Origin of the sequence: Nonomuraea sp. NPDC049141, from assembly GCF_040648415.1 — a bacterium.
Taxonomy (GTDB): Bacteria; Actinomycetota; Actinomycetes; order Streptosporangiales; family Streptosporangiaceae; genus Nonomuraea.
In genome coordinates this window covers 1-57671 of sequence record NZ_JBEZDR010000006.1, presented here as the reverse complement: position 1 = coordinate 57671, position 57671 = coordinate 1, and the positions used below count along the sequence as shown (strand labels likewise).

Annotated in this window: 48 protein-coding genes (1 of these 48 running past the window's edge); 31 read left to right on the top strand and 17 right to left on the bottom strand. The window is 70.2% G+C overall.

Translation table 11 applies throughout. From position 1 onward, the window contains the following. The 7 genes in view from AB0B91_RS19260 to AB0B91_RS19230 are tightly spaced (at most 1 nt apart) and all read left to right on the top strand, a layout consistent with a single transcriptional unit that may run on beyond the window. Positions 1-1990, top strand: partial view of a glycoside hydrolase family 38 C-terminal domain-containing protein gene (locus AB0B91_RS19260; protein WP_358320957.1) — the 3' portion only. The gene continues 1073 nt to the left of window position 1, outside the view; 1990 of the gene's 3063 nt are visible here — the last part of the coding sequence; its start codon lies off the left edge, out of view; the stop codon is at positions 1988-1990. After that, the gene (locus AB0B91_RS19255) at positions 1987-3267 is read left to right on the top strand and encodes an extracellular solute-binding protein (protein ID WP_358320954.1); all 1281 of its coding nucleotides are present in this window, start codon (positions 1987-1989) and stop codon (positions 3265-3267) included. Before AB0B91_RS19260 ends, AB0B91_RS19255 begins: the two co-directional genes overlap by 4 nt. Next, positions 3264-4160: a sugar ABC transporter permease gene (locus tag AB0B91_RS19250; protein WP_219537291.1), complete on the top strand. Its 897-nt coding sequence runs from the start codon at positions 3264-3266 to the stop codon at positions 4158-4160. Before AB0B91_RS19255 ends, AB0B91_RS19250 begins: the two co-directional genes overlap by 4 nt. Then, positions 4160-4996, top strand: coding sequence for a carbohydrate ABC transporter permease (locus AB0B91_RS19245; RefSeq protein WP_358320948.1), 837 nt, complete (start codon positions 4160-4162; stop codon positions 4994-4996). Before AB0B91_RS19250 ends, AB0B91_RS19245 begins: the two co-directional genes overlap by 1 nt. 1 nt (position 4997) lies before the next feature. Next, positions 4998-6299: a glycosyl hydrolase gene (locus tag AB0B91_RS19240; protein WP_358320945.1), complete on the top strand. Its 1302-nt coding sequence runs from the start codon at positions 4998-5000 to the stop codon at positions 6297-6299. After that, complete coding sequence (locus AB0B91_RS19235) at positions 6286-8742, top strand: glycoside hydrolase family 3 N-terminal domain-containing protein (RefSeq protein WP_358320942.1); 2457 nt, start codon at positions 6286-6288, stop codon at positions 8740-8742. The genes AB0B91_RS19240 and AB0B91_RS19235 overlap by 14 nt, the downstream gene beginning before the upstream one ends. Then, complete coding sequence (locus AB0B91_RS19230) at positions 8742-11414, top strand: hypothetical protein (RefSeq protein WP_358320939.1); 2673 nt, start codon at positions 8742-8744, stop codon at positions 11412-11414. Before AB0B91_RS19235 ends, AB0B91_RS19230 begins: the two co-directional genes overlap by 1 nt. A 36-nt stretch (positions 11415-11450) precedes the next feature. Here the strand turns inward: AB0B91_RS19230 and AB0B91_RS19225 are convergent, their stop codons facing one another. Then, positions 11451-13058: a CocE/NonD family hydrolase gene (locus AB0B91_RS19225; RefSeq protein ID WP_358320936.1), complete on the bottom strand. Its 1608-nt coding sequence runs from the start codon at positions 13056-13058 to the stop codon at positions 11451-11453. A gap of 212 nt (positions 13059-13270) precedes the next feature. Between AB0B91_RS19225 and AB0B91_RS19220 the strand changes: the two genes are divergently transcribed. Next, positions 13271-14878 carry a phospholipase A2 gene (locus AB0B91_RS19220; protein WP_358320933.1) on the top strand — a complete coding sequence of 536 codons (1608 nt, stop codon included), beginning with the start codon at positions 13271-13273 and terminating at the stop codon, positions 14876-14878. 101 nt (positions 14879-14979) lie between these two features. Then, complete coding sequence (locus tag AB0B91_RS19215; RefSeq protein ID WP_358320930.1) at positions 14980-17388, top strand: S8 family serine peptidase; 2409 nt, start codon at positions 14980-14982, stop codon at positions 17386-17388. Here AB0B91_RS19215 and AB0B91_RS19210 read toward each other — a convergent pair. Continuing rightward, entirely contained in the window at positions 17370-18593 is a 1224-nt protein-coding gene (locus tag AB0B91_RS19210; RefSeq protein ID WP_358320927.1) for an MFS transporter, read from the bottom strand. The genes AB0B91_RS19215 and AB0B91_RS19210 overlap by 19 nt on opposite strands. A gap of 226 nt (positions 18594-18819) precedes the next feature. Between AB0B91_RS19210 and AB0B91_RS19205 the strand changes: the two genes are divergently transcribed. Then, positions 18820-19884 carry a LysR substrate-binding domain-containing protein gene (locus tag AB0B91_RS19205; protein WP_358320925.1) on the top strand — a complete coding sequence of 355 codons (1065 nt, stop codon included), beginning with the start codon at positions 18820-18822 and terminating at the stop codon, positions 19882-19884. On the opposite strand, the gene AB0B91_RS19200 is transcribed toward AB0B91_RS19205, so the two are convergent. Next, positions 19885-20457 (bottom strand): TetR family transcriptional regulator, encoded by a 573-nt coding sequence (locus AB0B91_RS19200; RefSeq protein ID WP_358320922.1) that lies wholly within the window; start codon positions 20455-20457, stop codon positions 19885-19887. 80 nt (positions 20458-20537) lie between these two features. Between AB0B91_RS19200 and AB0B91_RS19195 the strand changes: the two genes are divergently transcribed. After that, positions 20538-22061 carry a carboxylesterase family protein gene (locus tag AB0B91_RS19195; protein WP_358320919.1) on the top strand — a complete coding sequence of 508 codons (1524 nt, stop codon included), beginning with the start codon at positions 20538-20540 and terminating at the stop codon, positions 22059-22061. Here AB0B91_RS19195 and AB0B91_RS19190 read toward each other — a convergent pair. After that, entirely contained in the window at positions 22047-22949 is a 903-nt protein-coding gene (locus AB0B91_RS19190) for a LysR family transcriptional regulator (protein ID WP_358320916.1), read from the bottom strand. The two genes, AB0B91_RS19195 and AB0B91_RS19190, sit on opposite strands and share 15 nt — an antisense overlap. 80 nt (positions 22950-23029) lie before the next feature. Here AB0B91_RS19190 and AB0B91_RS19185 point away from each other — a divergent pair, with 80 nt between their 5' ends. Next, positions 23030-24256: an MFS transporter gene (locus AB0B91_RS19185; RefSeq protein WP_358320914.1), complete on the top strand. Its 1227-nt coding sequence runs from the start codon at positions 23030-23032 to the stop codon at positions 24254-24256. A gap of 2 nt (positions 24257-24258) precedes the next feature. Continuing rightward, positions 24259-25140, top strand: coding sequence for an SDR family oxidoreductase (locus tag AB0B91_RS19180; RefSeq protein WP_358320911.1), 882 nt, complete (start codon positions 24259-24261; stop codon positions 25138-25140). Positions 25141-25420: 280 nt separating this feature from the next. On the opposite strand, the gene AB0B91_RS19175 is transcribed toward AB0B91_RS19180, so the two are convergent. Next, positions 25421-26092 (bottom strand): TetR/AcrR family transcriptional regulator, encoded by a 672-nt coding sequence (locus AB0B91_RS19175; RefSeq protein WP_358320908.1) that lies wholly within the window; start codon positions 26090-26092, stop codon positions 25421-25423. A 720-nt stretch (positions 26093-26812) separates the two neighbouring features. Here AB0B91_RS19175 and AB0B91_RS19170 point away from each other — a divergent pair. The 6 genes from AB0B91_RS19170 to AB0B91_RS19145 are packed head-to-tail and all read left to right on the top strand — an operon-like array spanning position 26813 to position 33137. Further along, the gene (locus AB0B91_RS19170) at positions 26813-26962 is read left to right on the top strand and encodes a hypothetical protein (protein ID WP_358320905.1); all 150 of its coding nucleotides are present in this window, start codon (positions 26813-26815) and stop codon (positions 26960-26962) included. Then, entirely contained in the window at positions 26962-27930 is a 969-nt protein-coding gene (iolC, locus tag AB0B91_RS19165) for a 5-dehydro-2-deoxygluconokinase (protein ID WP_358320902.1), read from the top strand. Before AB0B91_RS19170 ends, iolC begins: the two co-directional genes overlap by 1 nt. Beyond that, the gene (locus tag AB0B91_RS19160) at positions 27927-28829 is read left to right on the top strand and encodes a deoxyribose-phosphate aldolase (protein ID WP_358320899.1); all 903 of its coding nucleotides are present in this window, start codon (positions 27927-27929) and stop codon (positions 28827-28829) included. Before iolC ends, AB0B91_RS19160 begins: the two co-directional genes overlap by 4 nt. Next, positions 28826-29698 (top strand): 5-deoxy-glucuronate isomerase, encoded by an 873-nt coding sequence (iolB, locus tag AB0B91_RS19155; protein ID WP_358320896.1) that lies wholly within the window; start codon positions 28826-28828, stop codon positions 29696-29698. Before AB0B91_RS19160 ends, iolB begins: the two co-directional genes overlap by 4 nt. Further along, on the top strand, positions 29695-31647 hold the full coding sequence (gene iolD, locus AB0B91_RS19150; protein ID WP_358320894.1) for a 3D-(3,5/4)-trihydroxycyclohexane-1,2-dione acylhydrolase (decyclizing): 1953 nt from the start codon (positions 29695-29697) through the stop codon (positions 31645-31647). Before iolB ends, iolD begins: the two co-directional genes overlap by 4 nt. Continuing rightward, the gene (locus AB0B91_RS19145; protein WP_358320891.1) at positions 31644-33137 is read left to right on the top strand and encodes a CoA-acylating methylmalonate-semialdehyde dehydrogenase; all 1494 of its coding nucleotides are present in this window, start codon (positions 31644-31646) and stop codon (positions 33135-33137) included. Before iolD ends, AB0B91_RS19145 begins: the two co-directional genes overlap by 4 nt. Positions 33138-33199: 62 nt before the next feature. Here the strand turns inward: AB0B91_RS19145 and AB0B91_RS19140 are convergent, their stop codons facing one another. Further along, on the bottom strand, positions 33200-34225 hold the full coding sequence (locus tag AB0B91_RS19140) for a LacI family DNA-binding transcriptional regulator (RefSeq protein WP_358320888.1): 1026 nt from the start codon (positions 34223-34225) through the stop codon (positions 33200-33202). Positions 34226-34394: 169 nt separating this feature from the next. On the opposite strand from AB0B91_RS19140, the gene AB0B91_RS19135 reads away from it, so the two are divergent. The 6 genes from AB0B91_RS19135 (at position 34395) to AB0B91_RS19110 (ending at position 40678) form a co-directional block, all read left to right on the top strand. Further along, positions 34395-35591 (top strand): Gfo/Idh/MocA family oxidoreductase, encoded by a 1197-nt coding sequence (locus tag AB0B91_RS19135; RefSeq protein WP_358320885.1) that lies wholly within the window; start codon positions 34395-34397, stop codon positions 35589-35591. Then, positions 35588-36580 carry a sugar phosphate isomerase/epimerase gene (locus tag AB0B91_RS19130; protein WP_358320883.1) on the top strand — a complete coding sequence of 331 codons (993 nt, stop codon included), beginning with the start codon at positions 35588-35590 and terminating at the stop codon, positions 36578-36580. Before AB0B91_RS19135 ends, AB0B91_RS19130 begins: the two co-directional genes overlap by 4 nt. 228 nt (positions 36581-36808) lie before the next feature. Beyond that, entirely contained in the window at positions 36809-37924 is a 1116-nt protein-coding gene (locus tag AB0B91_RS19125) for a sugar ABC transporter substrate-binding protein (RefSeq protein WP_358320879.1), read from the top strand. Positions 37925-37966: 42 nt separating this feature from the next. Beyond that, on the top strand, positions 37967-39019 hold the full coding sequence (locus AB0B91_RS19120) for an ABC transporter permease (RefSeq protein WP_358320877.1): 1053 nt from the start codon (positions 37967-37969) through the stop codon (positions 39017-39019). A gap of 2 nt (positions 39020-39021) precedes the next feature. Next, the gene (locus tag AB0B91_RS19115) at positions 39022-39810 is read left to right on the top strand and encodes an ATP-binding cassette domain-containing protein (protein ID WP_358320874.1); all 789 of its coding nucleotides are present in this window, start codon (positions 39022-39024) and stop codon (positions 39808-39810) included. Position 39811: 1 nt separating this feature from the next. Then, entirely contained in the window at positions 39812-40678 is an 867-nt protein-coding gene (locus AB0B91_RS19110) for a sugar phosphate isomerase/epimerase family protein (RefSeq protein ID WP_358320872.1), read from the top strand. A 4-nt stretch (positions 40679-40682) separates the two neighbouring features. Here AB0B91_RS19110 and AB0B91_RS19105 read toward each other — a convergent pair whose 3' ends face one another. After that, positions 40683-40883 (bottom strand): hypothetical protein, encoded by a 201-nt coding sequence (locus AB0B91_RS19105; protein ID WP_358320870.1) that lies wholly within the window; start codon positions 40881-40883, stop codon positions 40683-40685. A 103-nt stretch (positions 40884-40986) separates the two neighbouring features. On the opposite strand from AB0B91_RS19105, the gene AB0B91_RS19100 reads away from it, so the two are divergent. Beyond that, positions 40987-41136 carry a helix-turn-helix transcriptional regulator gene (locus AB0B91_RS19100; protein ID WP_358320867.1) on the top strand — a complete coding sequence of 50 codons (150 nt, stop codon included), beginning with the start codon at positions 40987-40989 and terminating at the stop codon, positions 41134-41136. 16 nt (positions 41137-41152) lie between these two features. Here the strand turns inward: AB0B91_RS19100 and AB0B91_RS19095 are convergent, their stop codons facing one another. Further along, positions 41153-41629, bottom strand: coding sequence for a hypothetical protein (locus AB0B91_RS19095; protein WP_358320865.1), 477 nt, complete (start codon positions 41627-41629; stop codon positions 41153-41155). Positions 41630-41987: 358 nt separating this feature from the next. Between AB0B91_RS19095 and AB0B91_RS19090 the strand changes: the two genes are divergently transcribed. The 3 genes from AB0B91_RS19090 to AB0B91_RS19080 all read left to right on the top strand — a co-directional run bounded on the left by AB0B91_RS19090 (position 41988) and on the right by AB0B91_RS19080 (position 46475). Beyond that, complete coding sequence (locus tag AB0B91_RS19090; RefSeq protein ID WP_358320862.1) at positions 41988-42884, top strand: alpha/beta hydrolase; 897 nt, start codon at positions 41988-41990, stop codon at positions 42882-42884. 76 nt (positions 42885-42960) lie between these two features. Then, positions 42961-44763 carry an ABC transporter ATP-binding protein gene (locus AB0B91_RS19085; protein ID WP_358320859.1) on the top strand — a complete coding sequence of 601 codons (1803 nt, stop codon included), beginning with the start codon at positions 42961-42963 and terminating at the stop codon, positions 44761-44763. Then, positions 44760-46475 carry an ABC transporter ATP-binding protein gene (locus AB0B91_RS19080; protein ID WP_358320856.1) on the top strand — a complete coding sequence of 572 codons (1716 nt, stop codon included), beginning with the start codon at positions 44760-44762 and terminating at the stop codon, positions 46473-46475. Before AB0B91_RS19085 ends, AB0B91_RS19080 begins: the two co-directional genes overlap by 4 nt. A gap of 62 nt (positions 46476-46537) precedes the next feature. On the opposite strand, the gene AB0B91_RS19075 is transcribed toward AB0B91_RS19080, so the two are convergent. Further along, entirely contained in the window at positions 46538-47470 is a 933-nt protein-coding gene (locus AB0B91_RS19075; protein WP_358322182.1) for an RNA polymerase sigma-70 factor, read from the bottom strand. Positions 47471-47636: 166 nt separating this feature from the next. On the opposite strand from AB0B91_RS19075, the gene AB0B91_RS19070 reads away from it, so the two are divergent. Then, positions 47637-48977 (top strand): FAD-binding oxidoreductase, encoded by a 1341-nt coding sequence (locus AB0B91_RS19070; RefSeq protein ID WP_358320853.1) that lies wholly within the window; start codon positions 47637-47639, stop codon positions 48975-48977. 40 nt (positions 48978-49017) lie between these two features. Here AB0B91_RS19070 and AB0B91_RS19065 read toward each other — a convergent pair whose 3' ends face one another. From AB0B91_RS19065 to AB0B91_RS19045, 5 genes are all read right to left on the bottom strand, one after another. Next, positions 49018-49503, bottom strand: a complete 486-nt coding sequence (locus AB0B91_RS19065) for an Ohr family peroxiredoxin (protein WP_358320850.1) — start codon at positions 49501-49503, stop codon at positions 49018-49020. Between the two features lie 38 nt (positions 49504-49541). Beyond that, positions 49542-50285 (bottom strand): hypothetical protein, encoded by a 744-nt coding sequence (locus tag AB0B91_RS19060; RefSeq protein WP_358320847.1) that lies wholly within the window; start codon positions 50283-50285, stop codon positions 49542-49544. A gap of 183 nt (positions 50286-50468) precedes the next feature. Then, the gene (locus tag AB0B91_RS19055) at positions 50469-51389 is read right to left on the bottom strand and encodes an RNA polymerase sigma-70 factor (RefSeq protein ID WP_358320844.1); all 921 of its coding nucleotides are present in this window, start codon (positions 51387-51389) and stop codon (positions 50469-50471) included. Between the two features lie 67 nt (positions 51390-51456). Then, positions 51457-51690 (bottom strand): hypothetical protein, encoded by a 234-nt coding sequence (locus tag AB0B91_RS19050; protein ID WP_358320842.1) that lies wholly within the window; start codon positions 51688-51690, stop codon positions 51457-51459. 158 nt (positions 51691-51848) lie between these two features. Continuing rightward, a complete protein-coding gene (locus AB0B91_RS19045; RefSeq protein WP_358320839.1) occupies positions 51849-52604 on the bottom strand; it encodes an SDR family oxidoreductase in 756 nt (251 codons plus the stop codon). A 285-nt stretch (positions 52605-52889) separates the two neighbouring features. Between AB0B91_RS19045 and AB0B91_RS19040 the strand changes: the two genes are divergently transcribed. Further along, complete coding sequence (locus AB0B91_RS19040) at positions 52890-53555, top strand: nitroreductase (RefSeq protein WP_358320836.1); 666 nt, start codon at positions 52890-52892, stop codon at positions 53553-53555. Between the two features lie 30 nt (positions 53556-53585). Here AB0B91_RS19040 and AB0B91_RS19035 read toward each other — a convergent pair whose 3' ends face one another. The 3 genes from AB0B91_RS19035 to rpoB all read right to left on the bottom strand — a co-directional run. Further along, complete coding sequence (locus AB0B91_RS19035; RefSeq protein ID WP_358322179.1) at positions 53586-54065, bottom strand: DMT family transporter; 480 nt, start codon at positions 54063-54065, stop codon at positions 53586-53588. Beyond that, entirely contained in the window at positions 54066-54284 is a 219-nt protein-coding gene (locus tag AB0B91_RS19030) for a hypothetical protein (protein ID WP_358320833.1), read from the bottom strand. It lies immediately after the preceding gene. A gap of 234 nt (positions 54285-54518) precedes the next feature. Beyond that, a partial coding sequence (gene rpoB / locus AB0B91_RS19025; RefSeq protein ID WP_358320830.1) for a DNA-directed RNA polymerase subunit beta occupies positions 54519-57671 on the bottom strand: 3153 nt, incomplete at its 5' end.

Below are 57671 nucleotides of genomic sequence, written 5' to 3'. Positions count from 1 at the left end.
CACCGGCGAATCGATGGTGCGCCAGCTCACCTACGGCAAGCGCTACTTCATCAGCCGGTTCGGCCGCGAACCACGGGAGATGTGGCTGCCCGACTCGTTCGGCTACTCGGGCGCCCTGCCCCAGCTGGCCCGCCGGGCCGGGTCCCGCTGGTTCCTGACCCAGAAGATCTCCTGGAACGACACCACGGTCTTCCCGCACCACACTTTCTGGTGGGAGGGCATCGACGGCACGCGGATCTTCACCCACTTCCCACCCGCGGAGACGTACGCCGCCGAGGTGACCGCCCGCGAGCTCCGCCACGCGGTCACCACCTTCAAGGACAAGGCGATCGCGTCCCATTCGCTGCTGCCCTACGGGTACGGCGACGGAGGCGGCGGACCCACCAGGGAGATGGCCGAACGGCTGCACCGCTTCGCCGACCTGGAAGGCGCGCCACGGGTGACCTCCAGGTCGCCGGCGGAGTTCTTCCAGGAGGCCGAGGCCGAGCTGCTGGACGCCGGATCCCTGGAACCGGTCTACCGTGGCGAGCTCTATCTGGAGCTGCACCGGGGCACCCTGACCTCGCAGACGGCCATGAAACAGGGCAACCGGCGCTGCGAGTCGCTGCTGCGGGCGGCCGAATACCTCAGCGCGGCGGCGAGCACGCTGCGCGACGCGCCCTACCCGCACGCGGACCTCGACGAGATCTGGCGCACCGTGCTGCTGCACCAGTTCCACGACATCCTCCCCGGAACCTCGATCGCCTGGGTGCACCGCGAGGCCCGCGACACCTACCGGGCGGTCGAGGAACGGCTGCACGATCTGATCAAACAGGCCACGGCGGCACTGGGCGGCGAGCGGGCCGACCCACGCGCTGCGGCGGAACCGAGTGCGGCCGTCGTCGAGGTCACCGACGGCGAGGCCGGCGCCACCGTACTGGATGACGGTCTGCTGCGGGTCGTGGTGGACGGCGACGGCCATGTCGTCTCCCTCCTCGACCAGCGCGGCGGCCGGGAGGTCGTCCCGCCCGGGCGGCGCCTCAACGAACTGCAGCTCTTCCGCGACGAGCCGGTGCGCTGGGACGCCTGGGACGTGGACCGGCACGTGCTGCGCCACCCCCAGGTGCTCGACGACGTCACGAGCCGGAAGGTGATCCGCGACGGATCCGACGCGGGCGTGGAGGTGGTCCGGCGGACCGGCGCGTCCACGATCACGCTGACCATGTGGTTGCGGGCCGGCACCGGGCGGTTCGAGACCGAGTGCGCCGTCGACTGGCAGGAGCGGGAACGCCTGCTGAAGGTGGCCATCCCGGCGCGGGTCAGCGCGCGGACCGCGCGGTTCGAGACCCAGTACGGGTACGTCGAACGCCCGCTGCTCGCGAACACCGCGTCCGAGGAGGCGATGTTCGAGGCCGCGATGCACCGCTACGTGCAGGTGGCCGACGCCGGCTTCGGCCTCGCGATCGTCAACGACACGATGTACGGAGCCGACGCCCGCGCCGACGGCGACTCCACCGTCGTCCGGCTGTCCCTGCTCCGGAGCGCGCGCTTCCCCGACCCCCACGCCGACCAGGGCACGCACGCCTTCCGCTGGGCGGTGCTGCCCGGCGCGGACGTGCCCACCGCCGTGGAGGCCGCCTACGCGTTCAACGCACCCGACCTCGCCGGGCTGTCGCCGATAGCACCGCTGGTCCGCCTGGAGCTCCTCACCGGCCACGCGGTCGTCGACTGGGTGAAGCAGGCCGACGACGGCTCCGGTGACCTGGTCGTCCGCGTGTACGAGACCCAGGGAGGACGGGCGAGCGCACGGATGCACTGCCACGAGGAACTCGGCGCGGGAGCCGTCCTGTGGGAGACCGACCTGCTCGAACGAGAGCTCACCGGTGACGAGGACCTGCCCCTGGCCGTGGGGCCGACACACCGTTCCGTGAGCGAGGCCCGGCTGGATCTCGGCCCTTTCCAGGTGGCGACCCTGAGGATCGCCGCCCCACCCAAGGAGGACATCCAATGAAAAAATGGACCGGTGTCGCGGCACTCGCCCTAGGATCGCTACTGCTGTCCGGGTGCGGCGGCGGCGATCCGACGCCGCAAGCCTCTGGCGGGGCGCTGTCGGGCACGATCAAGTTCCAGACCTGGAACCTGAAGAACGACAAGTTCACGCCCTACTTCACCGAGCTGATCGCGGCCTTCGAGAAGGAACACGCCGGCACGAAGATCACCTGGGTGGACCAGCCCGCCGAGGGCTACCAGGACAAGCTGTCGGCCGACGCCGCCGCGGGGGCGCTGCCCGACGTCGTCGACATGGGACCCGAGGCCGCCTACACCCTGGCCCAGGCCGGGGTCCTGCTCGACCTCAGCAAGGCCGACCCCCAGGCCAAGAGCCTGTACCTGGACAAGGCGTGGGAGGCGATGACCTTCAGCGGGCTCGGCGGCGGAACCTTCGGCTACCCGTGGTACCTGAACACCGGGCCGTCGTTCTTCAACACGGCGCTGTTCAAGAAGTGCGGTCTGGACCCGGCCAAGCTGCCCGCCACCTATGACGAGCTCTTCAGCCAGGCCGAGACCATGGCCAAGAAGTGCTCGGACGTGTCGATGATCGCCCGGATGCCGGTCATCGAGATGTTCGGTGAGGCCGGCGTGCCCCTCATGGACGCCGCGGGCAAGAAGTTCACCTACAACGACGCCAAGGGCGTGGAGCTGGTCGAGCGCTTCAGGAAGCTGTATGCCGGCAAGGGCCTGACCCAGGAGTCGCTGAACAACCTCCAGACCAAGGAGGTGGAGGAGTTCAAAGCCGGGCGGCTGGCGTACCTGTCGGGCAGCTCCTACACCCTCAACGACCTGAAGGAGACCGCGCCCGACATCTACAAGGCGCTCGGGATCGGGCCGCGGATCAGCACCGCCGCCCCCAACATGTACATCGAGTCGCTCGTCGTGAACGCCACCGGCAAGAACCAGCCCCTGGCCACGGCCTTCGCCAAGTACGTGACCAACGCCGCCAACCAGCTCGCCTTCGCCAAGAAGGCCTCGGTGTTCCCCTCGTCGACCGGGTCGATGGACGACGAGTACTTCACCAAGGACGACGGCGACCCCGCCACGAAGACGCGCCTGGAGAGCGCCGCCCAGGTCAAGAAGGCGGTCGTGTGGTGGCCGCCGGCCTTCTCCGGCTCGGCCGACGCTGACACGCTCCGCGAGCAGATCGCCCAGGCCCTGCTGGGCAAGAAGTCGGTGCAGCAGGCGCTGGACGAGTCGGTCAAGTACTCCAACGACCGGCTGGCCTCGCACGGATGACCGACTCCACCCCGGCCACCCACAAGTGGCGCGTGACCCCCTGGTTGTTTTTGGTGCCGGGCCTGGCCGTCGTCGTGCTCCTGGTCCTCGTGCCGTTCCTGAACACGCTGCGGCTGGCGTTCACGGACTCCATGCTGCTGCGGCCCGGGGACTTCGTCGGACTGGACAACTTCCGGCGGATGTTCGCCGACGAGCGGTTCGGCACCGCGCTGCTGAACTCCAGCCTGTACGTGGTGTGCGTCGTGCCGTTCATGGTGGTGCTGCCCCTGGTCCTCGCCTCGCTGCTCAGCGGGGCCGGGCGGCTCATGGGGTTCTTCCGCACCACCATGTACCTGCCGGTGATCATGTCACCGGTGATCGTCGGCCTGATCTGGACGAACCTGCTCGACAAACGCGGCCTGGTCAACGAGCTGCTCGGCACGCTCAAGCTCGTCGCCCAGCCCGTGCCGTTCCTCACCGACCGCTGGCTGCTGCTGTTCAGCGCGATGTTCGTCACCGTGTGGACGGGCCTGGGCTACTACATGGTCATCTACCTGGCCGCGCTGGCGAACATCGACCCCAGCCTGTACGACGCGGCGGCGATGGACGGCGCCGGCCCGGTACGCACGTTCCTGAACGTCACCGTTCCGGGCGTGCGCTCGACGATGGCGCTCATCGGCGTCCTGTCGTCCGTGGCGGCCTTCCGGGTCTTCGGCGAGATCTACGTGCTCACCGACGGCACCGGAGGGGTGGGCGGCGGCGATCTGACGATGACCATGCTCATCCAGCGCGAAGGCACCGGCCTGCAGGCGCGTACCGGATACGCCGGCGCGATCAGCCTGGTCATGTCCGTCATCCTCGGCGCGCTGCTGATCGCGCAACTCGTGATGCAACGCAAGCAGAGGTCTTTCTGATGTCCACCCGACGTCGCTTCTCGCCGGGTTCGGCCGTGCGTTACCTGATCCTGGTCCTGATGGCCGTGCTGCTGGCCGGCCCCCTGCTCTGGCAGCTCTCGCTGTCGCTCAAGGGCGCCGGCGACGCGCTGTACACCCGGCCGCCCGAGCTGATCCCCGGCCATCCCACGCTGGGGAACTTCTCGACCGTGCTCGATCGCATCCCGGTGCCCCACTACCTGCTCAACTCACTGACCGTGGCCGCCATGGCCGTCGCCGGCAACGTCGTGGGCGCCACCTGCGCCGGTTACGCGCTGGGCAGGCTGCGCTTCCGCGGCCGCGGGGTGGCGGCCGGCATCTTCGTCGCCGCCCTTCTCGTCCCGGCCGAGACGGTCCTCATCTCCCAGTTCCTGCTGGTCAGGGCGGCCGGTCTGGCCAACACCCTGATCGGCGTCGTCCTGCCGACGATCGTGGCCGCGCTGAACGTGCTGCTCATGCGCAACGCGTTCGCCAACCTGCCCGCCGAGTTCGACGAGGCGGCCGTCATCGACGGCGCCAACGCCTGGCAGCGGTTCATCCGCGTCTCCGTCCCCCAGGTCAAGGGCGTCATCACCGTCGTGGCGATCTTCGCCTTCGTCGGCTCGTGGAACGACTTCCTGTGGCCCCTCATCGTGCTGTCCGACGAGGACAACTACACCCTCACCGTCGGACTGAACCGGCTGCGCGGCACCTTCTACGACGATCCGCGCCTCATCGCGGCCGGCACGATCATCGCCCTGGTTCCCATCGTCACGTTCTTCGCCGTGTTGCAGCGCTACTTCTTCCGCGGGCTCGAAGCGGGAGGCTTGAAAGGGTGAAATGCTGAGATTCGGGGTCAACTACACGCCCTCCCGGGACTGGTTCTACTCCTGGCTGGATCCGGACTGGACGGCCACCCGGCGCGACATGACGGCCCTGGCCGGGCTCGGCCTGGATCACGTCCGCGTCATGCCGCTGTGGCCCGTCCTGCAGCCGAACCGGACGCTGATCCGCCGCCGCGCCCTCGACGACGTGCGTCACGTCGTGGAGATCGCCGGCGAGGCCGGTCTCGACGCCAGCGTCGACGTCCTGCAGGGACACCTGTCGGGCTTCGACTTCGTGCCGAGCTGGCTGACGGACTGGCACCGCCGCAGCATGTTCACCGACCCGGACGCGATCGGCGCGCAGGCCCACCTGGTCGAGGCCCTCGACGAGCACCTGCGCGACCTGCCCAACTTCCTCGGCCTGACCCTGGGCAACGAGGTCAACCAGTTCACCTCCGCCCTGCACCCGAGCCCGATGCCGGCCACCGCGCAGCAGGTCACGGTCTGGCTCCGGGCGCTGCACGGCGAAGGTCCGCGCGACCGGCGCCACTTCCGGCTCAACGCCGAATACGACGCCGTCTGGTACGCCGACGGTCACGCCTTCACCCCCGCGCACTCCACCCGGCACGGCCAGATGAGCGTGATCCACTCGTGGATCTTCAACGGCACGGCGCAGGGGTACGGCGCGATGTCGCACGAGAGCGTCAGCCACGCCGCGTACCTCATCGAGCTGTCGCGCGCCTTCGCCCTCGACCCGGCCCGCCCGGTGTGGCTGCAGGAGGTCGGCGCGCCGCTCAACCACCTCACCGAGGACCAGGCGCCGGACTTCTGCGAGGGCACCGTGCGGGCGGCGGCCGACAGCGACGCCCTGTGGGGTGTCACGTGGTGGTGCTCGCACGACGTGGAACGCGGGCTGGCCGACTTCCCCGACCTGGAGTACAGCCTCGGCCTGATCGGCGCCGACGCCGGCGTCAAGCCGATCGGCAGGCGCTTCGCCGAACTGGCCGCCGAACTGCGGCACCGGCCGCGCCCTTCCCCACGGCGGGAGGCCGTCGTCGTTCCGGTCGACGCCGAGGACGTCCCCGTGTCCCGGGCGGAGCTCTCTCCCGGCGGCGGCGTGTTCGAGACCTGGATGAGCCGCGCCCGCGCCGGAGCCCGGCCCGCCGTGGTCACCTCCACGACCGCGGGCGACCCGTCGGCGCTACGCGCCCGCGGCATCGAACGGCTCGTCCACGCCGAGCCGACGGGTCGCACCTTCTACAGCTCGGTCGCCGATGTCGAGGTGCTCGAACGGATGGCCGCGCATGCTGATCGTTGAGCCCGGCAGCGGCAGCGGCAGAGGCAGCAGCGGGAGCGGGGGCGGCGGTGGCGGGAGCGGGAGCAGCGGGAGCGGGGGCGGCGGTGGCGGTGGCCGTGGCGGTGGCGAACCCGGGACCGGGACCGGGCCCGGCATGGGGCTGGGGATCGGCGTCGTGGAGCTATTGCTCGCCGAGCTTTCCCTGCGGGAGAAGGTCGGCCAGCTCAACCAGCGCCTGTTCGGCTGGCAGGCCGTCGAGCGGGCTCCCCGGGGCGGTTTCCGGCTCACCGACCTCGCTCGTGCCGAGCTCGATCGGTGGGGCGGACTCGGCGCACTGTACGGGGTTTTCCGCGCCGACGCCTGGTCGGGCCGCTCGTGGGCCGACGGGATCCGGCCGGAGGAACGCGCCGAGGTGGCCGCCCTGGTCCAGGACGAGGTGTCGCGGGCGGGCGGGCGCCACATCGGAGTGCTGCTGTCCGAGGAGGCCCCGCACGGGCACCAGGCGCTGGGCGGGACGCTGCTGCCGACCAACCTCGCGGTGGCCGCGGGGTGGGATCCGGCGCTGCTGACCGAGGCCGCGGCCGCCGTCGCGGCCGAGCTCGCGGCCAGCGGGGTGCACCTGGCGCTGGTGTCCGCGCTCGACCTGCTGCGCGACCCACGCTGGGGGCGGGCGGAGGAGTGCTTTGGCGAAGATCCGCTGCTGGCCGCGGAGCTCACCAGAGCGCTGGTGATCGGCATGCAGGGTAGTGATCGCGGCGCGGTGGGCGGCGGCGGAGTGGCGATCGTGGTCAAGCATCTGGCCGCTCAAGGCGAAGCCGTCGGCGGGCGCAACGGCCAGTCCGCCGTCATCGGCGCCCGCGACCTGCGCGAGCTGCACCTCCCGGCGGTCCGGGCCGCTGTGGAGGCTGGGGCGCTGGGGTTCATGGCGGCTTACAACGACATCGACGGGGTGCCGTGCTGCGCCAACCGCGACCTGCTCACCGGCTTCCTGCGGGCCGAATGCGGCTTCGACGGAATCGTCATGGCCGACGGCCTGGCCGTCGATCGGCTCACCGCGATGACGGGCGACCCGACGGCCGCCGCCGTGGCGGCGCTCGAGGCCGGCGTGGACCTGTCGCTCTGGGACGAGTCCTTCGGCCTGCTGGAGCAGGCCGTCACCGAGGACCCGCGGGTGGCCGAGCTGGTCGACACCGCCTGTCGCCGGGTCCTCACGCTCAAGCAGCGCTTCGGCTTGCTCACGGAAAGCCTGCCTGCGGCCACCGCGCCCGTCACGCTCAACCATCGCGAAACGCTCGCCCTGGCCGGCCGCGCCGCCGACGGCCTGTCCCGTCGGCTGGCCCGGCAGTCGCTGGTGCTGCTCCGCAATGGCGGCGGGCTCCTGCCGCTGGACCGGCGGGCGCTGACCAAGGTGGTCCTCGCCGGTCCGAACGCCCGCGACGTCACCGCCCTGCTGGGCGACTACGTGCCGCCCCTGCCCCCGGGGTCGGCCGCCGGCCTGGACCTGGCCCTGCGGCAGGCGCTTCCCCACGCCGAGGTGAGGTGCGTGTCCGGCGTGCCGACGGTGGCCGACCTGAGCGGTGCCGAGGTGAGGTGTGTATCCGGAGTGCCTACGGCGGCCGATCTAAAAGGCGCCGACGTAGTGATCCTGGCGCTCGGCGGGACGAGCCACCGTACGTACGCGGAGGACTTCGCCGCCAACGGGGCGATCGCGGGTCCGGCGACCGTCGCGACGGCAGGGGAGGGCGTCGACCTGGCCGACCTCTCCCTGCCCGGCGGCCAGGACGACCTGGTCGCCGAAGTTCGTGCGCGGGCCCGCTGCCCCGTGGTGGCCGTCGTCATCGCCGGCCGTCCGCATGTGCTCACCGGCGTGCTCGCCCACACCGACGCCCTGCTGTGGGCCGGTTACCCCGGTCCGCACGGAGGCCATGCGATCGTCGACGCGCTGCTCGGTGTCCACGAGCCGGTCGGCCGCCTGCCGTTCACCGCACCACGCCATCCGGGGGCCGTGCCGGTCCGCCACAACGACCGGCACCCGGCCCATGGTGTCTACCAGGACGCGCCGGACCCGGTGCTGTTCCCCTTCGGCTCCGGCCTGCGCTACCGGCCCGTGCGGTTCGACCGCCTGACCGCGTCGGCGCACGCGGCCACGGTCCGGGTGAGCGTCGAGGTCGTCAACCCCGCCGATGCCGAGGCCGAGGTCATCGTGCCGCTGTTCGGGCACCGGGCCGGCGGCGTCGTGCTGCCTCGCGTACGCGAACTGCTCGCCTTCCGCAGGGTCACCGTCCCGCCGGGCGCCCGCGTCACCGTCGCCTGGGACCTGCCCGCGGCGCGCTGCTTCGCCGAGGGCGCGGCGGACCGGGCCGTCACCGACCTGTACGTCGAAGACCTCCACGAGACCCTCCGACCGTTCAGCCACCTCAGGCCGCCAGCGGCCGAGCTCATTCTCAACAGTGAGGAGTTGTGATGGCCCGATCACCTCGCACCGGCAGACGGGTGACGACCCGTGCGGGCACCGCCGCCCTGGCCGCGATGCTCACCGTCGTGCTCGCCGCCGGCGGCGCCGCGGCCAGCGACACGCTGCCCTGGACGGGCGACAGCGCGGCCGGTGCCCACCAGCCCTACCAGCACGGCTACTCCGTCACCGACCTGCTGCGCTGGAACCCCGCCGACGACGCCCACGCCGAGCTGTTACGCGCCAAGGTGCCGCTCCAGAGGCGCAACCCGGCCAACGCCGCCACGCAGCGCACCCCCGCCCTGCCCGCCGACACCCAGCTGCTGACCCTGGCCGGCGACTACGGCAACGCCTTCTTCGAAAGCCACCCTTACACCAACGAGTTCAGCCAGTACCTCTTCAACTACTGGCAGTACGCCGACTTCTACGCCTCCTGGCACGGCATGCCCACCGAGGGGGTGCCGGTGAGCTACTACGACCCGGCCAAGGACTGGCGGGAGAAGTGGTTCGAGTTCGGGATGCTCAACCTGCCCAACCCCGGCTACACCAACGCGGCCCACGCGAACGGGGTGCGCTCGCTGGGGTGCGTCTTCTTCTCCGACAACGACCGCGGCGACCAGACCTACGCCGAGCTCCTGGTCCGCGACGCCGACGGCGGCTTCCCCGTCGCCGCCAAGCTCATCCAGCTCGCCAAGTTCTACGGCTTCGACGGCTACTTCATCAACCAGGAGGCGAAGCTGGCGCCGGCCGACATCCCGGCGTACAAGGAGTTTCTGCGGCAACTGCGCGCGGGCGGCATCTACGTGCAGTGGTACGACTCCATCAACAGCTCCACCGGCGCCATTTCGTACCAGAACGAGTTCAACTCGGTCAACGGCCCGTTCGTACGCGACGCTCAAGGTGACGTGTCCGACTCCATCTTCCTCAACTACTGGTGGAACAGGACCAAGCTCACCAACTCCAAGAACTACGCCGCCGGCCTCGGACTGAACGCCCGCAAGAGCGTCTTCGCCGGCGTCGAGGCCGGGCAGTACCAGTTCGACCAGCCTTACAACCTCGACGACAACCTCGACGCGAGCGGTGCGCCGATGAACGCCATCGCCACCCTCGGCGCCGACTTCGTCTCCTCCGACTACGCCGGCAAGACCGACGACGCGGCCCAGCGAGACGTCTTCGACCGGGAACGCCGCTGGTGGACCGGCTCCTCCCAGGGCGCCACCACGCCAGAGGGCAGCTGGAAGGGAATCTCGAAGTACATCGCCGAACGCTCCGTCATCGGCGGCACCACGTTCGCCACCTCCTTCAACACCGGCCACGGCCTGTCCACCTGGACCAAGGGCCGGCTGTCCAACCCGAAGGAGTGGGGGAACGTCAACCTCCAGGACCTCCCGGTGACCTGGCAGTGGTGGATCGACGCGGCCGGAACCCCCCTCAGCGCCGACTTCGACTACGGCCCCGCGTACACGCCGGCGAGCCGGTTCTCCTACCAGAAGATCGGCGCCTACAACGGCGGCAGCTCCCTCGTCCTCAGCGGCACCCTGGACAGCGACAACACCGCGCGGCTCTACAAGACGGACCTGAAGCTCACCAAGCGCTCGACCCTTGAGCTGACCTACAACAAGCCTTCGGCGAGCGACGACTCCGAACTCCGGCTCGGCCTCGTCCTCGCCTCCGACCCGGCCAAGGTGATCCAGCTCCCGCTGGCCGGCTCGGGCCGGCACACCACGGGCTGGACCACCGGGTCGGCGGACCTGTCGGCGTACGCCGGTCAGCGTGTCGCCGCGCTCGGCCTGGTCGTCGCGGCCGGCGCCCGCCCCATCCCGGGATATCAGGTCAACCTCGGCTCCCTGGCCCTGCGCGACGGCCAGGCCAACACGCCCGCCGCGCCGCAGGACCTGCGCATCACCGAGCTGCTCCCCGAGACCGGCGAGCTGTTCCTGTCCTGGAAGCGCTCCGGGTACGACAAGGTACGCCGCTACGACGTCTACCTCGACGACACCTATCTCGGCGGAGTCTACGACGACGTCTACTACGTCAAGCGCTTCACGGCCACGTCAGGAACGATCAAGCTGGTGGCGGTCGGCCCGGACGGGTCGCAGAGCCCGGCGGCGACCACGTCGTTCGACCTGTCCACGGCGCCGGGCGGGGTGAAGACGTCAGCGAAGCCGGACGGCACGCTGACGGCCGCCTGGACGCCTCCGGTCCGGGGGAGCGGCGGGCCCATCACCCTGAAGGTCCAGAGCCTCGACACCGCCCACCCGTACACCAAGGAGGTCGAACTGTCCGGAACGAGCACGGGCACGACGCTGACCGGCGTACCCGTCGACGGCGGCGACTACCTCCTCACCCTGCGGGCGGGAACGGGCACGACCACCGGGGCACGCGGGACGTTCGCCGATGCCGAGATCAGCCCCTATCCGGCCTCGGCGGTGGCGATCAACGGGAACACGTTCACCTTCTCCCGGCCGGCTCTTCCGGACTGGCACACCTTGACCATCCTTGAGGACGGCCAGGCGAAGTCGTTCGCGACGACCTACAGCTCGGGCGCCAAGCCGTACATCATCCGCGGCCGCACCACCCGGGGCGCCGAAACGGTGACCATGTCCAGCGCCACCAGCAAGGTGGTCGCCATCCTGGAGGACTACGCCGGCAACAAGGCCACGACCGTACTGCGCGGCAACTGACCGCGGAAGGGGGGCGGGTCGCCCCGTCCCCCAAGGTCAGGTGCGGACCGGCAGGATCACGGCGGACGGGTGCTCGCGATCGTGGTGGATCTCCTGGTCGGCGGACCGGAGTGTGGTGGCGGTGGCGTGGGGTTCGCCGGTTCCCGGGTTGCGGGCGTAGCGGGGGAAGGCGCCGCTGGAGACCTGGACGCGGATGCGGTGGCCGCGCTTGAAGCGGTACGCGGTCGGCCACAGCGTCACCTTGGCGAGGGTGAGCTCGTCGGCGCCGGACAGGCTCACCAGACCGTCGCAGACGTTGTACGAGCGGCCGCGAGGGTCGACATCGCACAGCCGGACGAACACATCCGCGTACGGCAGGCTGGAGCGGAACCAGATCTCGGCGCTGACCTCGCCGATGACCTCGACGTCCTGGTCGAGCACGCCGGTGGTGTAGATGCGCACGTCCGGACGGTTCTCCAGCTTGGTGTTGTCGGCCCGGCCGGCGCCGCGGACCATGCGCACCCCGCCGACCGCCGGTGTGGGGTCGGCCGGGTCGTAGTGGTACCGGTCGGGCGGTGACTCGCCGGGCGGCTCGGTGGCCAGGTCGCCGCCGGGCTGGAGGTGGAAGCGTCGCGGCGCGTGACCTTCCGGCGGCCAGGAGTCGAAGTCGCGCCAGGTTTCCTGGCCCATCACGTACAGGCGTACCGGCGCGCGCTCCGGTGGCTGCTGCCCGCTGGCGTGGGCGAGTCCGAACGCGATGCTCTCCCGCATCACCGTGCCGTCCATACCGAGGTGGGTCCACGGCCCGACCGTCAGTCGCGCGGGGCGCCCCGCCTCCTGCAGCGTCCGGAAGTCACGGAGCTGACCGGGCAGGAAGATGTCGTACCAGCCACCTATCGAGCTGACCGGAACGCTGACCTGCGCCACCCGGTCCCGGTGGTCGAGCCCGGCCCAGCGCGGAGCCGCCGCGTCGTGGGCCAGGATGTCCTGGACGTAGTCGACGCGGTGGCCGGTGGCGGCGACGTCGGACCCGCCGAGCGGCAGGGCGAACAGTGCCCGGCCCCTCTTGCGACCCTGGGTGAGCTGCCGCAGCAACGCGAAGCGGCGTTCCTGGCCGTCCACCTGAACGCCCCACCCGAACGGCGTCTCCAGGGAAAGACCGTCCGCGCGCAGGAATTCCAGCGTCAGCGCCGACTCGGTGACCTGCGTGATCATGGCCTTGACCGTCGGTGGCAGGCTGTCCGCGACGGCCCACTGAACGTAGCCGAGGTAGCTGGCGCCGGCCAGGACGATGGAGCCGCCGAACCACGGCTGCTTCCCCACCCACTCCAGGGTCGCCAGGCCGTCCTCGCGCTCCTGCCGCATCGGGTCGAAGACCCCGCCGGAGCCGAACGTGCCCCGGGTGCTCTGCACCACCACCTGGAACCCGCGTTCGGCCCAGGGCAGCGCCATCGCACCGCCGAAGACTGGTCCGCTGCGTCCGTACGGACTGCGCAGCAGCACGGTCGGCAACCCGTCGCTCCCGGTGCGCGGCGCCCAGCGGTCGGCCAGCAACTCGACCCCGTCGGGCATGGGGACCCGCAGATCGTGGTGGACCGCGATGTCCCGCGTGAGCGGCGGGTCCAGCTTCAGGAAGCGCTGCAGGACATGACTGAGGAGTTTCATCAGTGGTGCTCCTGTTCATGGGGACGGAACCGCCGACTGTCTGCGACTTCTGTGGTAGATCGCCCCCCGGTGTAAGCGAACAAGGTAGAAGCGGCTACCGCGGATGGTAGACCGCCTCATCCAACCGGGGTTTGAAGACTGGCCGCCGATCTCTCCCTACATTTTTGAGCACCGTTCCCCGCCTCGCACGGGGAGTACATGAGGAGAGCTTCATGAGGCGATTAACCATTGTCACCGCGGTCACCGCGGTGATCCTGCCCCTGGTGGCCGTCCTTCCCGGGCAAGCGGCCGTCGCCACGACGGCGGCGGACAGCGACCAGCCCGTCGGCCCCGGCCAGTACTTCTCCGACACCAAGACCTTCGAGCTCAACGAGATCGACGCCTCGGCGGGCGCGATCGGCCGCAAGCACGGCGTGGCCGCCGTCGACGGCAGTCTGGCCCAGCCGAAGGCGGTGCCGGCCTCCCGCGCCGACCTGTCGGTGTTCGGGCCGGGCTGGCAGGCCGAATTCCTCGGCGGGACGACCGGCCGGAAACTCGACATCCTCAGCAACGCCGTCCAGGTCACCGAGCTCGACTCGGGGGAGAAGGTCACATACGCGTTCAAGAGCAGCGCATCCTTCCCCGACGGCGGCGAGGTGCGGCGCTATGAGGCCGAGAACGGCTCCAAGCTCACCCAGACCACCCGCTGGGACGCGACGGCCGGCACGATGAGCACCACCATCAGCGAGACGATCGCCACCAACCTCGGCACCACGGAAGCGGGCGACGACGGGTTCACCGACGACAGCGGCAACCCGATCAGCTCGGCCAACCTCAACCAGGTCTACACCTGGCAGCAGACGGGCGTCTCCCAGGGCGACACCTGGCGGGTGACACGCGTCGGCACGAACGCCTTCGGGACCTCTACCGTGCAGTACGACACGCAGGGCCGGGTCGCCACCGTCACCGAGCCCGCCGGCGGCGAGGAGCCTGCGAGCACGCTGGCCTTCACCTACGCGACCTCCACCACGGCCACGGGCACGGCCTTGGGCGACTACGCGGGCCGCCTCAAGCAGATCACCCAGACGGCCGGTTCGGGAACGCCTGAGACCGTGGCCGCGTACGGATACGACACCGCCGGCCTGCTGCGCAGCATGGCCGACCCGCGCGACAGCAGCATCCCGCCGGCGACCTACGGCTACGACCCGACCGGGCGGCTGACCACGATCGACTCGCGTATGTCGGGCGCCTGGGCTCTGGCCTACACCGGAGACTCGGCGCTGCCGGCCGCGACCGCCACCTCCACCACCAGGTGGCCGGACGCCTCCGACAGCGAGCCGCCGGCGCTCAGCCCGGCCGCTCCCGGCAGCGTCCCCAGCGGCGGCGTCGCGGGCCCGATGTCGTACCCGGCCTCCTGCTGGGCCGCCGTGCACTGGCTGTATCACAGCCGCAACTGCGCGGCCTGGGCAGCGCACTACGGCTGGCACGCGCCGTACTGGAGGCAGCTGCCCACCAAGCGCTGGGTGGTCGGCATCCTCTACGACCACTGCACCAATTCACCGGATGCTCCGTCGGGATTCAATTTCCGTGCCGCCTGCGACATGCACGACTACGGCTACGGACTGATCGGAAACAACTGGAAGAGGTGGTATTACCCGTACTACCTCGACACCAGCCGTAAGACCGACGTGGACGTCCTCTTCTACACCACCCTGCGCGACTGGACGTGCACCGCTTACAGCAAGTGGGTGCGGGGGCTCTGCAAGAGCATCGCGTGGACCTACCGGCAGGCCGTGCGCAAGGGCAACCCCAAGAACGGCGCGAACGCGACCAAGGACTAGTGACCCGGACCCGCGGACGCCGCTCGTGGTGGCGTCCGCGGGTGCCGTGATTCAGGCGTGGATGTTGTGCAGTTCCTTCGTGGCCCTGAGCGGAGACCGTGATGAACCGACCTCTGATTCGCCGCATCATCGCCGTGGCGGCGATCCTGCTCTCCTCGATGGCGGTCGCCGCCGACGTCTCCGCCTCGGCGCTGAGCCCGGGCACGTCGGCGGGCCCATGGGTGGAGCCCGGCCTGGCGCAGAAACTCGCGGGCGGCGCCCATACCAGGGTGAACGTGGTGACGAAGGCCCGCGCGGACCTGTCGGCCGCGGCGAGCGCCGGGCAGGTGCTCCAGACGTTGTCCGTCTTACCCGTGGTCACGCTGCGCGCGGACCAGGCGGCATTGGCGCGGCTGGCCGCCCAGCCCGGCGTGGTCAGCGTGTCGGAGGACCGGCCGGTGCCGCCGACGCTCGGTCCGAGCACCGCGCTCATCGGCGCCGACCGTACGCGCGCGGCAGGTCTGACGGGCGAGGGAAGCGTGGTGGCGGTGCTGGACACGGGCGTGGCGGTCAACCACCCCTTCCTGGGCGGCCGGGTCGTGGCCGAGGCGTGCTTCTCGCCCATCGATCCCGACTACTCGGCCACCAGCCTGTGCCCGGACGGTACGGACCAGCAGGAAGGGCCGGGCTCGGCGGACTCGGAAAGCGGCCCGTGCGCGGCCGTCGAACTGGACTGCGACCACGGAACACACGTGGCCGGCATCGTCGCGGGTGACGGCGAGGGATTGGACGGCGACGATGGCAGCGGCGTCGCACCGGGGGCTGACATCGTCGCCATCCAGGTCTTCAGCAAGTTCGACACCGAGGACTTCTGCGGAGTGGGCGGGACGCCGTGCGTCCTCAGCTTCACCAGCGCCCAGCTGGCCGGGCTGGAGAAAGTCCTGGATCTGAAAGGCGAACTCCCCATCGTCGCGGCCAACCTGAGCCTGGGCGGCGGCAGATACACCGCGTCCTGCGACACCACCGACCCGCGCAAGCCCGGCATCGACAATCTCCTGGCCGCCGGGGTGGCCACGGTCATCGCCGCGGGCAACAACGGCTACCCGGACGCGATCAGCGCCCCGGCCTGCGTCTCCTCGGCCGTCGCCGTGGGCAGCACCACCAATGACGACACGGTCTCCTCCTTCAGCAACCGCGGCCCGCTCCTCGACCTTTTCGCCCCGGGATCCGACATCATCTCCTCGGTGCCCGGTGACGAATGGCGCTCCATGAGCGGGACGTCCATGGCCGCCCCGCACGTCGCCGGCGCGCTGGCGGTGTTGCGCCAGGCCTTCCCCAACGCGGGGGTGGCCGAGCTGGTGTCGATGCTCAAGGAGAGCGGCAAGAGCATCAGCTACTCCGGCGCCACGACGCCACGGATCCAGCTCGACGACGCCGCCCTGGGAGCGAACCCGAGACCGGGGCCCGACCAGTACTTCCACTCGCGCGGCCGGATCCTCGACAGCGTCCAGATCAGCGCGAACTCCACCATGGCGGTGCAGGTCTCCGGGGTCGCCGGACTGCCCGCGGCGGGGATCCGCGCGGTCGCGCTCAACATCGCCGCCAAGGGCGACTGGTTCAACTCGGGCTCCGTGGCGGTGTACCCCTCCGACGAACAGGAGCCCGAGAGCAACACCCTCTTCTACGACCCCAACCGCTGGGCCTCCACCATGGTCATCGCGAAGGTCGGCACGGACGGGAAGGTCAAGTTGGTGAACAGGAGCGCCGCCCCGGTCCGCGTGACGCTGGACGTCCACGGCCACACCCGCGCCCAGGCCGCCACCACCGTGGGCGGCACCTACCTGCCGATCTCCCCGGTACGGATCGCGGACCGGACCGTCCTCCCGGCATGGGGGAACGTGCAGCTGGCGACCTCCGCCATGACCGGCCTGCCCACCTCCGGCGTGGACACGGTCGCGCTCACGGTGATGGTGAAGAGTGCCGCCACCGGGACGATCCGGGCCTACGCCGCCGGTGACGTCTATCCCGTCGACGCCAACATCGACTACCCCGCCAACGTCGCGGCGCAGTTCTTCACCATCGTCAAGCCCGGCTCCGACGGAAAGATCAACCTCCACAACCTCGGCGCCAACACCGTGGAGATCTCCGTTGACGTGAGCGGCTATTACACCGCCGCCCAGCGGGGATCGACCGTCAAGGCGATCCGTCCGATGCCGGTGGCCAAAGCCGTCACCATCACCGCGGGCGGCACCCGCGTGCTGAACTTCACCGGCGTGCCGGACATCCCCGCGTCCGGCGTCTCCGCCGTGGGCCTGACCGTCGCCGCCAAGGCGACCGCGGCCGGGGTCGTGTCGGTGGTTCCCGCGAGCGGGCCGAGCACCGCCCGGGTGGTGGCGTACGCGGCGGGCAAGGACACGACCGGCTTCACGACGGCCGCGCTGCGGCCGGACGGAACGGTCGTGCTGAAGAACGAGGGCACCTCGCAGGTGACCGTCTCCGTGGACGCCTACGCCTACTTCCCCGCCCGATGACTGTCCTGAACGATGCGGCCTCCGTCGCCCCGGGAGGCGCGCGCGTCAGCTCGGCCGTACCACCAGGTGAGGGCCGCCGCGGCCACGGCGAGCACAGCAGCGAGCGGCGGGAGAGCCGCGGCGCCGGCGGCGTCGAGGGCGATCCCGCCGGCCGCGCCGGACAACGAGACCGCCAGGTACACCGCGGACTGATTCAGCGAGGCGACCATCGGCTGCGTGCCCGCCGGTGCGTAGCTCATGATCAGGTGCTGCTGCGGCGTCGTGACGGTGAAGGAGAACACGCCGCAGGCCGCGACCGCCGGCAGCGCCGTCGCGTACGAGCCGCGCAGCGCCGGCACCGAGAGGAAGACGAAGGCGAGGAGCAGCGTGCCGGCGATCACGACGCGGCGGGGACCGCGACGGTCGGTGAAGTGCCCGGCCGCCAGGTTCCCCACCGTGCCGGCGACCCCGAACACCAGCAGCAACACCGCCAATCGGCCGCCCTGACCGCCGGTGGCCGGCTCGTACACGGCGCTTAGATAGGTGTAGGGGACGTAGATCCCGGTGAACGCCACGACAGTGGTGGCGAGCACGCCGAGCACCCGCCGGTCGGCGAGCGGAGCGAGCCGCTGCCGCCACCCGCCGGCCGGGCCGTGGCCGACATCGGGCAGGCGGCCGACGATGACCGGGACCACGACCAGGGCCAACGCCGTGACCAGCCACATCGTGGCCCGCCAGCCGAGCGCCGCGCCCACCGCGGTGCCCAGCGGGGCGCCGAGTGCCAGCGACGACGTGAGTCCGAGCATGACGATCGCGATGGCCCGGCCACGGCGCTCGTCCCCGGCGAGCGCCGCCGCGGTCGCGCTGGCGGTCGCCGCGTAGAGCGACGCACCGCCCGCGGCGACCACCCGGGCCGCCAGCACCAGGCCGTACGCGGGTGCCAGCGCGGTGATCACGTTGCCCACGGCGAACAGCGCCAGCCCGGCGGGCAGCACGACCCGCCGCGACCAGCCCGCGGTCAGCGTGGCCAGCACCGGGGCCAGCACGGCGTAGGCGATGGAGAAGACCGTGACGAGCTGGCCCGCCGCGGCCACGCTGACGTCCAGCGACCGGGCGATCTCGGGGAGGATGCCGGCGATGACGAAGGCGTCTGTGCCCACGGCGAAGGTCCCGAACGCCAGGATCGCCGCGTGCGTCTGCCAGCGCCCGGTGGGCTCTCTCGTCACGATCGCCCCGCCCGCGCGGCGTGCGGTGTGGTCTCGTGAAGGACGTCGTGCCTGCCTTTCGGGCAGGCGGAAGCCGTTATGACAATCATGAAGTCTCCAAAGCAAGGGAATGTGCCGATGCGACCAGAGGGGGAGTCGGTCGTCGGCGGGACCGCACGGCTGAGTCAACCCGGCCCAGCGGTGAACCTGAAGGACCGATCGGATCACCATTGATACCCTCGCGGATATGAATGATCTGGAGGTGCGGCAGCTCCGGTACTTCGTGGCGGTCGCGGAGGAGCTGCACTTCGGGCGGGCGGCCGAGCGGCTGGGCATGGCGCAGCCCCCGTTGTCCCGGGCGATCCGGACGCTGGAGCGCCGAGTGGGCGTGCGGCTGCTTGAACGCACCACACGTCACGTCGCACTCACCACAGCGGGAGAGATCTTCCTGCGGGACGCGCGGACCGCCCTCGACGCGGTCACCGCGGCCGGTCGGCGCGCCTGGCACGCGGGCCGGTCCGAGCCGCGGCTGCGACTCGCGCTCAAGGCCGACCATGACGCCGGGCTGCTGCCGCCGATCCTCGCCGCCTACCGGGGTGAGGAAGCGGCGCTCGCGGTGGAGCTGGTGCTCGGCGGGCGGGACGAGCAGGCGCCGGCGCTGCGCGACGGCCGGGCCGACGTCGCGCTGCTGACCGGCCCTTTCGACGGCCGCGGCCTGGACCAGCTGCCGCTGCTGACCGAGCCCCGCCTGGTCGCCCTGGCGGCGGCCGATCCGCTGGCCGCCCGGTCACACCTGCGCCTGGCCGACCTCACCGGCCGCAAACTCCCCAGCGGAGCCCCCGCCGACCAGGGCGGCTTCCCACCGCCGCACGCCGCCACCGCCCAGAGCGATGGCGAGCGGCCGTACACCGCCATCGCTCAGGGCGACAGTGACCGGCCGTACGTCGCCATCGCCAAGTGCGTCAGTGAGCCGCCGTACGCGGCCATCGCCCAGAGCGATGGTGAGCGCCCGCAGACGACACGCCGCGGGCTCGTGACCGCGTCCGGGCAGAGCGTCACGGACATGACGCAGATCTTGAAGCTGGTCGAGCTGGGAAGCTTCGTCTGCTTCCTCCCCGCCTCGATCGCCCGCATCTACCCGCGGCCCGAGATCGCCTACCGTGCCGTCGACGACCTGGAGCCGGTCACGCTGGCCGTCGCCTGGCCGCAGGACGCGCGCTCGGCGGCCGTCGCCGCCTTCGTCCGCACGGCCACGGCGGTCGCGGAAGCCTCTCCCACGAAGGCTGGAGTGCCGCAGCGGGCGGCCACCTGATCACGGCCGCTGTTCGGCGCGTACGAACGCCGTCGACAGGCGCAGCAGGCGGTCCGCCAGTTCCTCGGGGTCGAGGGGGTCCGCGGCGTCGATCAGCCAGTCGTTGACGATCGCGCCGGTTCCGCCCGTGATCAGCGTCGCGAAGTCCCGCACCGTGGCCTCGTCGAGGTCGCCCAACAGCTCCCGCACGCCGGCCACGGTGATGAGCGAGCCGAACAGCCTGTTCAGGGCCCGGGTCATGAGGAAGGCGCATGATCCGGTGAGCATCGCGCGGTAGAAGGACCGGTGCCGGGCGAAGTGCCGGGCCATCGCCAGCATGCGCGCGCGACGCGGTGCGCCGCTGTCCCCGACCTCGGGCATCAGCTCCCGTTCGACCAGGTCGGCCGCGGCCGCCACGAGGAGCGCGTCACGGTCGCCGAACTGCAGGTAGACCAGCTGCCGGCTGACGTTCGCGGCGTCGGCCAGGTCGGTGATGGGCAGAGCGGTGGTGCCCCGCTCGGAGACCAGGCGTACGGCGGCGGCCATGAGCGCGGCGCGGGAGCGGAGCACTCGGCGGTCTTGTCGATCCTGCATACCTCTGGACACTAGACACGTGTTAAAAAATAGACAACTGTTAAATCACTCGCTTTACCTGTCGAAAGCAAGGAGCCGCCATGTCCGCACTCGAGCCCGAAGTCCGTACCACCGCCGGTGTGGTGCGCGGCCGCACGGAGGACGGCCTGGTCGTCTTCCGCGGCATACCGTTCGCCGAACCCCCGATCGGGGAGACCCGCTTCCAGGCGCCGCGGCCCGTGCGCGGCTGGGACGGGGTACGGGAGGCGTACGCCTTCGGCCCGCCCGCCCCGCAGGATGTGAACATGGCCGGCCGTAGCGGTGGCGAGTTCCTCATGGACACGGGCGACGACTGGCTGACGGTCAACGTCTGGACGCCCGACCCCGATCCGGCCGCCCGCCGACCGGTGATGGTGTGGATCCACGGCGGCGCCTACAAGCTCGGCTTCTCCGGCAGCCCCGGCTACGACGCCCAGCACATCGCCCGCGACGGCGACGTGGTGTTCGTGTCGCTGAACTACCGCCTCGGCATCGAGGGCTTCGCCCGCATCGACGGCGCGCCCGCCAACCGGGGCCTGCTCGACCAGGTCGCCGCCCTGGAGTGGGTGCGGGAGAACATCACGGCGTTCGGCGGCGATCCCGGCCAGGTGACCGTGGCCGGTGACTCGGCCGGTGCCGGATCCATCGTCGCGCTGATGGCCATGCCGAGCGCGGCGGGGCTGTTCCGGCGGGCCGTCGCACAGAGCGTACCGGGCACGTTCTTCTCCGATGCCCTGGCCCGGGACGTCGCGACGGCCATCGCCGCCGAGGCGGGCCTGCGTCCGACGGCCAGGGAGCTGGCGGGCGTGGATCCACGGCAACTGCCGAAGCTCGGGCAGACGCTGGAGCCGAAGATGCGGCAGTACGAGGACCGCTGGGGCACATTCGCGCACACGCTCTCCCTCTTCTCCCCGGTCGTCGACGGCGAGGTGCTGCCGGCCGCGCCCTGGCAGGCACTGGCCGGTGGCGCGGGACGGGACGTGGAGCTGATCATCGGTCACACCCGCGACGAGTGCCGCACGTTCCTCCTCTTCGCCGGACAGCTCGGCAAGATCACCGAGGAGCAGGCGACGGAGGCGCTGCGCCTCTTCGGCCCCGCGGAGGACGGCGAACGGGCCTACCGCGCGGCGTTCCCGAACGCCTCCGCCGAAGGTCTGTACGAACTCGTCCAGAACGACTGGCTGTTCCGCATGCCGACCCTGCACCTGGCCGAGGCGCACACCGCCGGGGGCGGACGGGCGTACCTGTACGAGCTGACCTGGCAGTCCCCGGGCAGCGGCGGAGTGATGCGCGCCTGCCACGGCCTGGACGGCCCGCTGCTGTTCGGCACCTACGACGCGCATCTGGGCCCGGTGGCCATCGGCCCCGAGCACACCGCCGAGGCACGCGAGCTGACCACCCAGATCCGCACGGCCTGGACGTCCTTCGTCACCTCGGGCGCCCCCGGCTGGCCCGCGTACGACTCCCAGCAGCGCCAGACCCGGATCTTCGACACGCCCGGGGCGGTCAGCGCGTACCCCGAGGAGACCTCACGCCGCCTGTGGCAGGAGCACGTCTTCGAGGCCCTTCCCCTACTGGCCACCTGACGGTTCTGAGGATTCCGCCGCCGAGATGCCGAGGGCGGACAGGAACGCCGCGGCGGCAGGGGAGGGAGGGAAGCGGCTCCAGATGAGGTGCTCCATACGGGCGGGGGCGTCGCGTAGCCGGAGGACGGGCAGGTCGGGGAGCTCGCCCACGAAGGCGGCGGGCAGCATCCCGATGCCCAGGCCCTGCCGGATCAGGCGAGCCATGAAGTCCACGGTCGTCACCTCGAAGGCGACCTCGCGCCGGACCGCGGCCGCCGCGAACGCCTCGTCCGACTGGGCCCGCGCGGCGCTGCCCGGGGGGAAGTCGACGAACGGCTCGTCCGACAGCTGGCGCAGGTCCACGCGGTCCTCGTCCGCCAGCGGGTGGCCGGGCGCGACCACGGCGACGAGGTCGCCGCGTGCCAGTTCGTGGCCGTGGACGCCCTTGGGTCGTACGCCCACGGGCAGCCCCAGGAAGGCGACGTCCAGGGTGCCCTGACGTACCCGTTCGATCAGCTCTTCGCTGGCGCCGGAGCGGAGGCTGATGCGCACCTGCCGATGCCGCAGGTGGAAGTGCTTCAGCGTGGTCGGGAGATCGACCGCCGCGACGGTGGGGATGGCGCCGATGGCGAGCCGGCCGCGGATCTCGCCGTCGACGGCGGCCACCTCGGCGCGGGCTCGTTCGGCGGCGTCGAGGGCCTGGCGGGCCGCGGGGAGGAACGCCTCGCCCGCGGGGGTCAGCCGGACGCGGCGGCTGGTGCGGTCGAACAGCTTGGCGCCCAGCTCACGTTCCAGACGGGCGATCTGGTGGCTCAGCGCGGACTGGACGACCAGGCACTGCTCGGCGGCGCGGGTGAAGTTGCTCGTCTCCGCGACCGCGACGACGTAGCGCATCTGCTGAAGCTCCATGGATCAATCGTGATGCACGATCGTAGTTGATGACAAACATGTGTTGGACTCATTGATCGCCCGTCGCCCAGGCTAGGCGCATGACGACAAGACCTCACGTGAACGGCGGGCTGCTCCTGCTCATGTCGACGGCGACCGGACTGGCGGTCGCGGGCAACTATTTCGCGCAGCCGCTGCTCGACCTCATCGGCCGGGAGTTGAGGGTCGGGCCCTCGCTGGCGGCGCTGGTGGTGACGGCCGCGCAGAGCGGGTACGCGCTGGGGCTGATCCTGCTGGTGCCGCTCGGCGACCTGGTGGAGCGGCGGCGGCTGGCGGTGTCGCTCTACGCGGCGACCGCGGTGCTGCTGCTGGTGTCGGCGACCGCCGCCAACGGCATGGTGCTCCTGGCCAGTACGGCGCTGACCGCGCTGACCTCGGTGGGAGCGCAGGTGGTGGTGCCGTTCGCGGCGACGCTGGCCGACCCGGCCGAGCGCGGCCGGGTGGTCGGCACGGTGATGACCGGGCTGATGCTCGGCCTGTTGCTGGCGCGGACCGCTTCCGGAGCGCTGTCGGAGCTGGGCGGCTGGCGGACGGTCTACTGGGTGCACGCCGTCCTGATGGCGCTGATGGCCGTCCTGCTGCGGATCTTCCTGCCCCGGCTCGGCGGCGACGCCCGGCACCTGTCCTACCTGGGGCTGCTGCGCTCGACGGTCGCGATGTTCCGGTGCGAGCCGTTGCTGCGCTGGCGGTCAGGAATCGGCGCGTTGAGCCTGGCCTCGTTCAGCGTGCTGTGGACGGCGCTGACCTTCCTGCTGGCGCGGTCGCCGTACGGCTGGACGGAGTCGGCCATCGGCCTGTTCGGCCTGGTCGGCGTGGTGGGCGCGCTGACCGCCACGGTGGCGGGGCGGCTGGCCGACCGCGGGCACGTCCAGATGGTGACCGGCGGCGGGACGGTCCTGCTGCTGGTCTCCTGGACGGCGATCGCGGCGGGGGCACGCTCGCTGGTCTGGCTGCTCGTCGGCGTGATCGTGCTGGACCTGGCGCATCAGGCGGTGCTCAACAGCAGCCAGAACGTCCTCTACGCGCTCCGGCCCGAAGCCCGCAACCGGATCAACTCCGCCTTCATGACCGCCTTGTTCCTGGGCGGCGCGGTGGGCTCCGCGCTGACCTCGGTGGTCTGGGTGAGCGGCGGCTGGACCGGCGTGTGCGTCCTGGGCGCCACCCTCTCGGCCGGCACCGTCGTGCTCTGGCTCCTGGAGCGCTTCACCATCAACCGGGCGGCACGGCAGCCCCTGGTCCGAATCCCCGTCACCACCAAAGGAGAATGAGCGTGCCACGCACCGTACTGATCACCGGAGCCACCGGAACCGTGTCCACCGCACTGATGAAGGCGCTGGACGGAGCCGAGGTGGACCTCCGTGCTCTCGTCCGCGAAGAGTCCAAAGCGGACGGCCTCCGCGCCGAGGCCTTCGTCGGTGACCTCGATGACGCCCGGTCGCTGCCGCCCGCCTTCAAGGGGGTGCAGGACGTGTGGCTGCTCACCCCGAACGGCCCGCGCGCTCCCGAGCACAACATGAACGCCGTGTGGGCCGCCCGCCAGGCCGGTGTGGAGCGCATCGTGCGCCTGTCCGTCGTCGGCGCGGCCCACGACGCGCCGAACCGCAGCGGCAGACTGCACGCGCTGTCCGACCGGGAGACCGAACGGTGCGGCATGCGCTGGACGATCCTGCGCCCCCACTGGTTCATGCAGAACCTGCTCAACGAGGCGGGCGACATCTCGGCCACCGGCATGTTCTCGCTGAACCTGGCCGCGGCGCGGATCGGCATGATCGACGTCCGCGACATCGCCGAGTGCGCCGCCCGCGTGCTCCTCGACGACCCGGACCGCCACCACGGCCGGACGTACACCCTCACCGGGCCGCGCTCGCTGACCTTCGACGAGGTCGCCGACCAGCTGGGTCTGGCTCTCGGCAGATCCATCACATACCTGCCGGTCAGCGACGACGCCAAGCGCGAGACCCTGCTCTGCTACGGCGTCCCGGCCTGGATCGTCGACATGCTCGAGGAGTACGCGCGGGCTTATGCCTCCGGCTGGGGCGACCTCACCACCGATACGGTCGCCGACCTTCTCGGCCACCCCCCGCGCGACCTCGCCGACTTCGTCCGCGACCACGCCACGGCCTTCACCTCCGACGAAGGACCGAAGCCGTGACCCGCTGGTCAACCGCGAAATTTCGGGTTAACTCCTCGGTGGCCACGCCGGATGAGGCCGAGCACGGCCAGGCCGGATTCACCGCCGCGTACTGGCCTCTCGCCAGTAGGAAGGCATCCCGCCAGGTGAACCTGCACGGCGGGTCATTGCGGGAAGGCGACGGCCTGTTGCCGCGCGTTGTCCGCGGTGCAGAGCCGGCTCGACGCCGTGACCGTCCTGCGGCTGAACGCGACGGGCGCCGACCTGTAGACGCGCGATCCTGGTCTTGGCCAGCCCGAGCTCAGCCAGCGGACTGACCAGGGGAACGGTGGGCCGGACCCGTTGGCGTCGTGAGGTGGGTGGCGACGATCGCGTCGATCAGTTCGTCCATCGGCGGCCAGGGAACGATGGGGCGAGCCGTCCGGAGGCTGAGAACCCCGTGGAGGGCACCCCATAGGGACAGCGTGGCCAGCCAAGGGTCGGTGATCTTGGCGATGCCGGCATCGGCGCAAGCGGAGATGACCCGCTGGACCGCCTGGATGGCCGGGAGGCCGGGGCGTTCATCCTCGGTGATCGCCCGGGGAGGTTTGCCGGTGGAGCCGGGCACGGTGAACATCACCTGATAGGCGTTGGGGTGGTCCGCGGCGAAGCGGCAGTAGGCGTGGGCGGCGGCGTGCAACTGGTCGGCGGGGTCGGTGTGCTCGGCGATGGCGTCTTCCAGATGGCGGGCCAGGACGGCGAAGTGCTCCTGGTAGACGGCGAGCAGGAGTGCCATTTTGTCGGGGAAGTGCAGGTAGACGCTGGTTGCGGCGATGCCGACCTCGCGCGCGACCGCACGCAGTGACAGGGTCTCGTGGGTGGCCCCGTGCTCGAGGAGCCTGTTGGTGGCGGTGATGAGATCCTGGCGGAGCCGATCTCCCTGGCCGCGCCGGTTGGGCGTGTGGCGGGCGGTCTTGCCGGGGTCCGGTGTCATCGGTGTCCTCCAGTGAGCGTCATGACGTGTCCGCATCCGGACGCCAAGTGCTCTTGACGGTCGCGACTCACATGTTCAGGCTACATATTAGCGCTACGGCGTAGCCGCACACGTTGTGTCCGGCCAAGCATGGCAGAAAGCGCGAGGAGAAGGTTCCAGGCGAGCGGATCCGCTGGGTTCCCTTCGCCGTCAGGAACGAGATCTCGGTGAACTGTGAAGAAGGCGTTGATCGTCCCTGGAGAACCCTCGTGGGTGTACGAGGCGCAGGTCCGGGCGGGATCGACGGTGGTCTCTGTCGCCACCGTGGAAGGGTCCTTGGCGGTCATGGTCCCGGCCGCGGGAGCCGCCTTCACATCAGGCACGACGTTGCGCATCCGCGGACACGGCCTCGCGGACTCCGCGTTCACGATGCCCGAAGTGCCGGCATGAGCCCGGTACCCTTCACCTCGGCCTGAGCGGCGCGGTGAGACGGGCTCGTCCCCGCGTGCCGCGCCGCGGATCATCACGCCCACTCGGACGGCCACAGCGTCAGTTTAGCTGATCTCATCAATATGACGTTACGCCAAGATGTCAGGACAAAGTCTTGACGTAGGCTGTGTCCGCGAGGCAGGCTTCACATCATCGTCGACCACCTTGCCCAGGGGTGGGCTGGAGGCCTTACGCGTCGCGGAGTCGGGCGAATGCCGAGAGCCCGTCGCGCTTTCTGAGGATGGAGTTGCCATGACCACCCCGTTCACCCCGCCGGTGGGCCACCGCATCGCCGGTCCGGCCGTCCCGTGGGGGTCTGGTGCCGGGGCAGCCGGCCCGGCTCCCGCCATCCGAGCGTCGAGCACCGGCACGGCTCGGCGGGCGCGGCGGGGGTGTGAGTGATGGCGCAGTCATACGACCTGGTGTCCATGGGCCGGTGCGGGGTGGACATCTACCCGCTCGACCACGGCGTCGGCCTGGAGGACGTGGAACGGTTCGCCAAGTTCCTGGGCGGCAGCGCGACCAACGTCGCGGTGGCCGCGGCCCGGCACGGGCGCCGCGCGGCGATCGTCACGCGGACCGGGCGCGACCCGTTCGGCCGCTTCGTCCGGCGGGCGCTGCGCGGATTCGGCGTCGACGACGTCTTCGCCGGTGAGGTCGACGGGCCGCCGACCCCGGTGACGTTCTGCGAGATCTTCCCTCCGGATCATTTCCCGCTGTACTTCTACCGCTATCCGATCGCGCCCGACCTGCTGATCGAGCCGGAGGAGGTTCCGTTCGACGCCGTACGCGAGGCCGGGGTCTTCTGGGCCACCGTCACAGGGCTGTCGCAGGAGCCGTCGCGCTCGGCGCACTTCGCCGCCTGGCGGGCCCGTGGCCGCCGCGCGCACACCGTGCTCGATCTCGACTACCGGCCGATGTTCTGGCCGGACCCGGGCGAGGCGAGCGCGCAGGTGAGCCAGGCCCTGGAGCACGTCACGGCGGCGGTCGGCAACCGGGAGGAGTGCGAGGTCGCGGTCGGGGAGGCCGACCCCCGGCGGGCGGCGGACGCCCTGCTGGAGCGGGGCGTCGAGCTGGCGATCGTGAAGCAGGGGCCCAAGGGGGTGCTCGCCGCGACCGCGGACGAGCGCGTCGAGGTGCCGCCCTTCCCGGTGACGGTCGTCAACGGGCTCGGCGCCGGCGACGCCTTCGGCGGCGCGCTCGTCCACGGCCTGCTGTCCGGCTGGGACCTGACCCGCATCCTGCGCTTCGCGAACGTGGCCGGCGCCATCGTCGCCGGCCGGCTCGAATGCGCCGACGCGATGCCGACGGAGGCCGAGGTCGAGGCAATCCTGAAGAGCGCACCGAACAGTGGAGAGGACCGACGATGACGACCCAGACGCCGAGTCGCCCCGGCATCGCCGACCTGACCGAGATCCGGGTACGCGAGCCGCACCGGATCACCGAAGGCTGGGCCGCCCGCCGGCGGCGCGACCTCGTGGGCGCGGACGGCAGGCTGCTCATCGTGGCCGCCGACCACCCCGCCCGCGGCGCGCTCGGCGTGCGCGGGGACGCCAGGGCGATGGCCTCACGGGGCAACCTGCTGGAACGCCTGACGACGGCGCTGGCGCGCCCCGGTGTGGACGGCGTGCTCGGCACCCCCGACATCCTGGACGACCTGCTGCTGCTGGGGGCGTTGGAGGACAAGGTCGCGATCGGCTCGATGAACCGGGGCGGCCTGCAGGGCGCGGTCTTCGAGCTGGACGATCGCTTCACCGCCTACACCGCGGAGGAGATCGTCGCCCGCGGCCTGGAGGGCGGCAAGATGCTCACCCGGATCTGCCTCGACGACCCCGGCACGGCCGCCACGCTGGAGGCCGGCGGCCGGGCGGTCACCGAGCTGGGCGCGCACGGCGTCATGGCGATGGTGGAGCCGTTCCTGTCGGTCCGCCGCGAGGGCCGGGTGCACAACCTGCTCGACCCCGACTCGACCATCACCTCCGTCCACATCGCCGCCGGGCTCGGCGCCACCAGCCGGCACACCTGGCTGAAGCTGCCCGTGGTCGAGGAACTGGACCGGGTCATGGACGCCACGACCCTGCCCACCCTGCTGCTGGGCGGCGACCCAAGCGGCCACCCCGACGAGACCTACGCCAGGTGGGGGAGCGCCCTGCGGCTGCCCGCCGTGCGGGGACTGGTCGTGGGAAGGGCGCTGCTGTTCCCGCCCGACGGCGACGTGGCCGCGGCGGTGGACCTCGCCGCGGGGCTCGTCCACGGAGACAGGTCATGAACGACAACGAACGCTGGGTCCGGTCGTACGGCACGGCCGCCGAAGGGCCCTTCCAGGTGTCGATCACCGACAACGTGCCCGGGTGGGCCCACACGAGCCTGCGCGTGGCCACGCCGGCGCCGTTCGAGCGGGTGGAGCTGGACACCGGGGACAGCGAGATCATCGTGGTGCCCCTGCGGGGCGGCGTCGACGTCACGGTCACCGACCACGCGGGACGCCACCACAAGGCCCGGCTGGCCGGACGCGAGAGCGTGTTCGCCGGGCCCACCGACGTCGCCTACGTTCCCAGGGGCGCCGCCCTCACGGTGACCGCCGGCGAGCATCCGGCGAAGATCGCGCTCTGCGGAGCGAAGGCCGCCAAACGGACCGAGCCGCCGCCGTTCCGGCACCTGGCCGCGGCCGACGTCCCCATCGAAGACCGCGGCGCCGGCTCGGCCGCGCGCCAGGTGCGTAACTTCGGGATCCCGCAGGTGCTCGACGCCGACTCGATCATCGCCTGCGAGGTGATCACGCCCGCCGGCAACTGGAGCTCGTACCCGCCGCACAAGCACGACGAGGAGCGCGACGGCCTGGAGACCGAGCTGGAGGAGATCTACTACTTCGAGGTCCAGGCCCAGGACGCCCCCGACGGCGCGGACCCCGTCGGCTACCAGCGCGTGTACGGCACCGCCGAACGCCCCATCGACGTCCTGACCGAGGTACGTACCGGCGACGTCGTCCTCGTCCCGCACGGATGGCACGGACCCGCGATGGCCCCGCCCGGCTACGACCTGTACTACCTCAACGTGATGGCCGGCCCCGGCGCCACCCGGGCCTGGCTGATATGCGACGACCCCGCCCACGCCTGGCTCCGAGGAGGAAATCCATGACCGGCACGGTACGCCTGACCGTCAGTCAGGCCGTCGTGCGCTTCCTGGCCGTCCAGTGGAGCGAGCGCGACGGGCGGCGGCAGAAGCTGTTCGCCGGGTGCTTCGGCATCTTCGGCCACGGCAACGTCGCCGGGCTCGGCCAGGCGCTGCTGCAGGACGAGCTCGCCGACGACCACCCGGACCGCCTGCCGTACGTGCTGGCCCGCAACGAGCAGGCGATGGTGCACACGGCCGTGGCCTACGCCCGCCAGAAGGATCGCCTCCAGACCTGGGTCTGCACGGCGTCCGTCGGCCCCGGCTCGACCAACATGCTCACCGGGGCGGCGCTGGCCACCATCAACCGGCTGCCGGTGCTGCTGCTGCCCTCGGGCACGTTCGCGACGCGGGTGGCGGGGCCGGTGCTGCAGGAGCTGGAGGCGCCGTACGCGGCGGACGTCACCGTCAACGACGCCTTCCGCCCGCTGTCGCGCTTCTTCGACCGGGTCAACCGGCCCGAGCAGCTGCCCTCGGCGCTGCTCGGCGCCATGCGGGTGCTGACCGACCCGGTGGAGACCGGGGCGGTGACGATCGTGCTGCCGCAGGACGTGCAGGCCGAGGCGTTCGACTGGCCGGTGGAGCTGTTCGCCCCGCGGGTCTGGCGGGTGGGCCGGCCGCTGCCGGAGGCCGCCGACATAGCCGAGGCCGCGGCGCTGATCTCGGCGGCCCGGCGGCCGTTCGTCGTGGCGGGCGGCGGGGTGCACTACTCCGGCGCCGAGAAGGCGCTGCGCGCGTTCTGCGAGGCGACCGGCATCCCGGTGGGGGAGAGTCAGGCCGGCAAGGGCGCGCTGCCGCACGGCCACCCGCAGGCGATGGGCGCCGTCGGCTCGACGGGCACCACCGCCGCCAACGCGCTGGCTCGGGAGGCCGACCTGGTGATCGGGATCGGCACCCGCTACAGCGATTTCACCACCGCCTCGCGCACCGCCTTCCAGGATCCGGGCGTGCGCTTCGTCAACGTCAACGTCGCGCGCTTCGACGCCGGCAAGCTGGCCGGCCTGTCGGTCGTGGCCGACGCCCGCGAGGCCCTGACCGCGCTCACCCAGGCACTGGACAGCCACCAAGTGGACCCGGCCTACCGGGAACGGCAGGCCGGGCTGTGGCGCGAATGGGACGCCAAGGTGGAGGCGGCCTACAACCCACCCCCGGAGGTCACCGGCGCGCTCGCCGACGGCGTGCTCACCCAGGGCACCGTGCTCGGCCGCGTCAACGAGCTGTCCGACCCCGCGGACGTGGTGGTGTGCGCGGCCGGCTCCATGCCCGGCGACCTGCACAAACTGTGGCGGGTACGCGACCGCAAGGCGTATCACGTCGAGTACGGCTACTCCTGCATGGGCTACGAGATCCCGGGCGGCCTCGGCGTCCGGCTGGCGGACCCGGACCGGGACGTCTTCGTCATGGTGGGCGACGGCTCGTACCTGATGATGCCGACCGAACTGGTCACCGCCGTCCAGGAACGCATCAAGATCATCGTCGTCCTGGTCCAGAACCACGGCTTCCACTCCATCGGCTCGCTGTCGGAGGAGCTCGGCTCGCAGCGCTTCGGCACCAGCTACCGCTTCCGCGACGCGGCCACCGGCCGGCTGGCGGGCGACCGGCTGCCGGTCGACCTGGCCGCCAGCGCCCGCAGCTTCGGTGCCACCGTCATCGAGGTGCGCGACCGGCAGGAGCTCGAACAGGCGATCAAGGACGCCAAGGCCGCCCCGGCGGACGGCGGCCCCGTCGTCATCCACGTCGAGAGCGACCCGCTGGTGCACGCCCCGGACAGCGCGTCCTGGTGGGACGTCCCGGTCAGCCAGGTCAGCGAGCTCGGCACCACCCGCCGCGCCTACGAGCGGTACACGACGCACAAGGCCGCGCAACGCCCCCACGTGGCCCCGACCACCCGCGACCCGGAAGGACCACTACGTTGACCACCCGCATCACCCACCTCATAGGCGGCCGTTCCTGGGAAGGCACCTCCGAGCGCGCCGGCGACGTGCACAACCCCGCGACCGGCGCCGTCACCGGCCGCGTCGACCTGGCCTCCGCCGACCTCGTCGGCCAGGCCGTCGCCACGGCGAAGGCGGCCTGGACCGGCTGGGCCGGCACCTCGCTGGCCAAGCGCGCCCAGGTGCTGTTCGCCTTCCGCGAGCTGCTGAACGCGCGCAAGCACGAGGTCGCCGAGCTGATCACCGCCGAGCACGGCAAGGTCCTCGACGACGCGCTCGGCGAGGTCACCAGGGGGCTGGAGGTCGCCGAGTTCGCGTGCGGCATCCCGCACCTGCTCAAGGGCGGCTTCAGCGAGAACGTCTCCACCCGGGTCGACGTGTACTCCATCCGGCAGTCGCTCGGCGTCGTGGCGGTGATCTCGCCGTTCAACTTCCCCGCGATGGTGCCGCTGTGGTTCGTCCCGATCGCCATCGCCTGTGGCAACGCGGTGATACTCAAGCCCTCCGAGAAGGACCCGTCGGCGGCGGTCGCCATGGCCCGCCTGTGGACCGAGGCCGGCCTGCCCGACGGGGTCCTGAACGTCGTGCACGGCGACAAGGAGGCCGTGGACGCCCTGCTCACCCATCCCGACGTGCGGGCCGTCTCGTTCGTCGGCTCCACCCCGATCGCCCGGTACGTCTACGAGACCGGCACCGCGCACGGCAAGCGGGTGCAGGCCCTCGGCGGCGCCAAGAACCACATGCTCGTCCTGCCCGACGCCGACCTCGATCTCACCGCCGACGCCGCCGTCAACGCCGGCTTCGGCTCGGCCGGCGAACGCTGCATGGCGATCTCGGCGCTCGTCGCGGTCGACACCATCGCCGGCGAACTCGTCGAGAAGATCAAGGACCGGATGCGCAAGCTGCGCACCGGCGACGGCACCCGGGGCTGCGACATGGGCCCGCTGGTCACCCGCCAGCACCGCGACAAGGTGGCCGGGTACGTCGAGTCCGGGCTCGCGGAGGGGGCGAGCCTGGTCGTCGACGGCCGGGACGGGAACTTCGACGGCGACGCGGACGGCTTCTGGCTCGGACCCACCCTGTTCGACGACGTTACCCCCGACATGTCCATCTACCGCGACGAGATCTTCGGCCCGGTGCTGTCCGTCGTCCGGGTGAAGTCCTACGACGAGGGCCTGGCCCTCATCAACGCCAACCCGTACGGAAACGGCACCGCCATCTTCACCAACGACGGCGGGGCGGCGCGGCGCTTCCAGAACGAGGTGGAGGTCGGCATGGTGGGCATCAATGTGCCGATCCCGGTGCCGGTGTCGCATTACTCCTTCGGTGGCTGGAAGAACAGCCTGTTCGGGGACACGCACGCGCACGGCACGGAAGGCGTGCATTTCTTCACCCGTGGCAAGGTCGTCACCTCCCGCTGGCTCGACCCCTCGCACGGCGGCCTCAATCTCGGTTTCCCGCAGAACGACTGACGGCCCCTCGCCAAAAGAAAGGACAAGCATCTGTCATTAAATGACAAATTCGAATTCCCGGATTATCGCGGGGAAAGGCCGGTGCTGCCGCGGACGATGAGACGTGTGGGAAGCAGGATCTCGCGGCGTTCCTGATGGACGCCGTCCAGCCGGTCCGTGGCCGCCTGGACGGCGAGCCGGGCCTGCTCCAGCGGTAACTGGCTCACGGTCGTGAGGGCCATGCGGGGGTGCCGCGCCATGAGGCTGTCGTCGAAGCCGGCCACCGACACGTCGGCCGGCACCCTGCGGCCCCCGCTCTCCAGCGCCTCGATCAGCCCCAGCGCCGTGCGGTCGTTGAACGCGACGATGGCGGTGACGCCCGCGCCGGAGTCGAGGTGCCGCAGCGCCTCGGCACCGTGACGCTCGGTGAGCCCTCCGGGCAGGACGACGGCCTCGAGCCCGTGGCGCAGGACGGCCGCCTGGTAGGCGTCCCGCCGGACGGCGGAGATGGGCCCCGGTCCGCCGTCGACGTGCGCGATGCGCCGATGGCCGAGCGCGACCAGATGGTCGACCACGTCGGAGATGCCCTGCTGGTCGTCGGCGCGGACCACGTCCACGTTCGGCAGGTCGAGCGGGCGTCCTACGCAGACCGTCGGGACGTCCTGGATGAGGTCGGCCAGCTCGCTCTCGGGCATCGTCGGCCCCAGCAGCAGGAGCGCCTCGCACCGGAAGTCGATGAGCGTCTCGATGGCCCGCCGCTCGTCGTGGGTGGCGGTCATGGCCCCCAGCACGGTCTCGTACCCCGCGGCGTCGACCGTCGACTGGATCTCCTCGGCGAGCTCCCCGTGGTAGAGGTTGCTGGGAAGAATGGTCACGCCGATGAGCCGCGTCCGCCTTTTGGCGAGCAGCGTGGCGTTCCTGTCCTTGCGATATCCCAGGCGTTCGGCGACGGCCAGGACGCGCTTGGTCGTGGCGGCGCTCGGTCCCGCCGAGCCGCTGAGCACCTTCGAGACCAGGCCTTTGGACACGCCGGCGGCGGTGGCGACATCAAGGATCGTGGGCCGGCGGCGCCCTGGCCGGGGCGGTGTCGGAGCGGTGTGGTCGGCCATGTGGTCACCATAATGCCGATGGCTTTGTCAGCACAAACCCTTGACATATGCCTGTAACAAGTCGCATGCTCGGCGCATTCACTTAAACCGGTTTCCAAACCGGCTGTGCGGGCGGTTTACGCGATGCGGACGCCCCTATTCAGTTACGCCCATGATCCAAGGAGCTGGCATGCCCAACGACCACATCGGCGTCGCCGTCATCGGTGCCGGGATGGCCGGAAGATCGCACGCCGCCGGCTATCGCGGCGCCACGACGACGTACGGCCCGGGTCTGCCCGATGTGCGGCTGGTGGCGATCGCCGACGTGAACGAGGACTTCGCGCGGGAGACCGCGCGCCGGTTCGGGTACACGCGGGCGGAGACGTCCTGGCAGGCCGTCGCCGAAGCCCCCGACATCGACGTCGTGAGCGTGGTGGTCGCCAACCATCTGCACCGGGAGGTCGTCGAGGGACTCCTGGCGGCGGGCAAGCACGTCCTGTGCGAGAAGCCTTTCGCGCCGACCGTCTCGGAGGCCGAGGCCATGGTGGCCGCGGCCAGGGCAAGGCCGGAGCTGCGGGCGGGGGTCGGCTTCACCTTCCGCCGTTCGCCCGCGATCGCGGCGGTCAAGCGGCTGGTCGACGACGGGTCGACGGGGCGGCCGATCCACTTCAACGGCCACTACTGGTGTGACTACGGCGCCGACGCCTCGGGGCCGATGAGCTGGCGGTACAAGGGCGGCCCCGGCTCGGGCGCGCTCGCCGACATCGGCAGCCACCTCGTGGATCTCGCCGAGTTCCTCTGCGGCCCGATCCGGTCCGTCCGGGGGACGACGCTGTCGACGTTCATCACCGAGCGCGCGCTGCCGCTGGGCGCCGCGGTCGGGCACGCCGCTGCGACACTGAGCGACGAGCGCGAGCCGGTCGAGAACGAGGACCTGGTCACCTTCACCGCGACGTTCGCATCAGGGGCCACGGCGACGATGTCCGCCTCCCGCGTCGCGCTCGGCCTGGCGAACTCCCTCGGTTTCGAGCTGTTCGCCGAGAACGCCGCGGCGACCTTCGACCTGCTGCGGGCCGGCGAGTTCGGCTACATGGACCGCGCGGTGGAGGGGCCCACCAAGGGCTACCGGCAGGTGGCCGTCGGCCCGGACCATCCCTACCTCACCGGTGGCCTGCCCATGGACTTCCCCGGGGTCGGATACGGGCAGAACGACCTGTTCGTCTTCCAGGCCCGGGCGTTCCTGGAGCAGGTGGCCGGGCTCGACCGGCTGCCCAGGGTGCCCTCCTTCGAGCACGGGCTGCACAACCTCCGGCTCCTCGCCGCCATCACCGAATCGGCCCGCAACGGCGGAGCCGAGGTCAAGATCTCACAGGAAGAGAACCGATGAAGCTCGGCGCCTACACCGCGTGCCTGCACGACAAACCGCTGCCCGAGGCTCTGGCCATCCTCAAGGGGATGGGCCTGGACAGCGCGGAGATCAACTCCGGCGGGTTCATCCCGGAGCCGCACCTCCCGATCGACGACCTCTTCGGCAGCGAACAGGCCCGCCAGGACTACCTCGGGCTCTTCGCCGAGCAGGGGATCACGCTCACCGCGCTCAACTGCAACGGCAACCCCCTGCACCCGAACCCCGTCGTGCGGGAGAAGCACGCGAACGACCTCCTGCGGTCGCTGGAACTGGCCTCCCTCCTGGGCGTCAAACGCGTGGTCACCATGTCGGGCACGCCGGCCGCCAGCGCCACCGGGACCAACCCGGCCTGGAACGTCCTGCCCTGGGACAGCGCCTACCTCGACGTACGGGACTACCAGTGGAACGAGGTCGCGATCCCGTTCTGGAAGACGGTCCAGTGGCGGGCGGCCCACTTCGACGTCAAGGTGGCGATCGAGATGCACCCGCACAACGTCGTCTACAACCCGGCGACGCTGGAACGGCTCGCCGAAGAGATCAACGCGACCCACGTCGGCGCCGAGATGGACCCCAGCCACCTGTTCTGGCAGGGCATCGACCCCGTGGAGGCGGTCGATCACCTCGGCTCGCTGGTGTACAACGCCGCAGCCAAGGACACCAGGATCAACCCGGCGGCGCGGGTGAACGGCGTCCTCGACGACCGATTCGGCCGGGTCCTCCCGGACGAGCCCGGCGCCGTCGGCCTCGGCGGGCCTTACACCCTGTCCCGCTGGCCGCAGAACTCCTCCTGGGACTTCGTCGCCGTCGGCCGCGGCCACGACGTCACCTGGTGGACCGCCTTCCTGCGGGCCCTGGAGAAGGTGGACCCGGACATGGCCGTGAACATCGAGCACGAGGACCAGGAGCTCGACCAGCTCGAAGGCCTGGCCGCCGCGGCCAAGACCCTGCTCGAGGCCGCGGGCCGCTAGACCGTGGAACGCCGAGCGATCCGCACCGTCTGTCGCGTCGGCACCACCAGCGCCACGTCCCCGGCCCGCTTCACGTGCATCGGCGCGACCCGCTGTGAACGCGTGAGCGCGCACCCAGTCCCGCGATCGGCCTTGCCGGTCGCCATCCGACATACCCCCCCGATATATCGCGCGCTCCGACCGAGACATCTGTCGCGCCGGCGCATCACACGAAGGAGTACCGCAACCATGGAAGGCACCCGAACCCGGCGGCGTCCACCCGGCCTCCCCGGTCTCACCAGCGGCCCCAAGCGCCACAGCCGCCTCCCGCTGACGGCGATCGGCCTGTTCGCCGCCCTGGTCCTGACCGCCTGCGCCAGCGGCAAGGCCACCACCGGCGCCACCAGCCAGCCCGCCGCCGGTGCTTCCAGCGCCGCCGCGAACACCGCCGGATCCGGTGGCGGGAAGGTGTCCCTGTTCGTCATCGGCGGCAAGTCCGACGACCCGTTCTGGTCCGCGGTCAAGCGCGGCGCGGACGACGCCGCCAAGGTCGTCAAGGCCAACGGCGGCAACGTGACCTGGCTCGGCCCGCAGAACTACGACAACCTCGGCCCGGACGCCGCCAAGCTCATCCTCAGCGCGAAGAGCCAGGGCGCCACCGCCATCATCGGCGCCGACTGGGTCCCCGAGGCGCAGAACGACGCCTTCAAGGCCGCATCCAGCGGCGGCGTCCCGGTCTTCCTGTTCAACGCCGGCGGCGCCGAGCAGGCGAAGAACGTCGGCGCGCTGACCTACACCGGCTCCGAAGAACAACTGGCCGGCAAGGCCGGCGGCGAGTTCTTCGCCAAGAACGGCGCCAAGAACGTCCTGTGCGTCAACACCCTTCCCGGCGCCGTGAACACCGAGGCCCGGTGCAAGGGCGTCGCCGAGGGCATGAGCGGCGGCGGCGGCAAGTCCACCCAGTTGCCGCTGCCCTCCTCCAACTTCGGCAACCCGACAGCCGTGACCCAGGCCATCAAGTCGGCCCTGCTCAAGGACGACTCCATCGACGGGGTCGTCACCATCAGCACCGGAGACGCCGACAGCTCGGCCGCCGCCATCGAGCAGGCGGGTGGCGGAGCCAAGATCAAGCTCGGCACGTTCGACATGAACGAGGCCCAGCTCAACCGCATCAAGGCCGGCAAGCAGCTCTTCTGCATCGACCAGCAGCCCTACCTCCAGGGCTACCTCGCCGTGTCACAGGCCTACGCCTACAACGCCTACGGGCTGCTCATCTCGCAGAACACGCTGCTGACCGGGCCCGCCATCATCAACGCCGGCAACGTCGACGCCGCGATCTCCGGTGTCCAGGCCGGCGTCCGCTGATCCGCCCGGCACCGCCCGTCACTCCTTTGAGGTGAAAGAGCAATGACCGTCCAGATCTCCGACACGGCCCGCCCGGCAGCGGCCGGGACGTCGTCGGGACGTTCCCTGCGCAATCTGACGTACCGTCCGGAGGCCGGCGCCCTCATCGGAACCTTGGGGGTCTTCGTCTTCTTCGCCATCTTCGGCGGCGCCCACTTCCTCGCCTCCGCCGGCACCGCGGCCTGGCTGAACGTCGCCGCCGAACTCGGCATCATCGCCCTCCCGGTCGGCCTGCTCATGATCGCCGGCGAACTCGACCTGTCGGTCGGCTCCGTGCTCGCGGCGAGCTCGATGACCCTGGCCATCGTCTCGGGCTACTGGGGCGCCCCGATGATCCTCGGCATCGTGCTCGCCCTCGGTGTCGGCGTGACGGCGGGAGCGCTCAACGGGCTCATCGTGACGCGGACCAACGTGCCGTCGTTCGTCGTCACCCTGGCGACCCTGTTCGGGATGGCCGGGCTGACCCTCGGACTGTCCCGCGTGATCACCGGTACGACCAGCGTCGCCCTCAACCCGGACCCGGGGTCGAAGGCGGTCTTCGGCACCCTCATCGCGGGCCAGTTCGAGGTGGCGATCCTGTGGTGGATCGTGGTCGCGCTCGGCGTCGGGTGGATGCTCCAGATGACCAAGTACGGCAACTGGATCCTCGCCGTGGGCGGCGACAAGGAGAGCGCCCGCGCGGCCGGAATCCCGACCAACCGGCTCAAGATCGCGCTGTACACCGGGAGCGGGTTCGGCGCCGCCCTGGTCGGCGTGATCCAGACCATCCTCTACAACGGCGCCCAGGTCGCCAACGGGCAGTCGTTCGTCTTCAACTCCATCATCGCGGTGGTGGTCGGCGGCGTCCTGCTGACCGGCGGCTACGGGTCCGTCGTCGGGGTCGTCTTCGGCACACTCACCTTCGCGATCGTCAACCAGGGCATCTACTACACCGGGTGGAACTCCGACTGGGCGAGCTTCATCCTCGGCGTCCTCATCCTCGCCGCCGTCCTCATGAACAACACGTTCCGCCGGCTGGCGCTGTCGTACGCGCCGCGTTCCGGAAAGAAGGCCTGATCATGACCCAGCCACTCCTTCGCCTCACCGACGTGGGCAAGTCGTTCGTCGGCACGAACGCGCTGGCGGACATCTCCCTGGAGGTGCACCCGGGCCAGGTGCTGTGCCTGCTCGGCGACAACGGCGCCGGCAAATCCACGCTGATCAAGATCCTGTCCGGCTTCCACGCCCCCACGTGCGGCACCATCGAGGTGGACGGGCGGCCCGTCGTCTTCAAGAGCCCGCGCGACGTGAGCGCGTACGGGATCGCCACGGTCCACCAGTTCGGCGGCACCTTCCAGCTCATGACCGTCGGCCGGTCCTTCTTCGTGGGCGTCGAGCCCACCAAGGGCTGGGGCCCCTTCAAGCGCTTCGACAAGCGCCTGGCCGGCGAGATCGCCGTCCGGGAGATGCAGTCCCTCGGCATCACCCGGGTGACCGACGGCAAACGGCTCGTCGGAAGCCTTTCCGGCGGCGAGCGCCAGGCCCTGGCCATCGCCCGGGCCGTCTACTTCGGCGCCAACATCCTCATCCTCGACGAGCCGACCGCCGCGCTCGGTGTCAAGGAGGCCACGCACGTCCTGAGGATCATCATGCAGGCCCGCGCGAAGGGCGTCGCGGTCATCTTCGTCACCCACAACGTCCTGCACGCCATGATGGTCGGCGACCACTTCGCGGTCCTGATCCACGGCCGCAAAGCGGACGACTTCCACAAGGGCGAACGGACGCGCGAACAGATCACGGATCTGATGGCGGGCGGCGAGGCCATGGCGGACCTGGAAGCGGAACTCGCCGACCTGGCGGGGAGCTGACATGAGACTCGCCCTCGACCCGTACATGCTGCGGTCCGTCCCGCTGCTGGAACTCCCCGGCGTCGTGGCCGAGCTCGGCTACGAGTACATCGAGTTGTCGCCGCGGGATGATTTCATGCCGTTCTTCCTGCATCCCCGGGCGGACGACGCGAGAGTCAGGGCCTTCAAGCGGGCCCTCGACGGCGCCGGCGTGCGGGTTGCCTCGATGCTGCCGCTCTACCGGTGGTCCGGCCCCGACGAGGACGAGCGCGAGGCCGCCGTCCGCTACTGGAAACGCGCCATCCAGATCACCGTCGACCTGGGCTGCACCGTCATGAACAGCGAGTTCAACGGCCGCCCGGAGCAGGCGAGCCTGTCGGAGGCGAAGTTCTGGAGGTCCATGGAGGAACTGCTGCCGATCTTCGAGCGCGAGGGCGTGCAGCTCCGCCTCGAACCGCACCCGGACGACTTCGTCGAGGACGGCAAGATCGCCGCCGACATGGTCCGCGGCATCAACTCCCCGCTCGTGTCGTACCTGTACTGCGCCCCGCACACCTTCCACATGGGCGGCGACCTCGCCGGGATCATGCGGTACGCCGGCGACAAGCTCACCCACCTGCACGTCGCCGACTCCTACGACCACACCGGCTCCAGCGGCCTGCGCTACATCACCAACCCGCCCGGCAACCCCGCCCGGGTCCACCAGCACCTCGACATCGGCCAGGGCGAGGTCGACTGGGACGAGTTCTTCGACACCCTCGCCGCCATGGACTTCGCCCGCACTCCCGACGCGATCATGACCGTCTGCGTCTTCGCCTGGGAGGAACGCGCCCGCGAGTCGAGCGTCTTCATGCGCGAGGAGATCGCCAAGCGCACGGCGAACTGGTGACCGCTCAGCGTCCTGCTGTGCAGCGCAGCAGGACGCTGCCCGAATCGTCGAACCGGCGGGACAGCCCGCCCGACAGTCTGGACGCGCTGGGCGCGCTCATGGCCCGGACCCGCGGCTGGTCGAGGCGGCGCGTGTGCTCGCCGCCGGCGCGGCCGCCCGGGAGAGCATGGGCTGTCCACGCCACCCCGTGGATCAACCCGCGCACGACACGGCGGTGGCTTATGTCCGCCGCGCCCGGGGCACCCGCGCCCGGCCGCCGACCGGCTGGGCCAGCCTCACGCCCACCGAGCTGAACGTGGTCCGGGCTCGTGGTGGAGGGCCTGAACAGCCCCGAGATCGGCGCCCGGCTGTTCATGAGCCGCGACACGGTGAAGATCCACCTGTCACACGTGTACGTCAAGCTCGGCGTCGGCAACCGGACGGAGCTGGCCACGCTGGCCGGCCCTCGGCTGGTCTGACTCCCGCGACGGGGCGTCAGCCGCAGTTGTCCCACTTCTGACGGCCACCACTGGCGACGGCCGGGTCGTGACCGAGCGGCTTGATCGTGCCCCAGAACTTCACGCACCTGCCCTGGGCCCAATACTTCACCGGGCCCGCGTAGGACTTGAAGTTGCCCTTGTCCCTGCGCACGATCGGGTCCTGCTTCGTGTCCTTGATCGGCTTGGCCATGATCGTGAGCTCGGCGCTGACGGGCGTCTTCGTGCCGACGAAGCTCGACTTGATGGTGACCACGCAGTTGTAACCGTTGCTGCGGTTGTAAAGCAGGTAGACCGTGCCGTACTTGCGGCCGCTCGAGGTCTTCACCGGCTGCGTGCCGCCGGTGATGCGCGCGTAACCGGAGCCGCAGATGCTCTCCGGGCTCGCCGCCGCAGCGGCGTTCGCGGGGAGCGCGACGACACCGCTGAGACAGAGTGTCGCCGTGAGGAGGACTGCCTTTGCCGGCATTCGCACCTGATCGTCCTTTCGTAGCTCTTGACCAAAGATCTCGACAAGCATGCCCGAAATTTGGTTATCGGTCCAGGCGTTAGGGACGAACAGCAGGTGACACGCGCCGTTGGTCTTCTGGCCAGGAGAGATCGGCGGCCGTCGTCCGTGCCTTCGCCCGCTGAGCCCGCACGCGTGAAGACCTCCGAGCTGGGCGGCGAATCCGTGGCGCTCGGTGCCGTACGACTGGCGCTCGACCACGTCGAGTACGCGCTCTTCGGCGGGGCGACGTGAGGTCTCATGCGCCGATCGGTGCGCCATTTCGATGGAACACACGACGGATGGCGGATGATCGCGAGGGGTGCCGACCGTGAGGATGGGCGCCATGGATCCCGAACTGGAAGCCTTCATCCCGTTGTTCCCCTCAGCCGATCTGACCGATCCGGTCACCGCGCGCAAGAACCTCGCCGAACTGGCCGGCGCGGCACCGGCGGCGGACACGGCGGGAATGGAGATCGAGGACCGGTTGGTGCCCGCCGATCCGGACGTGGCGGTGCGGATCTATCGCCCGCGCCAGGCACGGGACGCCATCGTCTGGCTGCGCGGCGGCGGATTCGTCATGGGCGACCTGGACACCGAGCACCCGTGGGCGTCCCGGCTCGCGGACAGCTCCGGCGCGGTGGTGATCTCGGTGGGCTACCGCCAGGCGCCCGAGCATCGGTTCCCGGCCGCGCTGAACGACGCCTACGCCGTACTCACCTGGACGGCCGAGCACGCCGCCGAGCTCGGCATCGACGCCGGGCGGATCGCGGTCGGCGGTCACAGCTCAGGCGCGGGGCTCGCGGCCGCGGTGGCGCTGCGGGCGCGCGATGAGCAGGGCCCGCCGATCCGCTTCCAGCTGCTCAACCAGCCCGAGCTCGACGACCGCCAGGAGACCTGGTCGGCACGGAACTTCACCGACACGCCCTGGATGACCCGCGACAAGCTCACCGCGACGTGGCGGCACTATCTGGGCTCCGCGCCCGCCTCGCAGTACGCCGCCCCGGCACGGGCCGACGACCTGTCCGGCCTGCCACCCGCCTACATCGCCACCGCGGAGCTCGACCCGCTCCGCGACGAAGGCATCGGCTACGCGATGCGCCTGCTGGAGGCGGGTGTGTCGGTCGAGCTGCACCAATGGTCCGGCACCTTCCACGGGTCGCAGGCGATCCCGTCCGCCGAGGTGTCACAGCGGCAGCTCGCCGAACTCTCCGGAGCCCTGCGCCGTGCCCTGGCCGAGTGAGGCGATCGAGATTGACCGAGACGAGATTGACCGAGACGAGATTGACCGAGATGAGATCGACGACGACGGGAATGCGATGACAACCACTGAGCTTGCCGATTCCACGGCGGGACAGAGCATGGCAGGGCTGCTGCGCCCTCATCTCGGGAGTTTCGCCGCCGTCATGGTCCTGCAGGTCATCGGCGCTGTCGCGGGTCTGGCGCCGTTGCTGGCAGTCGTCGAACTGGGTCGGGCTCTGTTGTCGCCCGGCCCGATCGATCAGGGCCATGTCTGGTTCGTCGTGATCGCGGGGGCGGCCGGGTTGTTCGTCCGGCTGCTGTTCACGGCCGCGTCGTCCGGAATCGGGCACCTGCTCGACGGCCAGGTGCAACTGTCGTTCCGCCGGCAACTGGCCGCGCGGCTGGGGCGCGTACCGATCGGCTGGTTCTCCCGGCGCCGGACCGGCGAGCTGGCGAAGGTGGTGGGGGAGGACGTGAGCGCCGTGCATCCGTTCATCGCCCACACCCCCGGTGACCTCGCCTCCGCGTTCGTGGTGCCGCTGGTGTCGCTGATCTACTTGTTCGCCGTCGACTGGCGGCTCACGCTGATCACCCTGATACCGGTAGGGCTGGCCGTGGGGCTGGTTCCCCTGATGATGACCCCGGCCCGGCTGCGTGAGCAGGAGGAGTTCGACGCGGCCATGGGACGGATTTCGAGCTCCGTCGTCGAGTTCGTGCAGGGTATCTCGGTGGTCAAGGCGTTCGGCGGATCCGGGCGCGCCCACCGTAAGTTCCGCACCGCCGCGGACGACTTCGTCGGCATCTTCTACCGGTGGGTGCGTGGCATCTCCGGGATCGCCGCCGGGATGCAGCTGGTGCTGTCGCCGCCGTTCGTGCTGCTGGTCGTGCTGATCGGCGGCGCGGTACTGATCACGGCCGGCGCCATGGCCCCGGCCGACCTGCTGCCGTTCCTGCTGCTGGGGCTGGGCCTGACCGCTCCGGTGGCGGCACTCGGCCACGGCTTCGACGACATGCAGGCCGCCGGGCGCGCGGTCGGACGGATCCGGGACGTGCTCGACGTACCGTCGCTTCCGGAGCCCGCCCACCCGGTCGCGCCACACGGACACCGGGTGGAACTGCGTGATGTTCGGTTCGGTTATGGAGCCGATCACGAGGTGCTGCGCGGGATCGACCTGGTGCTCGAACCGGGGACGGTCACCGCGATCGTCGGGCCGTCGGGAAGCGGGAAGTCCACGCTGGTTCAGCTGTTGCCGCGCTTCTTCGACCCCACCCACGGTTCGGTCGTCCTGGGCGGTGTCGATCTGCGCGAGATCGGCAGCCGGGAGCTCTACCGGACGGTCTCCTTCATGCTCCAGGACGTTCGCCTGCTGCGCGCGTCGGTCGCGGACAACATCGCGCTGGCGGTGCCGCAGGCCGACTTCGACGACGTGGTTCGCGCCGCCCGGCTGGCCAATATTCATGATCGAATTCTCCGGCTGCCGCGCGGATACGACTCGGTGATCGGTGAAGACGCCGGACTGTCGGGTGGCGAGGCGCAGCGGATCTCGCTGGCACGCGCGCTGCTCGCCGACACGCCCGTACTGGTGCTGGACGAGGCGACCTCCTTCGCCGACCCGCAGACCGAACAGGCGGTGCGCCGGGCCCTGGCGACGCTGGGCGGCGATCGCACGATTCTGGTCATCGCCCATCGCCTGGAGACGGTCGCCGACGCCGACACCGTCGTGGTGCTGGAGAACGGGTCGATCGTGGAGCGTGGCAGGCCCGCCGAGCTGCTGGCACAGGACGGGAGGTTCGCCGCGTTCTGGCGATCCCACCGATCGGCGATCGCCGACGAGATCGACACCCATGGTGGCGTACCGCAAGGAGACGAACCCCGATGATTCGAATGCTGCTGCGCGTGCTGGGACACGAGTACGCCCAGCCGGTGCGCCGCACCGTGGCCCTGATGACGGCGACCGCGGTGGTCGAGGGCTTGTCCTACGCACTGCTGGTTCCCGTGCTGCGGGCGCTGTTCGGGAGCAGCCCCGCGGACGCGCGGCCCTGGTTGATCGCGTTCGGGGCCGCGGTCGCGGTCTACGCGGTGCTGCGCTATGTCAGTGATCTGTCCGGTTTCCGCGTCGGGACCACGCTGTTGCGCGGTATGTATCACCGCCTCGGCGATCATCTGGCCCGGCTGCCGATCGGCTGGTACAGCGCCGGTCGCGTCGGGGAGGTCTCCGTCATGGCCGGCCGTGGCCTCCTGCAGGCGATGAGCGTGATCGCGCACCTGCTGGCACCGTTCATCTCCGCTTGTGTGACGCCCCTGACGATCGTCGCCGTGATGCTCGCCTTCGACGGGCGGTTGGGGCTGGCCGCGTTGGTCGCCGCCCCGATCGTGGCGGCGATCCAGATCTGGACGGGACGCTCGACGGCCGCCGTCGATGCGGAGAGCGCCGACCGCGGCCGGGAGGCCACCGGGCGAGTCATCGAATATCTCCAGGCCCAGCCGGTGCTGCGAGCCGGCGGCCGGAGCGTTGAACGCTTCCGGTTGCTCGACGACTCGCTGCGTGAGGTCCAGCGCGCCTCCCGCCGTTCCACGCTGTCGGTGCTGCCCGGCGTCGTGGGCCTGACGCTCACGGTGCAGGCGATGTTCACCGTGCTGCTGGTCCTGGGGGCCTATCTCGCGCTCGGCGGGAGTATCGGCGCGGCGGAGGTGCTGGCGATCCTGGTGCTGGCCGCCCGCTGCGCCGATCCGCTGCTGTCGCTGGCGGAGATGGGCGGCAAACTGCGCGGCGCGCGTTCCGAGCTGGCCCGGCTCGACACGGTGTTGCGCACCGAGCCGCTGCCGGAGCCTCGCGAACCGATCCAGCCGGTACGCCATGACGTGGCGTTCGAATCCGTGGCCTTCCGGCACGGCGACCGTACGGTGATGGACGACGTGTCGTTGTCCGTGCCGGCGGGACAGCGGCTCGCCGTGGTCGGGCCGTCGGGTGCCGGTAAGAGCACCTTGCTGCAGTTGCTCGCGCGGTTCTACGACGTGGACGCGGGCGCGGTGCGTCTGGGAGGTGTGGACGTACGCGCGATCAGCACGGAGGTGTTGATGGCGCGGCTGGCCATCGTCTTCCAGGACGTCTATCTCTTCGACGGCACGATCGAGGAGAACGTGCGGCTCGGCCGCCCCGACGCCGACGAGGCCGAGGTGCGGGCGGCGGCGACCGCGGCGCGGCTGGACGAGGTGATCGGGCGACTGCCCGGCGGATGGTCGGCGAATGTCGGCGAGGGCGGCGCGCTGCTGTCGGGTGGCGAGCGCCAGCGTGTCTCGATCGCGCGAGCGCTGCTGAAGGACGCGCCCGTCGTCCTGCTGGACGAGGTGACCTCCGCGCTGGACCCGGTGAACGAGGCGGCGGTCCACGAAGGCATCGAACGCCTGATGGCGGGCCGGACGGTGGTGATGGTGGCGCACCGGATGCGGACCGTCCAACGCGCCGATCGGGTCGTCTTTCTGGACGGGGGCCGGATCGTCGAGGAAGGCAGCCATGACGAACTGCTGCGCCGCGGCGGTCGCTACGCCGCTTTCTGGGAAATGTCCATGGCGTCGGTAGCGAAGTCCTGAGGGACCTCGGCAGCCGTCCTGGCCGAACGGCTGCTCAAGGTCCTTTGGTACCGTCGCCGGGCTCAGCGGCGCAGGGCGGTCTCCCGTTCGATCCGTGACAGCTTCTCGGGATTGCGCACGGCGTAGAGGCCGGTGATGAGCCCGTCGTCGATGCGTACCGCCATGACGGTGTTGACCTCGCCGTCGACCCGGAGAATCAGCGCCGGATAACCGTTGACCTGGGCCGGCCGCAGCGACGCCGCGGCGCCCCACCTGCCCAGCCCGGCGGCCAGTACGTCAGCCACCTGGCCGGCTCCCACGACGGGCTCCAGCGCGGCCTGCACGACGCCGCCGCCGTCACCCAGGAGGACGACATCCGGCGCGAGCAGGTCGAACAGGCGTTGCAGATCGCCCGTCTCGACCGCCCGCTGGAACGCCGCCAGCGCGTCCCGCGTCTCGGCCGGGGAAACGACTCCCCGCGGACGACGCGCCGCCACGTGCGCCCGCGCCCGGTGCGCGATCTGACGCACCGCCGCCGGGCTCTTCCCGACGGCCTCGGCGATCTCGTCATAGGCCAGATCGAACACCTCACGCAACACGAACACCGCCCGCTCGGTCGGCTGCAGCGTCTCCAGCACCAGCAGCATCGCCATCGAGACACTGTCGGCCAACTCGACGTCCTCGGCCACATCGGGCGCGGTCAGCAACGGCTCGGGCAACCACGGCCCGACATAGGACTCCCTACGCCGGCCCAGCGCACGCAACCGGCCGAGCGCCTGCCGCGTGACGATCCGGACCAGATACGCACGCTGATCCCGCACCTCACCCAGGTCGACCCCCGCCCACCGCAACCAGGTCTCCTGCAGGACATCCTCGGCATCGGCGGCCGAGCCCAGCATCTCGTAGGCCACGGTGAACAACAGATTGCGATGGGCCACGAACGCCTCCGTGGCGGGATCCGGGCGATCGTCCCGGCCCAGCTCCCCACCGCGATCTTCAGGCGCGGTCTGCGACATGCCGGCCATGGATGACTCCTGTTCACTCTCGACTGTGTCACCCACCAGATGCCGGCCACCGCCGTTTTGTGACACCGATCCTTGTGGCGCACGTCACATGGCCGTGCTGTCACAAGGTTCGGGTCGTCGGCATCTTGTGTTCGTTCAGTGCAACGGAAGGAACGTCATGAGTTCAGAGCTTGAAATCCTTCGCCGTGACTTCGGTGACGACATCATCGAACCGGGCGGAACGGAGTACGAATCGGCCAGCCGCTCGATCTTGGCTTCCGGCAGTCCGGCCTATGTTCTGCGGCCCAAGACCGTCGCGGACGTGCAAGCAGCAGTCGGATTCGCCGCCGGCACAGGGCTTCCGCTGTCCGTACGAGGCGGCGGCCACAGCTTTCCGGGCTTCGGCACCAACGACGGCGGCGTCGTGATCGACCTCAGCCGCCTCGCGAACGTGGAGATCCTCGACAAGGAACGTCATCTCGTCCGGATCGGCGGCGGCGCCACCTGGGGCCAGGTCGCGGCAGTTCTGGCCCCGCACGGCCTGGCGATCTCCTCGGGCGACACCAGGAGCGTCGGTGTCGGTGGGCTGACGTTGACCGGTGGCATCGGCTGGAAGGTCAGGAAGTACGGCCTGGCCCTGGACAGCGTGGTCGCCGCAGAGGTGGTCACGGCCAACGCGGAGGTCGTGCGGGCGAGCGCGGAGGTGAATCCGGAGCTGTTCTGGGCGATTCGCGGTGGCGGCGGCAATTTCGGGATCGTGACCGCCTTCGAGTTCGCGGCGCACCCGACGACAGACGTCTTCTACGGCAAGATCGCTTTTCCGGCATCGGAGGCGGCCACCGTGCTCCAGGGTTGGGCGGATTATCTCCGTACCGCCCCCGAAGAGCTCACCTCCATCGCGAGCTTCGCCAATCCCTTCGCCGGCGGACCCGAAGCGCCGGTCGAGATCCAGGTCGCCTTCGACGGCGATGATCCGGAGCTCGCGGCCGAGGCGATCGACCCGATCCGCCGGCTCGGCACGGCGATCGACGACGACGTCGCGCTGAAGCCCTATGCGGACACGCTCGTGGATGGCGCGACCCCGCCGCCGGGCATTCAGCTGGTCACCCGAAGCGCCTTCGTCGACAAGGAATCGGTGTCCGAGGCCCTGCGGATCCTCACCGAGGTCGGGGCGTCGGCGGGGTCGCCGTTCATCGCCGTTCGCAGCGTCGGCGGTGCGGTGTCCCGAGTCCCCGACGACGCCACCGCCTACGCGCACCGCCGAGCGGAGTTGATGTTCGTGTCCACCGTCGCGGGTCCGCAGCCGGTCGTCGAGGCCGCTCGACCTGCTCTGGAAGCGATCTGGGGGAGACTCGCACCGCACGTCAACGGCGCCTACGCGAACTTCCTCGCTGCAGCCACCGAGGAGGATGTCGCCGCGATCTATCCAACGGCGACCTATGAGCGGCTCGCGGCGGTCAAGCGTCAGTACGACCCCGGTAATCTGTTCGCCCGCAACCACAACGTCCGGCCTCGGTAAGTCGTGCGGACAATGAGTGATCTACAATGTAAAGCCGGACTCAAGGGGCGAGGCTGATGGTGGCGGGGATGCCCTGGCGGGTCATCTTCGCGTAGGGGCACAGCGTGCTCGCCTGGCCAAGCAGCTCGGCGGCCGTCTCGAGGGCGACTCCGGGCCAGGTCACGACGAGGTCGGCGCTCAGCTGGTAGCCGCCGTCGGCGGGGTCACGGCCGAAGGCGACGGTCGCCTCCACGGTGATCGGTTCGGGGTCGAGGAGGTGCCGGCGGGCCAGCAGGCTGAGGGCGCCGTGGAAGCAGGCGGCGTACCCGGCGGCGAAGAGCTGTTCGGGGTTCGGGCCGGTGGTGTCGCCGCCCAGTTCCCCCGGCATCCGGAGCTCCAGGTCAAGGGCCTCGTCGGCGGAGCGGGCCCGGCCGGTGGCCCGGCCGTGGGCGGAGCTGCCGCCGGTCACGGTGACGCGCGTGGTGTAGAGCGGTTTGAACGCGGAGCCGCTGTAGTCGTGCTCCGTGGACAATCTCGGATCGTTCACCAGTACGCCTTTCGGTGGCACGCCAGGGGGGACGCCGGTCATGAGCGGTGCCAGCGCCGCAACTTGTCGGGGTTCAGCACGATCCACACCGCGGTGACCTCCGTTCCGGCGACGCTCACGCCGACCACCGCCACGGCCTGGCCCGCCCGGCGCAGCACCAGACCCGTCCGGCCGTTCACGGACGCGACGGCCACATCGGTGCCGGGTTGGCCGGTCAGCAAGGCTGTGACGAACCGGGCGACCGCGTCCGCGCCGTGGGTCGGGTGGATGGCGGCGCGTAGTTTGCCGCCACCATCGCTCACGACCATCGCATCCGTGGCCAGGACCGCCCGCAGCGCCGCGGTGTCTCCCGTGCCACAGGCCGCGGCGAACCGGCGCGCGACACGATCGTGTCTGATCAGCATCGCTTGGCGCGACCGGCCCTGGTGATGTGCCCCCTCGCCGGCCCGGCACATCACCAGGCCGGTGAGCGGCTCGGCCCGACGTGCTGGAGTGTCGGTGACGGGCGCCGCGGCCAATAGCGGTACGCCGGCAGGTGCGTGCGTCGGGGTGGCAGTGGCGAGCAACTCCAGGCAGATGCCTCCGGCGACCCGCGTCAGCCAGGCGCGCGGCACCGCGATCCCGGCGCGCTCCGCATCGCCGAGGGCGTACCAGCGGCGGTAGGTCTCTTGAACGATTCGGTCAGCCGTGATCTCCGAGCCGAACATCCACAAGGCGATCTCCAGCAGGTGCTGCCGTTCATCGAGCATCTCCGCCAGCGTTCCGGCGCTCACCTCGGTCATCTCCTGCCGCCCTGGTAGCCGGGGGAGTACGCCTGCGACCGGCGCGGCTTCGCCTTGCTCCAAGCCGCGAAATCGGCTTGGCCGCCGGTCCACAGGGTCGCCCACACGATGTCCTCTGTTCTGTCGGTGTCGACAGCTAAGACCGGATAGCCAGTCCTGTTGTGACGCGGCCGTCTTGGGCGGCTAGGCCCTCTTTAGTGGGTGGCGAGCCCGTGATCGTGTGAACGTGTCGAGTTTGGCCGGATTGACGATCCACATGAGGTGATGGATGCCCTGCGGCGAAGCCTCGATAGTGAGCAGCGCGACACCGGTGCGGCCGCCGGGGACGAGCACGCCGGGACGCCCGTTCGCTTCGACCCACGTGAAGTCGGCGCCCGGCCAGAACCGTGGCGCGAACGCGGCGATGAATTTCGCCACGCGGGGGCCGCCCACCAGGGGGAACCGCGCTGCCCCTCTGATGCCGTCGCCGTCGGAGGAGCTGACGACGTCCGCGGCGAACAGGTTTTCGAGCGCGGCGACGTTTCCGGTCTGGGCGGCGGTGAGGAAGGCCGTCAGGAGACGCCGGTGTTCGATCTTGTCGATGGGCTCGCGCCGTGCGGCGGACACGTGCTTGCGGGCCCGGCTCACGAGCTGGCGGACGTTGGCCGGGCTGAGCTGGAGGATGTCCGCTATCTGCGCGTACGGGTAGACGAAGGCCTCACGCAGGACATAGGCGGCCCGTTCGGTGGGGGTCAGTCTTTCGAGCAGGAGCAGAAAGGCGAGTTCGAGTGCTTCGCCGCGTTCGGCGCCGATCGTGGGGTCGGAGCTGGTGTCGACGGGTTCGGGGAGCCAGGGCCCGATGTAGGCCTCGCGTCGCGCTCGGGCGGATTGCGCGACGTTGATGGCCAGGCGGGTGGTGATCAGCGCCAGGAAGGCCGAGGGGTTCTCGATGGTCGAGCGGTCGGTGTTCTGCCAGCGCAACCAGGTTTCCTGCACGATGTCCTCGGCTTCCGCCGCGCTGCCGAGCATCCGATAGGCGATGCCGAACAGGCGCGGCCGCAGCACGACGAAGGCGGAAGCGGCCTCTTCGAGGTCGCTTGCCTCTTCCAGCGATTTCGAACGCATGGTTACCCCCCGCCTTCGCTGTGCTGTCAACTTTTCCACATCGATTCAGCCGGTCGACGTGGGGGTGTCACGCCTCGGCGCTCGGCCCGGGCGGCGGGCTGTCCTCCAACACCTCGACCGCGGCGAGCAGACCCCGCTCGCCGATCTCCTCACGCTCGGCGTCCGTCGGGTCGAACAGCCAGTCGGAGATCGGCAGTGCCATCTCCTCCTCCGGACGGCTCGCCACAGTCTCCGTCAGTTCGATCTCGACCTCGACCTTGAGCTCGTACAGAACATCGTTCTCGCGCTCCGGAACTGTCATCTTCTCTCCATAGGTGGCTTGAGTGGATGTCCGGCAGGCCGGCTGACCACGTGCATCAGCGGCAGGGTCGGCGCGGTCTGCCATGCGGTCGATCTCGGCCTGGGTTCAGTGGTCGCCGGGTGGCTGTCGGACATGGGGATCACCTGCGTGAGGACGGGCTACTTCTTGGTGGCGTTCCGGCCGGGCCAGTCGCGATAGCGGATCTGGCCGAGGGTGGCGCCGTCATCCGGCACCAGCGACCGCTCGAGCAGTTCCTGTCCGAAGTAGTGCGCGTGCGGGTCGGTGACCACCTCACGCGGATCGCCCCAGGAGGCCAGCACCTCACGGAAGAACTCGTCCATCCGGAACTGCTCGGGCCCGCCGACCTCGACCCTGCCGTTCAGCGGCGCTCCCACCGCGACCCTGGCGACCGCCTGCGCGACGTCGTCGCCGGCCATGGGCTGGAAGAGGACGGGCGGCATCCGTACCTTGTCGCCATCCGTGGCCTCGTCGGCGATGCTCCGGACGAACTCGAAGAACTGGGTGGCATGCACGAGCGAGAACGGGATCGGCGATTTCTCGATCAGCTGCTCCTGGGCGATCTTCGCCCGGAAGTAGGCGTTCCCGGGCGGGCGCTCCGTGCCCACCACCGACAGCGCGACGTGGTGCCCGACGCCGGCCGCGGCCTCCGCGGCGAGCAGGTTGCGGGTGGAGGTCTCGAAGAACTCCAGTACGGCGGCCTCCTCGAACGACGGGGAGTTCGACACGTCGATCACCACCGACGCGCCCGCCAGCACCTTGGCCAGCCCTTCGCCGGTGAGCGTGTTGACGCCGGTATTCGGCGACGCCGCCACCGCCTCGTGACCGTGCTCGCCCAGCTTCTTCACGAGCTTCGACCCGATCAGGCCGGTTCCGCCGATTACCACGATCTTCATGGCAGCTCCTTTCTGTCCGCCGGGGCAGCCGCTGCCAACCGGTCTCCAGCTAAGACCGGACAGCCTCCGGGCTTGTGACAGCCGGCTGCTAAATTTTTCTCAGCCTGCGGGCGATGCCATGGACCTTGCTCTGAACGTGCCCATTGACCTGCGGCGATGCATCGGCAGTCCGTGATGGCCGCGACCACGCCGATCCGGGACGTCGCGAGGGAACGACAAGATGTCACATCTTCCGATCCCCGACGGTCCATAAGTAGACATACTGAGCAGACGGGGGAAGCGATCTTGGACGTCTATGAGGCGGTAACGAGCCGACGGGCGGTGCGCGGATTCACCGACAAGGTCGTCCCGAGGGAGGTGCTGGAGCGCGTGCTGTCCGCCGCGGCTTGGTCGCCGTCCGGCTCGAACCTCCAGCCCTGGCACGCCTACGTGGTGATCGGTGAGCCGCTGGCCGAGCTCAAGAAGCGGGCCGGCAAGCGAGTGGCCGCCGGTGACCCCTGGGACGAGCGGGAGTACGAGATGTACCCGTCCGCACTGAAGTCCCCATACCGCGAGCGCCGATCCGCCTTCGGCGAGGAGCGCTACGGCGCACTCGGCATCTCGCGCGAGGACTGGGAGTCGCGCCAGCGGGCCGCTTCGGCGAACTGGGACTGTTTCGGCGCGCCCGCCGCCCTGTTCTGCTACATCGACCGCGGCCTGGGCCTGCCCCAATGGTCCGACCTCGGCATGTATCTGCAGACGGTCATGCTGCTGCTCCGCGCCGAAGGGTTGCACAGTTGCCCGCAGATGGCGTGGTCGGTGTATCGCAAGACCGTCGCCGAGATCGTGTCACCTCCGGATGGGCTCATCCTCTTCTGCGGCATGTCGATCGGGTTCGAGGACGTCACGGTGGATTACATCCGTACGGGTCGGGCGCCGCTCAACGAAACGGTCACGTTCGTCGAGGGCTAGCCAGAGGCGCGGGGGTGCGGCACCGGCGAGTCATCGTTCCGCCAGGTCAGGCACCGGTGGCGGCTGGGCGGCAGGGGCGGAGCCGGTGGCGGTCTGGGCCAGGAGCGCGCCGGACAACACGATCAGCCCGCCCACGATCTGGAACACGCCCAGCGTCTCCCCGACCAACGACCAGGCCACGATCGCGCCGCCGATGACCTCCAGCGACGCCACAGTGGCGCCCACGGCCGCCGACAGCCGCCGAACGGCGTTCACCCCCAGGATGTACGCCACCACGGTCGCGACCAACACCATCCACAGGTACGCCACCAGCAGAGGCAACCGCTGAGCACCCGCTGCCGGCGTGACGGACACCGTCAACGCCTTCCACGGCAGGTCCCAGGGCCGCGCGAACGGGATCAGCGCCACGGCCGCCCCCGCCATCCCCCAGGCGATGAGCCCGAGCGGATGCACGTCGTCGCCAAAGCTATCGTTCATCAGGAAATATCCGGCTGAGCACGCCCCGGCCAGCTACAGCCCGACGAACGGCAACCTGGAGCGCGGGATCCGCAGCGCCTCCGGCCTGGTCAAGGCCAGCACGGTCACCAGCGACAGCCCGGCCCCGGCCATCCGCGCCCAGACGGCTTCGATCGGCGTCAGCCCGGCGGCGTTGAGGTATTTCGCCAGCGGCCCCGAGAACGCGAAACACCCCGAGGACACGAACGCGAGCGCGAGCCCCGCGTACCTCACACCACACCACCCGCATCGTCATGACCGTCCAGCGGCTTCGACACTGGCATGCCCGGACTTACGGCCGCAACGAAATAACGCCAGGCGGCCTCGTTCCGCTCCGAGGAAGCCGCCCGACCCGGACCTTCCCGACCACGCGGCGAGGACGGCCGTCCTCGCCGCGTCCCTTCGTCAAGTCCCGCCGGTTGGCGACACCTGAGCAGACGACCCGTCGCGGGTCGCGCATGGGGACCGTCAGATCTCTTCCACGCTGCTCGGCTCACGCCGGGACAGATCGATACCGAGCTCCTCCGCCGCGCGGAAGACGTCCTCGTCGGAGTCGCGTAGCTCGATGGACATGCCGTCGCTGGAGAGCACCTCGACGTTGAGGCACAGCGACTGCATTTCCTTGATGAGGACCTTGAAGGACTCCGGGATGCCCGGCTCGGGGATGTTCTCGCCCTTGACGATCGCCTCGTAGACCTTCACGCGGCCCAGGACGTCGTCGGACTTGATCGTCAGCAGCTCCTGGAGCGCGTAGGCGGCGCCGTACGCCTCCAGAGCCCAGACCTCCATCTCACCGAAGCGCTGGCCACCGAACTGGGCCTTACCGCCGAGCGGCTGCTGGGTGATCATGGAGTAGGGGCCGGTCGACCGGGCGTGGATCTTGTCATCGACCAGGTGGAGCAGCTTCAGGATGTACATGTAGCCGACCGCGACCGGATAGGGGAACGGCTCGCCCGAGCGACCGTCGAACAACCGTGCCTTGCCGCTGCTCTGCACCAGACGATCCCCGTCGCGGTTGGGGATGGTGCTGTTGAGCAGCCCGACGATCTCTTCCTGATGGGCGCCGTCGAAGACCGGCGTGGCCATGTTGGTGCGCGGGGCGACCTTCTCGAAGCCCTTGTCACGCAGCCGCTCGGCCCAGGCCTCCTGGACGCCGGAGATGTCCCAGCCGCGGGCGGCGATCCACCCCATGTGGTTCTCCAGCACCTGGCCGACGTTCATTCGGCCGGGCACGCCCAGGGGGTTGAGGATGATGTCGACCGGGGTGCCGTCCTCCAGGAACGGCATGTCCTCGACCGGCAGGATCTTGGAGATGACACCCTTGTTGCCGTGCCGGCCGGCCAGCTTGTCGCCGTCGGTGATCTTACGCTTCTGGGCCACGTAGACGCGGACCAGCTCGTTGACACCCGGTGGCAGCTCGTCGCCCTCTTCGCGCGAGAACACGCGCACGCCGATGACCTTGCCCCGCTCGCCGTGCGGCACCTTCAGCGAGGTGTCGCGGACTTCACGGGCCTTCTCACCGAAGATCGCGCGCAGCAGCCGCTCCTCCGGGGTCAGCTCGGTCTCGCCCTTCGGAGTGACCTTGCCGACCAGGATGTCGCCGTTGACGACATCGGCGCCGATGCGGATGATGCCGCGCTCGTCGAGGTCGGCCAGGATCTCCTCGGAGACGTTGGGGATGTCCCGGGTGATCTCCTCAGGGCCCAGCTTGGTGTCGCGGGCGTCGACCTCGTGCTCCTCGATGTGGATCGAGGACAGGACGTCGTCCTGCACCAGCCGCTGGGACAGGATGATCGCGTCTTCGTAGTTGTGACCCTCCCATGGCATGAACGCCACCAGCAGGTTCTTGCCCAGCGCCATTTCGCCACGGTCGGTGCACGGACCGTCCGCGATCACTTCCCCGGCCTCCACCCGGTCGCCCTCGGCGACGATGGGCTTCTGGTTGACCGAGGTGCCCTGGTTGGACCGCTTGAACTTCGCCACCCGGTAGGTCGTCCGTGTGCCGTCGTCGTTCATGACCGTGACGTAGTCGGCGGAGACCTCCTCGACCACGCCCGCCTTCTCGGCGCTGATCATGTCGCCCGTGTCGGTCGCGGCACGGTATTCCATGCCGGTGCCGACCAGCGGCGCCTCGCTCTTGAGCAGCGGCACCGACTGGCGCATCATGTTGGAGCCCATCAGCGCCCGGTTGGCGTCGTCGTGCTCCAGGAACGGGATCATCGCGGTGGCCACCGACACCATCTGGCGCGGCGAGACGTCGATGTAGTCGACCTCCTCGGCCCGGGCCAGCTCGGTCTCGCCACCCTTGGTGCGGACCAGGACGCGAGCCTCGGCGAACGAGCCGTCGGGGTTGATCGCGCTGTTGGCCTGCGCCTTGACGAAGCGGTCTTCCTCATCGGCGGTCAGGTAGTCGATCTGTTCGGTCACCCTGCCGTCGACGACCTTGCGGTAAGGCGTCTCGATGAAACCGAAGGCGTTGAGCCGGGCGAAAGAGGCGAGCGAGCCGATCAGGCCGATGTTGGGGCCTTCCGGGGTCTCGATCGGGCACATCCGGCCGTAGTGGGACGGGTGCACGTCACGAACCTCGAAGCCGGCCCGCTCACGGGACAGACCACCGGGCCCCAGCGCGGACAGACGCCTCTTGTGCGTCAGGCCGTCGAGCGGGTTGGTCTGGTTCATGAACTGCGACAGCTGCGAGGTGCCGAAGAACTCCTTCATGGACGCCACGACCGGGCGGATGTTGATCAGGGTCTGCGGCGTGATCGCCTCGACGTCCTGAGTGGTCATCCGCTCGCGCACGACGCGCTCCATGCGGGCCAGACCCAGGCGGACCTGGTTCTGGATGAGCTCGCCGACGCTGCGCAGGCGGCGGTTGCCGAAGTGGTCGATGTCGTCGACCTCGACGATGACCTCACGGTCGCCGGCGCCCGGCATCGACTCCTCGCCCGCGTGAAGGCGGACGATGTACTCGATCGCGGCGACGACGTCCTGTTCGGTCAGCGTGCCCTGAGTGATCTCAGAATCGGCTCCCAGCTTCTTGTTGATCTTGTAACGGCCGACTTTGGCGAGGTCGTAACGCTTGGGGTTGAAGTACAGGTTCTCCAGCAGGGTCTGCGCGGATTCCTTGGTGGGCGGCTCGCCCGGACGCAGCTTGCGGTAGATGTCGAGCAGCGCGTCGTCCTGGCCGGCCGTGTGGTCCTTCTCCAGGGTGGCGCGCATCGACTCGTACTGGCCGAAACGTTCGAGGATCGCCTCGTTGGTCCATCCCAGTGCCTTGAGAAGCACGGTGACGGCCTGCTTGCGCTTGCGGTCGATACGCATACCGACGCTGTCACGCTTGTCGATCTCGAACTCGAGCCAGGCACCCCGGGATGGGATGACTCTGCAGCCGTAGAGGTCCTTGTCCGACGTCTTGTCGACATTACGTTCGAAGTAGACGCCCGGGGACCGGACGAGCTGCGAGACCACGACACGCTCGGTGCCGTTGATGATGAAGGTGCCCTTCGGCGTCATGAGCGGGAAATCGCCCATGAACACCGTCTGGCTCTTGATCTCGCCTGTGGTGTTATTGATGAACTCCGCCGTGACGAACATCGGGGCGGAGAAGGTCATGTCCTTGTC

Excerpts from the sequence above, each read along its gene's own strand:
- AB0B91_RS19255 (WP_358320954.1), top strand. The coding sequence starts at position 1,987 with ATGAAAAAATGGACCGGTGTCGCGGCACTCGCCCTAGGATCGCTACTG.
- AB0B91_RS19250 (WP_219537291.1), top strand. The coding sequence starts at position 3,264 with ATGACCGACTCCACCCCGGCCACCCACAAGTGGCGCGTGACCCCCTGG.
- AB0B91_RS19245 (WP_358320948.1), top strand. The coding sequence starts at position 4,160 with ATGTCCACCCGACGTCGCTTCTCGCCGGGTTCGGCCGTGCGTTACCTG.
- AB0B91_RS19240 (WP_358320945.1), top strand. The coding sequence starts at position 4,998 with ATGCTGAGATTCGGGGTCAACTACACGCCCTCCCGGGACTGGTTCTAC.
- AB0B91_RS19235 (WP_358320942.1), top strand. The coding sequence starts at position 6,286 with ATGCTGATCGTTGAGCCCGGCAGCGGCAGCGGCAGAGGCAGCAGCGGG.
- AB0B91_RS19230 (WP_358320939.1), top strand. The coding sequence starts at position 8,742 with ATGGCCCGATCACCTCGCACCGGCAGACGGGTGACGACCCGTGCGGGC.
- AB0B91_RS19225 (WP_358320936.1), bottom strand. The coding sequence starts at position 13,058 with ATGAAACTCCTCAGTCATGTCCTGCAGCGCTTCCTGAAGCTGGACCCG.
- AB0B91_RS19220 (WP_358320933.1), top strand. The coding sequence starts at position 13,271 with ATGAGGCGATTAACCATTGTCACCGCGGTCACCGCGGTGATCCTGCCC.
- AB0B91_RS19215 (WP_358320930.1), top strand. The coding sequence starts at position 14,980 with ATGAACCGACCTCTGATTCGCCGCATCATCGCCGTGGCGGCGATCCTG.
- AB0B91_RS19205 (WP_358320925.1), top strand. The coding sequence starts at position 18,820 with ATGAATGATCTGGAGGTGCGGCAGCTCCGGTACTTCGTGGCGGTCGCG.
- AB0B91_RS19200 (WP_358320922.1), bottom strand. The coding sequence starts at position 20,457 with ATGCAGGATCGACAAGACCGCCGAGTGCTCCGCTCCCGCGCCGCGCTC.
- AB0B91_RS19195 (WP_358320919.1), top strand. The coding sequence starts at position 20,538 with ATGTCCGCACTCGAGCCCGAAGTCCGTACCACCGCCGGTGTGGTGCGC.
- AB0B91_RS19190 (WP_358320916.1), bottom strand. The coding sequence starts at position 22,949 with ATGGAGCTTCAGCAGATGCGCTACGTCGTCGCGGTCGCGGAGACGAGC.
- AB0B91_RS19185 (WP_358320914.1), top strand. The coding sequence starts at position 23,030 with ATGACGACAAGACCTCACGTGAACGGCGGGCTGCTCCTGCTCATGTCG.
- AB0B91_RS19175 (WP_358320908.1), bottom strand. The coding sequence starts at position 26,092 with ATGACACCGGACCCCGGCAAGACCGCCCGCCACACGCCCAACCGGCGC.
- AB0B91_RS19170 (WP_358320905.1), top strand. The coding sequence starts at position 26,813 with ATGACCACCCCGTTCACCCCGCCGGTGGGCCACCGCATCGCCGGTCCG.
- iolC (WP_358320902.1), top strand. The coding sequence starts at position 26,962 with ATGGCGCAGTCATACGACCTGGTGTCCATGGGCCGGTGCGGGGTGGAC.
- AB0B91_RS19160 (WP_358320899.1), top strand. The coding sequence starts at position 27,927 with ATGACGACCCAGACGCCGAGTCGCCCCGGCATCGCCGACCTGACCGAG.
- iolB (WP_358320896.1), top strand. The coding sequence starts at position 28,826 with ATGAACGACAACGAACGCTGGGTCCGGTCGTACGGCACGGCCGCCGAA.
- iolD (WP_358320894.1), top strand. The coding sequence starts at position 29,695 with ATGACCGGCACGGTACGCCTGACCGTCAGTCAGGCCGTCGTGCGCTTC.
- AB0B91_RS19140 (WP_358320888.1), bottom strand. The coding sequence starts at position 34,225 with ATGGCCGACCACACCGCTCCGACACCGCCCCGGCCAGGGCGCCGCCGG.
- AB0B91_RS19135 (WP_358320885.1), top strand. The coding sequence starts at position 34,395 with ATGCCCAACGACCACATCGGCGTCGCCGTCATCGGTGCCGGGATGGCC.
- AB0B91_RS19130 (WP_358320883.1), top strand. The coding sequence starts at position 35,588 with ATGAAGCTCGGCGCCTACACCGCGTGCCTGCACGACAAACCGCTGCCC.
- AB0B91_RS19125 (WP_358320879.1), top strand. The coding sequence starts at position 36,809 with ATGGAAGGCACCCGAACCCGGCGGCGTCCACCCGGCCTCCCCGGTCTC.
- AB0B91_RS19120 (WP_358320877.1), top strand. The coding sequence starts at position 37,967 with ATGACCGTCCAGATCTCCGACACGGCCCGCCCGGCAGCGGCCGGGACG.
- AB0B91_RS19115 (WP_358320874.1), top strand. The coding sequence starts at position 39,022 with ATGACCCAGCCACTCCTTCGCCTCACCGACGTGGGCAAGTCGTTCGTC.
- AB0B91_RS19110 (WP_358320872.1), top strand. The coding sequence starts at position 39,812 with ATGAGACTCGCCCTCGACCCGTACATGCTGCGGTCCGTCCCGCTGCTG.
- AB0B91_RS19090 (WP_358320862.1), top strand. The coding sequence starts at position 41,988 with ATGGATCCCGAACTGGAAGCCTTCATCCCGTTGTTCCCCTCAGCCGAT.
- AB0B91_RS19085 (WP_358320859.1), top strand. The coding sequence starts at position 42,961 with ATGACAACCACTGAGCTTGCCGATTCCACGGCGGGACAGAGCATGGCA.
- AB0B91_RS19080 (WP_358320856.1), top strand. The coding sequence starts at position 44,760 with ATGATTCGAATGCTGCTGCGCGTGCTGGGACACGAGTACGCCCAGCCG.
- AB0B91_RS19075 (WP_358322182.1), bottom strand. The coding sequence starts at position 47,470 with ATGTCGCAGACCGCGCCTGAAGATCGCGGTGGGGAGCTGGGCCGGGAC.
- AB0B91_RS19070 (WP_358320853.1), top strand. The coding sequence starts at position 47,637 with ATGAGTTCAGAGCTTGAAATCCTTCGCCGTGACTTCGGTGACGACATC.
- AB0B91_RS19060 (WP_358320847.1), bottom strand. The coding sequence starts at position 50,285 with ATGACCGAGGTGAGCGCCGGAACGCTGGCGGAGATGCTCGATGAACGG.
- AB0B91_RS19055 (WP_358320844.1), bottom strand. The coding sequence starts at position 51,389 with ATGCGTTCGAAATCGCTGGAAGAGGCAAGCGACCTCGAAGAGGCCGCT.
- AB0B91_RS19050 (WP_358320842.1), bottom strand. The coding sequence starts at position 51,690 with ATGACAGTTCCGGAGCGCGAGAACGATGTTCTGTACGAGCTCAAGGTC.
- AB0B91_RS19045 (WP_358320839.1), bottom strand. The coding sequence starts at position 52,604 with ATGAAGATCGTGGTAATCGGCGGAACCGGCCTGATCGGGTCGAAGCTC.